Origin of the sequence: Luteimonas sp. 8-5, assembly GCF_029763755.1 — a bacterium.
GTDB lineage: Bacteria > Pseudomonadota > Gammaproteobacteria > Xanthomonadales > Xanthomonadaceae > Cognatiluteimonas.
The window spans coordinates 1-50,706 of record NZ_JARUVM010000030.1; the positions used below are offsets into that span (position 1 = coordinate 1).

General features: G+C 69.9%; 40 protein-coding genes, 1 pseudogene and 1 riboswitch. Of the genes and pseudogenes, 19 read left to right on the forward strand and 22 right to left on the reverse strand.

Going from position 1 to position 50,706, the window contains the following annotated elements:
- From QAA18_RS05150 to QAA18_RS05165, 4 genes are all read left to right on the forward strand, one after another.
- Window positions 1-337 (forward strand): thiamine phosphate synthase (locus tag QAA18_RS05150; protein WP_279411582.1); only part of this gene is annotated, 337 nt, incomplete at its 5' end.
- A gap of 10 nt (window positions 338-347) precedes the next feature.
- Window positions 348-1,640: a glutamate-1-semialdehyde 2,1-aminomutase gene (hemL, locus tag QAA18_RS05155; RefSeq protein WP_279411584.1), complete on the forward strand. Its 1,293-nt coding sequence runs from the start codon at window positions 348-350 to the stop codon at window positions 1,638-1,640.
- Entirely contained in the window at window positions 1,637-2,272 is a 636-nt protein-coding gene (locus QAA18_RS05160; RefSeq protein WP_279411586.1) for an HAD-IA family hydrolase, read from the forward strand. The genes hemL and QAA18_RS05160 overlap by 4 nt, the downstream gene beginning before the upstream one ends.
- Window positions 2,262-3,383, forward strand: a complete 1,122-nt coding sequence (locus QAA18_RS05165) for a PLP-dependent aspartate aminotransferase family protein (RefSeq protein ID WP_279411587.1) — start codon at window positions 2,262-2,264, stop codon at window positions 3,381-3,383. Before QAA18_RS05160 ends, QAA18_RS05165 begins: the two co-directional genes overlap by 11 nt.
- A 47-nt stretch (window positions 3,384-3,430) precedes the next feature.
- Here the strand turns inward: QAA18_RS05165 and QAA18_RS05170 are convergent, their stop codons facing one another.
- Window positions 3,431-4,249 (reverse strand): NAD(P)-dependent oxidoreductase, encoded by an 819-nt coding sequence (locus QAA18_RS05170; protein ID WP_279411590.1) that lies wholly within the window; start codon window positions 4,247-4,249, stop codon window positions 3,431-3,433.
- Between the two features lie 34 nt (window positions 4,250-4,283).
- Here QAA18_RS05170 and QAA18_RS05175 point away from each other — a divergent pair, with 34 nt between their 5' ends.
- Complete coding sequence (locus tag QAA18_RS05175) at window positions 4,284-6,269, forward strand: bifunctional DedA family/phosphatase PAP2 family protein (RefSeq protein ID WP_279411593.1); 1,986 nt, start codon at window positions 4,284-4,286, stop codon at window positions 6,267-6,269.
- Here the strand turns inward: QAA18_RS05175 and QAA18_RS05180 are convergent.
- From QAA18_RS05180 to QAA18_RS05190, 3 genes are read right to left on the reverse strand one after another with little or no spacing between them, the layout of a single operon-like run.
- Window positions 6,266-6,844, reverse strand: coding sequence for an LON peptidase substrate-binding domain-containing protein (locus QAA18_RS05180; RefSeq protein ID WP_279411596.1), 579 nt, complete (start codon window positions 6,842-6,844; stop codon window positions 6,266-6,268). The two genes, QAA18_RS05175 and QAA18_RS05180, sit on opposite strands and share 4 nt — an antisense overlap.
- A complete protein-coding gene (gene mpl / locus QAA18_RS05185) occupies window positions 6,841-8,247 on the reverse strand; it encodes a UDP-N-acetylmuramate:L-alanyl-gamma-D-glutamyl-meso-diaminopimelate ligase (protein ID WP_279411599.1) in 1,407 nt (468 codons plus the stop codon). Before mpl ends, QAA18_RS05180 begins: the two co-directional genes overlap by 4 nt.
- Window positions 8,244-8,822 carry an adenylate kinase gene (locus QAA18_RS05190; protein ID WP_279411600.1) on the reverse strand — a complete coding sequence of 193 codons (579 nt, stop codon included), beginning with the start codon at window positions 8,820-8,822 and terminating at the stop codon, window positions 8,244-8,246. The genes mpl and QAA18_RS05190 overlap by 4 nt, the downstream gene beginning before the upstream one ends.
- Before the next feature lie 97 nt (window positions 8,823-8,919).
- Here QAA18_RS05190 and QAA18_RS05195 point away from each other — a divergent pair, with 97 nt between their 5' ends.
- Window positions 8,920-10,185 carry a 6-phosphofructokinase gene (locus tag QAA18_RS05195; RefSeq protein ID WP_279411601.1) on the forward strand — a complete coding sequence of 422 codons (1,266 nt, stop codon included), beginning with the start codon at window positions 8,920-8,922 and terminating at the stop codon, window positions 10,183-10,185.
- Here QAA18_RS05195 and QAA18_RS05200 read toward each other — a convergent pair.
- Entirely contained in the window at window positions 10,140-10,658 is a 519-nt protein-coding gene (locus QAA18_RS05200) for a hypothetical protein (protein ID WP_279411603.1), read from the reverse strand. The two genes, QAA18_RS05195 and QAA18_RS05200, sit on opposite strands and share 46 nt — an antisense overlap.
- Window positions 10,659-10,763: 105 nt before the next feature.
- On the opposite strand from QAA18_RS05200, the gene QAA18_RS05205 reads away from it, so the two are divergent.
- Both QAA18_RS05205 and ppa read left to right on the forward strand, forming a co-directional pair.
- Complete coding sequence (locus tag QAA18_RS05205) at window positions 10,764-12,794, forward strand: sodium-translocating pyrophosphatase (RefSeq protein ID WP_279411605.1); 2,031 nt, start codon at window positions 10,764-10,766, stop codon at window positions 12,792-12,794.
- A 116-nt stretch (window positions 12,795-12,910) separates the two neighbouring features.
- Complete coding sequence (ppa, locus tag QAA18_RS05210; protein ID WP_279411607.1) at window positions 12,911-13,459, forward strand: inorganic diphosphatase; 549 nt, start codon at window positions 12,911-12,913, stop codon at window positions 13,457-13,459.
- 78 nt (window positions 13,460-13,537) lie between these two features.
- Here the strand turns inward: ppa and QAA18_RS05215 are convergent, their stop codons facing one another.
- The 4 genes from QAA18_RS05215 to QAA18_RS05230 all read right to left on the reverse strand — a co-directional run bounded on the left by QAA18_RS05215 (window position 13,538) and on the right by QAA18_RS05230 (window position 20,081).
- Window positions 13,538-16,654, reverse strand: coding sequence for a TonB-dependent receptor (locus QAA18_RS05215; protein WP_279411609.1), 3,117 nt, complete (start codon window positions 16,652-16,654; stop codon window positions 13,538-13,540).
- Between the two features lie 64 nt (window positions 16,655-16,718).
- Window positions 16,719-17,000 (reverse strand): transposase, encoded by a 282-nt coding sequence (locus QAA18_RS05220; protein WP_279411611.1) that lies wholly within the window; start codon window positions 16,998-17,000, stop codon window positions 16,719-16,721.
- Complete coding sequence (locus QAA18_RS05225; RefSeq protein ID WP_279411614.1) at window positions 16,997-17,788, reverse strand: AraC family transcriptional regulator; 792 nt, start codon at window positions 17,786-17,788, stop codon at window positions 16,997-16,999. Before QAA18_RS05225 ends, QAA18_RS05220 begins: the two co-directional genes overlap by 4 nt.
- Before the next feature lie 103 nt (window positions 17,789-17,891).
- A complete protein-coding gene (locus tag QAA18_RS05230) occupies window positions 17,892-20,081 on the reverse strand; it encodes a winged helix-turn-helix domain-containing protein (protein WP_279411616.1) in 2,190 nt (729 codons plus the stop codon).
- Window positions 20,082-20,366: 285 nt separating this feature from the next.
- Between QAA18_RS05230 and QAA18_RS05235 the strand changes: the two genes are divergently transcribed.
- Window positions 20,367-21,131, forward strand: a complete 765-nt coding sequence (locus QAA18_RS05235) for a DUF2785 domain-containing protein (RefSeq protein ID WP_279411618.1) — start codon at window positions 20,367-20,369, stop codon at window positions 21,129-21,131.
- Window positions 21,132-21,136: 5 nt separating this feature from the next.
- On the opposite strand, the gene QAA18_RS05240 is transcribed toward QAA18_RS05235, so the two are convergent.
- Window positions 21,137-21,826 carry an ion channel gene (locus QAA18_RS05240; protein WP_279411619.1) on the reverse strand — a complete coding sequence of 230 codons (690 nt, stop codon included), beginning with the start codon at window positions 21,824-21,826 and terminating at the stop codon, window positions 21,137-21,139.
- A gap of 10 nt (window positions 21,827-21,836) precedes the next feature.
- On the reverse strand, window positions 21,837-23,687 hold the full coding sequence (gene thiC, locus QAA18_RS05245; protein ID WP_279411620.1) for a phosphomethylpyrimidine synthase ThiC: 1,851 nt from the start codon (window positions 23,685-23,687) through the stop codon (window positions 21,837-21,839).
- Window positions 23,688-23,772: 85 nt separating this feature from the next.
- A riboswitch (TPP riboswitch) is annotated at window positions 23,773-23,871 on the reverse strand.
- A 245-nt stretch (window positions 23,872-24,116) separates the two neighbouring features.
- On the opposite strand from thiC, the gene thrA reads away from it, so the two are divergent.
- Genes thrA through thrC form a run of 3 tightly spaced genes read left to right on the forward strand, consistent with a single transcriptional unit; the run spans window position 24,117 to window position 28,823 of the window.
- A complete protein-coding gene (thrA, locus tag QAA18_RS05250) occupies window positions 24,117-26,576 on the forward strand; it encodes a bifunctional aspartate kinase/homoserine dehydrogenase I (RefSeq protein WP_279411622.1) in 2,460 nt (819 codons plus the stop codon).
- Window positions 26,573-27,508 carry a homoserine kinase gene (locus QAA18_RS05255; RefSeq protein ID WP_279411624.1) on the forward strand — a complete coding sequence of 312 codons (936 nt, stop codon included), beginning with the start codon at window positions 26,573-26,575 and terminating at the stop codon, window positions 27,506-27,508. Before thrA ends, QAA18_RS05255 begins: the two co-directional genes overlap by 4 nt.
- Window positions 27,498-28,823, forward strand: a complete 1,326-nt coding sequence (thrC, locus tag QAA18_RS05260) for a threonine synthase (RefSeq protein WP_279411625.1) — start codon at window positions 27,498-27,500, stop codon at window positions 28,821-28,823. Before QAA18_RS05255 ends, thrC begins: the two co-directional genes overlap by 11 nt.
- Here the strand turns inward: thrC and QAA18_RS05265 are convergent.
- The 5 genes from QAA18_RS05265 to QAA18_RS05285 form a co-directional block, all read right to left on the reverse strand.
- On the reverse strand, window positions 28,804-29,859 hold the full coding sequence (locus QAA18_RS05265) for a 2-oxoacid:ferredoxin oxidoreductase subunit beta (RefSeq protein ID WP_279411626.1): 1,056 nt from the start codon (window positions 29,857-29,859) through the stop codon (window positions 28,804-28,806). The genes thrC and QAA18_RS05265 overlap by 20 nt on opposite strands.
- Window positions 29,856-31,712, reverse strand: a complete 1,857-nt coding sequence (locus tag QAA18_RS05270) for a 2-oxoacid:acceptor oxidoreductase subunit alpha (protein WP_279411628.1) — start codon at window positions 31,710-31,712, stop codon at window positions 29,856-29,858. The genes QAA18_RS05265 and QAA18_RS05270 overlap by 4 nt, the downstream gene beginning before the upstream one ends.
- A gap of 20 nt (window positions 31,713-31,732) precedes the next feature.
- Window positions 31,733-33,559, reverse strand: a complete 1,827-nt coding sequence (locus QAA18_RS05275) for an FAD-dependent oxidoreductase (protein ID WP_279411629.1) — start codon at window positions 33,557-33,559, stop codon at window positions 31,733-31,735.
- Window positions 33,560-33,950: 391 nt separating this feature from the next.
- A complete protein-coding gene (locus tag QAA18_RS05280; protein WP_279411655.1) occupies window positions 33,951-37,013 on the reverse strand; it encodes an efflux RND transporter permease subunit in 3,063 nt (1,020 codons plus the stop codon).
- A gap of 21 nt (window positions 37,014-37,034) precedes the next feature.
- Window positions 37,035-38,153 carry an efflux RND transporter periplasmic adaptor subunit gene (locus QAA18_RS05285; RefSeq protein ID WP_279411630.1) on the reverse strand — a complete coding sequence of 373 codons (1,119 nt, stop codon included), beginning with the start codon at window positions 38,151-38,153 and terminating at the stop codon, window positions 37,035-37,037.
- Between the two features lie 78 nt (window positions 38,154-38,231).
- Here QAA18_RS05285 and QAA18_RS05290 point away from each other — a divergent pair, with 78 nt between their 5' ends.
- The 3 genes from QAA18_RS05290 (at window position 38,232) to QAA18_RS05300 (ending at window position 41,192) form a co-directional block, all read left to right on the forward strand.
- Window positions 38,232-38,888 carry a TetR/AcrR family transcriptional regulator gene (locus QAA18_RS05290; RefSeq protein ID WP_279411633.1) on the forward strand — a complete coding sequence of 219 codons (657 nt, stop codon included), beginning with the start codon at window positions 38,232-38,234 and terminating at the stop codon, window positions 38,886-38,888.
- Between the two features lie 153 nt (window positions 38,889-39,041).
- Window positions 39,042-39,725 carry a protein-L-isoaspartate O-methyltransferase gene (locus QAA18_RS05295; protein ID WP_279411635.1) on the forward strand — a complete coding sequence of 228 codons (684 nt, stop codon included), beginning with the start codon at window positions 39,042-39,044 and terminating at the stop codon, window positions 39,723-39,725.
- A 33-nt stretch (window positions 39,726-39,758) separates the two neighbouring features.
- Complete coding sequence (locus tag QAA18_RS05300) at window positions 39,759-41,192, forward strand: TolC family outer membrane protein (protein ID WP_279411637.1); 1,434 nt, start codon at window positions 39,759-39,761, stop codon at window positions 41,190-41,192.
- Between the two features lie 6 nt (window positions 41,193-41,198).
- Here the strand turns inward: QAA18_RS05300 and waaA are convergent, their stop codons facing one another.
- Window positions 41,199-42,509 (reverse strand): lipid IV(A) 3-deoxy-D-manno-octulosonic acid transferase, encoded by a 1,311-nt coding sequence (gene waaA, locus QAA18_RS05305; protein WP_279411638.1) that lies wholly within the window; start codon window positions 42,507-42,509, stop codon window positions 41,199-41,201.
- 35 nt (window positions 42,510-42,544) lie between these two features.
- Between waaA and lpxL the strand changes: the two genes are divergently transcribed.
- Window positions 42,545-43,465 (forward strand): LpxL/LpxP family Kdo(2)-lipid IV(A) lauroyl/palmitoleoyl acyltransferase, encoded by a 921-nt coding sequence (gene lpxL, locus QAA18_RS05310; protein ID WP_279411640.1) that lies wholly within the window; start codon window positions 42,545-42,547, stop codon window positions 43,463-43,465.
- Here the strand turns inward: lpxL and QAA18_RS05315 are convergent.
- From QAA18_RS05315 to QAA18_RS05330, 4 genes are read right to left on the reverse strand one after another with little or no spacing between them, the layout of a single operon-like run.
- Complete coding sequence (locus QAA18_RS05315) at window positions 43,462-44,802, reverse strand: O-antigen ligase (RefSeq protein ID WP_279411643.1); 1,341 nt, start codon at window positions 44,800-44,802, stop codon at window positions 43,462-43,464. The genes lpxL and QAA18_RS05315 overlap by 4 nt on opposite strands.
- Window positions 44,777-45,895: a glycosyltransferase gene (locus QAA18_RS05320; RefSeq protein WP_279411645.1), complete on the reverse strand. Its 1,119-nt coding sequence runs from the start codon at window positions 45,893-45,895 to the stop codon at window positions 44,777-44,779. The genes QAA18_RS05315 and QAA18_RS05320 overlap by 26 nt, the downstream gene beginning before the upstream one ends.
- Window positions 45,892-46,098, reverse strand: coding sequence for a zinc-finger domain-containing protein (locus QAA18_RS05325; RefSeq protein ID WP_279411647.1), 207 nt, complete (start codon window positions 46,096-46,098; stop codon window positions 45,892-45,894). Before QAA18_RS05325 ends, QAA18_RS05320 begins: the two co-directional genes overlap by 4 nt.
- Window positions 46,099-46,132: 34 nt before the next feature.
- Complete coding sequence (locus QAA18_RS05330) at window positions 46,133-47,092, reverse strand: mitochondrial fission ELM1 family protein (RefSeq protein ID WP_279411648.1); 960 nt, start codon at window positions 47,090-47,092, stop codon at window positions 46,133-46,135.
- A gap of 87 nt (window positions 47,093-47,179) precedes the next feature.
- On the opposite strand from QAA18_RS05330, the gene QAA18_RS05335 reads away from it, so the two are divergent.
- The 3 genes from QAA18_RS05335 to QAA18_RS05345 are packed head-to-tail and all read left to right on the forward strand — an operon-like array spanning window position 47,180 to window position 49,108.
- Complete coding sequence (locus QAA18_RS05335; RefSeq protein WP_279411650.1) at window positions 47,180-47,776, forward strand: malonic semialdehyde reductase; 597 nt, start codon at window positions 47,180-47,182, stop codon at window positions 47,774-47,776.
- A gap of 34 nt (window positions 47,777-47,810) precedes the next feature.
- Window positions 47,811-48,401: a YceI family protein gene (locus QAA18_RS05340; RefSeq protein ID WP_279411652.1), complete on the forward strand. Its 591-nt coding sequence runs from the start codon at window positions 47,811-47,813 to the stop codon at window positions 48,399-48,401.
- 5 nt (window positions 48,402-48,406) lie between these two features.
- Window positions 48,407-49,108, forward strand: coding sequence for a pirin family protein (locus QAA18_RS05345; protein ID WP_279411653.1), 702 nt, complete (start codon window positions 48,407-48,409; stop codon window positions 49,106-49,108).
- On the opposite strand, the pseudogene QAA18_RS05350 reads toward QAA18_RS05345, so the two are convergent.
- Window positions 49,105-50,706, reverse strand: a pseudogene (locus QAA18_RS05350) (DUF294 nucleotidyltransferase-like domain-containing protein); the annotation flags it as partial. The gene QAA18_RS05345 and the pseudogene QAA18_RS05350 sit on opposite strands and share 4 nt — an antisense overlap.

Genomic DNA, 50,706 nt, shown 5'->3' on the forward strand with positions numbered 1-50,706 from the left:
CGCGGCGCGCGCGCTACTGGGCGAAGGCGCGATCATCGGCGCCTCCTGCTACGACGACCTCGAGCGCGCGCGGGCGGCGGCCGTTGCGGGCGCCGACTACCTGGCGTTCGGTGCCTTCTTCCCCTCCTCGACCAAGCCCGGCGCACGCCACGCCGATGCGTCGCTGCTGCGCGAAGCGGCCCGTTTCGGCCTGCCGCTGGTGGCGATCGGCGGGATAACGCCGGACAATGGCGCCATCCCGATCGACGCCGGTGCCGACCTGCTCGCGGTGGTAGGTGCGGTGTTCGACGCGCCCGACCCGGTGGCGGCGGCCCGCGCCCTCTCCGCCCTCTTCTGAAGGACCCGTCATGCAATCCGACCGCTCGCACGCCCTGTTCACCCGCGCCCGCGAGCTGATGCCCGGTGGCGTGAACTCGCCGGTGCGCGCGTTCAAGTCGGTGGGCGGCGAGCCGTTCTTCGCGCAGCGCGCGGAAGGCGCGTTCCTGTTCGATGTCGACGGCAACCGTTACATCGACTACGTCGGTTCATGGGGGCCGATGCTTGCCGGCCACAACCATCCGGCGGTCCTGGAGGCCGTGCTGCGCACCGCGCGCGACGGGCTCAGCTTCGGCGTGCCCAACCCGCTGGAAGTGACGATGGCCGAAACCATCGCGCGCCTGGTGCCGTCGTGCGAGATGGTGCGCATGGTCAATTCCGGTACCGAGGCGACGCTGTCCGCGATCCGGCTCGCACGCGGCGCCACCGGGCGCACGCGCATCGTCAAGTTCGAAGGCTGCTACCACGGCCACGGCGACAGCTTCCTGGTCAAGGCCGGCAGCGGCGCGCTGACCTTCGGCGTGCCGACCTCGCCGGGCGTGCCCAAGGCGCTGGCCGACCTCACCCTGACCCTGCCCTACAACGACTTCGACGCGGCAACCGCATTGTTCGACGAATGCGGCAGCGACATCGCCTGCCTGATCATCGAGCCGGTGGTCGGCAACGCCAACTGCCTGCCGCCGCGCGAAGGCTACCTGCAACACCTGCGCGAACTGTGCACGAAGCATGGCGCGCTGCTGGTGTTCGACGAAGTGATGACCGGCTTCCGGGTCGCACTCGGCGGCGCACAGGCCCGCTATGGCGTGCGTCCCGACCTGAGCACCTTCGGCAAGGTCATCGGCGGCGGCATGCCGGTGGGCGCCTATGGCGGACGCCGCGCCCTCATGGAACAGGTCTCGCCTGCAGGGCCGATCTACCAGGCCGGCACCCTCAGCGGCAATCCGGTGGCGATGGCGGCCGGCCTGGCGATGCTGGAACTGATCCAGGCGCCCGGCTTCCACGAGGCGCTCGAGGCGAAGTCCAACGCCCTGTGCGACGGTCTCGAGGCGGCGGCACGCGACGCCGGCATCGCGTTCACCACCAATCGCGTCGGCGGCATGTTCGGCCTGTTCTTCAGCAGCGAAGCGAAGGTCGACACCTACGCCCAGGCGATGGCCTGCGACAGCGCCGCGTTCAACCGTTTCTTCCACGCGATGCTCGAGCGCGGCGTCTACCTGGCACCCTCGGCATTCGAGGCCGGCTTCGTTTCCAGCGCGCATGGCGACGCGGAGATCGCGGCGACCATCGAGGCCGCGCGCGAAGCCTTCCGGGTCGCGAAGGCGTGAGCGCCGAGCCGGCCGTCGTCCTGTTCGACCTGGACGGCGTGCTGGCGCACTACAGCCACGCGCCGCGGCTCGCCCACCTGGCGCAGTGCAGCGGGCGGACGGTGGACGAGGTGGCGCAGGCGCTGTTCGGATCCGGCCTGGAACACGATGCGGACCTGGGCCTGCACGATGCCGCCGGCCAGGTCGCCGAGTTCTCGCGGCGGCTCCAGGCGCCGGTCGGCCTGGACGACTGCATCGAGGCCCGGCGCCTGTCGATGCAGGCCGACACGGCCATGCTCGCGCTTGCCGCGCAACTCGCCAACCGCGCCCGCGTCGCGATCCTGACCAACAACAACCTCCTGCTGCGCGACCACCTGCCGCGCATCTGCCCGGAGCTGTTCCCGCTGTTCGAAGGCCGGGTGTTCTGCTCGGCGCAGTTCCGCCTGGCCAAGCCCGACCCGGCGATCTTCCATGCCTGCCTGGCCGCACTCGGCGCCTCGCCCGGCGAAGTGCTGTTCATCGACGACAAGGCGGCCAACGCGGACGGTGCGTACCGCGCCGGCCTGCATTCGCACCATTACCGTGACCTGCCGACACTGCGCGCGCACCTGCGCCAGTTCGGCCTCGACGAGGAAGCAAACGATGCGACTTGAAACCCTGGCGGTGCATGCGGGCGCAGAAACGGATCCGGAAACCGGCGCCGTGGCGCCGCCGATCCATTTGTCCACGACCTTCCGGCACGGGCCCGCCGCCGAACGCATCGCCGGCTACGAGTACCAGCGCGAAGGCAACCCGACCCAGGACCGCCTGGAAACCGCGCTCGCCGCGCTCGAAGGCGGCGAGGCGGCCCTGGTGTTCGCTTCGGGCATGGCCGCGATCGCCGGCCTGCTGGAAACCCTGCCCGGCGGTTCCCGCGTGCTGTTGCCCGACGATTGCTACAGCGGGCTGCGCTACCTCGCCAACGAGTTCCTGCCGCAGCGCGGCGTGGCCGCCGATTTCATCGACATGGCCGACATCGCCGGCGTCGAGGCAGCGTTCTCCCGGCCGGCGACGCTGCTGTGGCTGGAAACGCCGTCCAATCCGCTGATGAAGGTCTGCGACATCGCCGCACTGGCACGACTGGCGCATGCCAACGGCGCGCTGGTCGCCGTCGACAACACGTTCGCCACGCCGGTGCTGCAGCAGCCCCTGGCGCTGGGCGCGGACGTGGTGATGCATTCGACCACCAAGTATCTCGGCGGCCACAGCGACGTGCTCGGCGGCGCGCTGGTGTTCGCAAGGCGCGACGACAACCACGCAGCGGCCATGCACCGCCGCCATATCGCCGGCGCGGTGCTGTCGCCGTTCAGCGCCTGGCTGCTGTTGCGCGGCTGCCGTTCGCTGGCCGCGCGCATGGCCATGCACTGCGCCAGCGCGCGCACGCTGGCGGAATTCCTGTCCGCGCATCCGGCGATCCTGCAGGTGAACTGGCCGGGCCTGCCGGGCCATCCCGGCCATGCGGTGGCCACGGCGCAGATGCGCGACTACGGCGCGATGCTCAGCGTGCGCGTGCGCGGCGGCCGAGAGGCCGCGCTGTCGGTGGCGTCGAAGCTGCGCCTGTTCACCAACGCCACGTCGCTGGGCGGCTGCGAATCGCTGGTCGAACACCGCGCGTCGGTCGAGGGCCCGAACCCGGTGTCGCCCCAGGACCTACTGCGCATCTCCGTCGGCCTGGAACATTCCGACGACCTGGTCGCAGACTGGAGCCAGGCGCTGGCGTCGTAGGAGCGGCGGAAGCCGCGACCGGGATCGCGGCTTCCGCCGCTCCTACTTCAATCCAGGAACAGATCGGGCAGCAACGGCTTGCCGGGTTGCACCGCGTAAATCGAGAGGTCGGTGACGCCCGCCTCGCGCAGCACGTCCTCGTCGACCAGGAACCGGCCGGAAAAGCCCTTCGCTTCCCGCACCAGGATGGCGTGCGCCGCATCGGCAACGATCTCCGGCTTGCGGCAGTTGGCCGAGTCCACGCCGGGGATCATGTTGATCGCGTCGGTGGCGATCACGGTGCGCGGCCACAGCGCATTGATCGCCACGCCCTTGCGCCCGAACTCCGCGGCGAGGCCCAGGGTGACGAAGCTCATGCCCATCTTGGCCAGGGTATAGCCGGTATGGGGGCCCCACCACTTCGGGTCGAGCGAGGGCGGCGGCGCCAGGGTCAGGATGTGCGGGTTGGGCGCCTGCAACAGGAACGGCAGGCAGGCCTGCGCGCAGACGAAGCTGCCGCGCGCGTTGACCTGCTGCATCAGGTCGAAGCGTTTCATCGGCGTGTCCAGGGTGCCGCGCAGCCAGATCGCGCTGGCGTTGTTGACCAGGATGTCGACGCCGCCGAAGGCGTCGGCGGTCGCCGCGACCGCGGCCTGCACGGCCTCCTCGTCGCGGATGTCGCACTTGAGCGCAAGTGCCCTGCCGCCCGCGGCCTCGACTTCGGCAGCAACGCTGTGGATGGTGCCCGGGAGCTTGGGATTGGCCACGTCGGACTTGGCCGCGATCGCCACGTTGGCGCCGTCGGCCGCGGCGCGCAATGCGATCGCGCGGCCGATGCCGCGCGAGGCGCCGGTGATGAAAAGGGTCTTGCCGGCCAGGGTCGTCATGGTGCTCCTCCGTTCGGGCAAGCATAATCCACCGATGCCCAGCGCGTGGTTCGACAACATCGTTGCCTGGATCGGCGCGCATCCCGTGGCGGCCGGCGGCCTGATCTTCCTGATCGCCTTCTGCGACGCCCTGGCCGTGGTCGGCATCGTGGTGCCGGCGCTGCCGTTGTTGTTCGCCGTCGGTGCGCTGGTCGGCCTGGGCCATGTATCGGGCCCGTATGCGCTGGTGTGCGCCGCGCTCGGCGCGCTGGCCGGCGATGCGTTGAGCTTCTGGATCGGCCGCAAGTGGGGGCCGCAGCTGCGCGAGCACTGGCCGTTCCGGCGCTATCCGCAATTGCTCGATCGCGGCGAGGCCCTGTTCCGCAAGCACGGCGCAAAGAGCCTGCTGATCGCACGCTATGTCGGCGCCGTGCGGCCGTTCGTGCCGGCGGTGGCCGGCATGCTGCGGATGCCGTTGAAGCGCTACCTGCCGCCGAGCCTGTTTGCCGCGTTCACCTGGGCCGCGGTGTTCCTGGCGCCGGGCTGGATCTTTGGCGCCTCCTACGATGCCGTGGCCGCGGTGGCCGACCGCCTCGCGCTGGTGTTGCTGGCGATGCTGGCGGTGCTGGTGCTGGTGTGGTCGGGCGTGCTGTACAGCTGGCGCTGGTTCGCCGGCCACGCCGACACCTTGCTTGCGCGCGCCCTGCGCTGGTCGCGCGCGCATCCACGGCTGGGACGCTACGCGCAGGCGCTGATCGATCCGAACCGGCCGGAATCGGCATCGCTGGCGCTGCTGGCCGCGTGCCTGCTCGCCATCGGCTGGGCCTGGTTCGCGCTGCTGGCAGTGGTGCTGGCGCGGGGCGGCCCGTTGCGCCTGGACCAGAGCGTGTATTCGGCTATGGCGTCGCTGCGCAATCCGCTGGCGGACCGGCTCATGGCCGCGCTGGCGACGCTGGGCGATGCGCAGGTGTTGCTGCCTGCATCGGGCATGGCCCTGGCCTGGCTGCTGTGGCGCCGGCGCTGGATCGCCGCTGCCCACTGGCTCGGCGCCCTCGCATTCGGCCTGGCCCTGACCGCAGTCCTGGATGCGTGGGTGGCGATGCCCGGCCCGCCCGGTGCGCCCGCCGGGTTCGGCTTCCCGTCGATCGCGGTGACGATGTCGACGATCACCCTGGGCTTCTTCGCGGTGCTGGTCGCGCGCGCCCTTCCCGGCCGTCGCCGGGTGTGGCCGTACATCGTCGGCGGCGCGGTGGTGGCGATGATCGGCTTCGCGCGCCTGTACCTGGGCGCGCACTGGCTCAGCGACGTGGTGGGCGGCGCACTGCTGGGCATCGTCTGGCTGCTGATCCTGGGCATCGCCTATCGCAGCCACGTCTCGCGCACGCTGTACATGCGACCGTTGGCGATCGCCTTCTACGGCACTTTCGCCCTGGTCGGCGCCTGGCACGCCACGCATGCCGCCGACGACCTGATGGCGCGTTTCGCGGCCCCACCGGCAACGGCCACGATCGACGCTGGCGAGTGGTGGCAGGGCAGCGCCTGGCTGGCGCTGCCCGCGCAACGCAACGAACGCGACGCCGGCCGGCGCTGGCCGCTGGACCTGCAGGTGGCCGGTACCCTGCAGCCGCTGCGCGAAGCACTGCAGGCGCAGGGCTGGCACGAACAACCGCAGGCGGACTGGATCGCGACGCTGGGCCTGCTCGACGACGACGTGCCGGCGGCACGGCAACCGGTGTTGCCGGCCACGCTCGATGCAGAAGCCGAGGTGCTGTTGCTGCGGCGCCCGACGGCGTCGCCCGACCAGGTGCTGGTGTTGCGCCTGTGGCGCGCACCGGCGCACCTGGACGACGGCACGCCGCTGTGGCTGGGTACCGCGCAGGTCATGCAGCACACGCGGCCGTTCGATCTGTTCGCGCTATGGCAACCCGCAGCCGACCATGGCATGGCGCACGCAGCGGTACGCGAGGCCTTGCGCGGCCTCGCCACCCGCAAGGCGCAGCGCGGCGACCAGGAAGTCATCCGGGTCGACCTGCGGCCCTAGTCCGAGATCCACTCCAGCAACGACTGCAGGCGCGCATGCGGATCGTCCTCCTGCAGCAGCGACTGGCGCTGCAGGTTGGACAGCGGCACCAGTTCGCACAACCGCCAACCCACCCAGGCCGCGTCGTCGAGCTGCGCGGGGCCGGCATCGACGCGCGCATCGCCGATCTGCTCGAGGATCCGCTGCAGCAGCGTCCCCAGCATCGCGTGTTCGGGCCGCAGCTCCTCGTCGGGATCGGGATCGCGCCATTCCACTTCACCGACCACCAGCCCGTTGTCGCGCACCCGGGTGCGCTGCACATGGAAGCGGCGATGCCCGCGTACCCGCAGGGTCAGCAGGCCACGGTCGTCGGTGCCGAAATCCTCGATCCTGGCTTCGGTGCCGAACGCGGCGGGCGTGGCCGCGGCGCCGGCTTCCTCGCCTTCGATGATCATGCACACGCCGAAGCCGTTGCCTTCGCGCCCGCACTCGCGCACCAGGTCAAGGTAACGCGGTTCGAACACGCGGAGCTCGAGCAGCGCTCCCGGCACCAGCACCGCATGCAACGGGAACAGTCCGAGCGCCTGCGTGTTCATGGCTCCAGTGCGGCAAGGAAGCGCCGCGGTGCGGCATCGAAGCCGCCGTTGGACATGAACACGACGTGGTCGCCCGGGCGCACCAGCCCGCGGAGGGTGGCGACCAGCGCCTCGACATCGGCGACGGCACGGCCTTCGCCACGCAGCGCCGACACCACCGCGCCGGCGTCCCATGCCAGGCCCGGGCGATGCAGGAACACGACCGCGTCGGCCAGGTCCAGCGACGGCGCCAACGCATCGGCGTGCGCGCCCATGCGCATCGAATTGCTGCGCGGCTCCATCGCCACCACGATGCGCGCGTCGCCGACCCTGGCGCGAAGACCGGCCAGGGTGGTCGCGATGGCGGTGGGATGGTGGGCGAAGTCGTCGTAGACGGCGATGCCGTCGCGCTCGCCTACCAGCTCCATGCGCCGCTTGACGCTGCGGAACGCGGCGAGCGACGGCAGCACGCCCGCGACGTCTACGCCGATCGCATTCGCGGCTGCCAGTGCCGCCAGCGCGTTCATCACGTTGTGGCGTCCGAGCAGCGGCCAGTGCGACTGGCCCAGTTCGCGCCCGTGGTGGATCACGGTGAACACGCTGCCGTCGGCGGCATCCAGGCGCGCCTGCCAGTCGAGTCGGCCCCCGTCAGCGCACTGGCCATCGATCCCGAAACGCTCCACCGGCGTCCAGCAGCCCATGGCCAGCACTTCGGCCAGGCGCGGATCCTCGCCGTTCACGACCAGGCGCCCGCGCCCCGGCACGGTCCGCACCAGGTGGTGGAACTGGCGCTGGATCGCGGCCACGTCCGGGAAGATGTCGGCGTGGTCGTACTCGAGGTTGTTGAGGATCGCCACCAGCGGCCGGTAGTGGACGAACTTGCTGCGCTTGTCGAAGAAGGCGGTGTCGTACTCGTCGGCTTCCACTACGAAGGGGGGACGGGAGACGGGAGACGGGAGACGGGAGACAGGGCCGCCGAGTCTGGCGGAGACGCCGAAGTCCTCGGCGACGCCGCCAATGAGGAAGCCGGGGTGGAGGCCGGCGGCTTCGAGGAGGTAGGCGAGGATAGTGGTGGTGGTGGTCTTGCCGTGGGTGCCGGCGACGGCGAGCACGTCGCGGCCGGGCAGCACGTTGTCGCGCAGCCACTCGGCGCCGGAGGTGTAGGCGCGGCCCGAGTCGAGCACGGCCTCGACGGCGGGGTTGCCGCGCGAGAGCGCGTTGCCGACCACGACCGTGTCGCAGTCGGGCGAGATGTGTTCCGGCAAGTAGCCCTGTTGCAGGGAGATGCCCAGCCGTTCCAGCTGGGTAGACATCGGCGGGTAGACGGCCTGGTCGCTGCCTTCAACCTCGTGGCCGAGTTCACGCGCCAGCGCGGCCACGCCGCCCATGAAGGTGCCGGCGATGCCGAGGATGTGCAGCTTCATCCGACTGCTGGCGCGGGATCGATCGCTTCCAGGATGCGGGTGAAGACTTCGTCCAGCGAGCCGACGCCGTCGACGACGGTGAGCTGTGCGTGCTGGCGGTAGAACTCCACCACCGGCGCGGTCTGGTTTTCGTAGACCTGCAGGCGCTTGCGCACCGCGTCGGGCGCGTCGTCGGCGCGGCCCTCGGCCTTGGCACGGCCGGCGATGCGCTCGACCAGCAGTTCCTGCGGCACCTCGAGCTGCACCGCATAGTCCATCGGCTGGCCGATGCGCTGCAGCAGCCCGTCGAGCGCGTCGGCCTGGGCCAGGTTGCGCGGGTAGCCGTCGAGGATGAAGCCGCCCCTGGTGTCGGGACGCGAGAAGCGGTCCTCGAGCATGCCCAGCAGGATCTCGTCGGAAACGAGTTCGCCGCGCGCCATCACTTCCTTCGCGGCCAGGCCGAGCTTGCTGCCCGCCGCCACTTCGGCGCGCAGCAGGTCGCCGGTCGAGATGTGGGGCACCTGGAGGTGCTCCTTCAACCGTGCCGCCTGCGTTCCCTTGCCGGAGCCCGGCGCGCCCAACAGAACCAATCGCATCAGCCACTTACTCCCGAAGCTTTCCATTGCGTCCGCATCGCGGGGCGGCGCTAGACTGCCACTTTAACCCATACCCCCCGCCCCACAGGAACCCTCCATGCCGTCCGGGACCCTGCTTTACGCCCAGTCGGGCGGCGTTACCGCCGTCATCAACGCCACCGCCGCCGCCGTCATCGAGGCCGCCCGTGCGCGCAAGGTCAGGGTCCTGGCCGCGCGCAACGGGATCCTGGGCGCGCTGCGCGAGGAACTCATCGATACCTCGAAGGCGCCAGTCGCCGCGATCCGCGCCCTGGCCCACACCCCCGGCGGCGCCTTCGGTTCGTGCCGGGTCAAGCTCAAGTCGCTGGAGCAGGACCGGGCGCGCTACGAACGACTGATCGAGGTGCTGCGCGCCCACGACGTGCGCTGGTTCCTCTACAACGGCGGCAACGATTCGGCCGACACCGCGCTCAAGCTCTCGCGGCTGGCGGCGGAGTTCGACTACCCGCTGACCTGCATCGGTGTACCCAAGACGGTGGACAACGACCTCGCCGTCACCGACTGCTGCCCGGGCTTCGGCTCGGCCGCCAAGTACACGGCGGTGTCGGTGCGGGAGGCGGCACTGGATGTGGCGGCGATGGCCGAAACCTCTACCAGGGTGTTCGTGTACGAGGCGATGGGCCGGCACGCCGGCTGGCTGGCTGCCGCCGCGGGGCTGGCCGCACAGTCCGCCGACGAGGCGCCGCAGGTCATCCTGTTCCCGGAGCGTGCCTACGACGAGGCGGCGTTCCTGGCCCGGGTGCAGCAGGTGGTCGACAGGGTCGGCTGGTGCGTCGTCGTCGCCAGCGAAGGCATCCGCGACGCCGAAGGGCGCTTCGTCGCCGATGCCGGCGCGGGCAAGGACGCATTCGGGCACACCCAGCTCGGCGGCGTCGCCGCGCATCTTGCCCACCGCGTGCACGATGCGCTCGGCCTCAAGACGCATTACGCCCTTCCCGACTACCTGCAGCGCTCGGCCAGGCACATCGCATCGAAGACCGACTTCGAGCAGGCCCAGGCGGTCGGGCGCAAGGCGGTCGAGTTCGCGCTGGCGGGCAGGAACGCGACCATGCCGGTGATCGTGCGCACCTCGGACGCGCCCTACCGCTGGAAGATCGAAGCCGCACCCCTGGAGAAGATCGCCAACCGGGAAAAGAAGATGCCGGCGAACTTCATCCGCCGCGACGGCTTCGGCATCACCGCCGCCGCACGCCGCTACCTGCAACCCTTGATCCGCGGCGAAGCGTATCCGCCGTACGGGCGCGACGGATTGCCCGCGTACGCAACGCTGCGCAATGCTCAGGTGCCGCAGCGCTTGCCTTCGATGCGCATCGAGACCGCATAGGCCGGGACCGCACCGAGCTTGCCGGCCTCGGCCTTGCGCTTCGCATCCTCGAGGTAGACCCGGGCCTTGCCCTGGGCATCGAGCGAGGGCGACGCGGTCGCCGCCGGGCGACGCCAGACCTCCACCAGCGCTGCCAGCGACGGACAGTCGGCGCTGGGCACGCGGATGCGGTCGTTGAACAGCCAGCCGTCCTGCGCGGACGGCTTGGCGCGCGCCGCGTCGAGCAGCCGCGCCCGCGGCTGGCACGCCGCGCTGGTGCGCACCACCGCGAACCGGTAAGGCTCGGCCGGGTCGCTGCTGAATTGGCCTTGCAAGCGCGCGCACGCTTCCGGAATGGTGCGCAAGGCGTGCAGGGCACCGGTTTGCTGCGGCGCAACAGGCTCGCGCTCGATTTCGGGAACGGGGTCGGCGGCGGCCGCTGCCAGGGGCAGCACCAGCGCGCCGGCGAACAGCAGGGAGGATAATCGGTGCATCGGCGGCTCCGTCGTCAGGCTTTGCGCGAAGGCTGTCACGGGCCGGCTGAACGCCGCCGTCATCTATGCCATAGTCGGCCGGGTTTCCACTCTGGGGAGGGGTTCATGCTGCAGCAGTACGGTCTTGTCCTGGCGCTCGGTTGCGCCGTCATCGCGATTCTCTACGGAATCATCTCGGCGCGCTGGATCGGCGCCCAACCCGCCGGCAACGAACGCATGCAACAGATCGCGGCGGCGATCCAGGAAGGCGCGCGCGCCTACCTCAACCGCCAGTACACGACGATCGCGATCGCCGGCGTGGCACTGTTCGTCCTGGTGGGCTTCGCGCTGAGCTGGCACACGGCGATCGGCTTCCTGATCGGCGCGGTGCTGTCCGGCGCCGCCGGCTACATCGGCATGAACGTTTCGGTGCGCGCCAACGTGCGCACCGCGGAAGCGGCACGCAAGGGCATGGGCGCGGCCATGGACGTCGCGTTCCGCGGCGGCGCCATCACCGGCATGCTGGTGGTGGGCCTGGGCCTGCTCGGCGTGGCCGGCTACTACCTGGTCCTGACGGACATGATGGGCGTCACCGGCGAGGCCGCGCTGCACGCGCTGGTCGGCCTGGCGTTCGGCTCGTCGCTGATCTCGATCTTCGCGCGCCTGGGCGGCGGCATCTTCACCAAGGGCGCCGACGTCGGCGCGGACCTGGTGGGCAAGGTCGAGGCCGGCATTCCCGAGGACGACCCGCGCAACCCGGCGGTGATCGCCGACAACGTCGGCGACAACGTCGGCGACTGCGCCGGCATGGCCGCGGACCTGTTCGAGACCTATGCGGTCACCATCATCGCCACCATGCTGCTGGGCGGGCTGATGGTCGCCGAGGCCGGCAGCAACGGCGTGCTGTACCCGCTGGTGCTGGGCGGCGTGTCGATCATCGCCTCGATCATCGGTGCGATGTTCGTCAAGGTGAAGGCAGGCGGGTCCATCATGGGCGCCCTGTACAAGGGCGTGATCGTGTCGGCGGTGCTGGCCGCGATTGCGTTCTACCCGATCACCACCGCGCTGATGGGCGACTCGGTCTACGGCGCGATGAACCTGTACTGGTGCGCGCTGATCGGCCTGGTCCTGACCGGCGCCATCGTCTGGATCACCGAGTACTACACCGGCACCCAGTACGCGCCGGTGCGGCACATCGCGTCGGCGTCGACCACGGGCCATGGCACCAACATCATCGCCGGCCTGGGCATCTCGATGAAGTCCACGGCCATGCCGGTGATCGCGGTGTGCATCGCGATCTGGGGCGCGCACGCGCTCGGCGGGCTGTACGGCATCGCCATCGCGGCGACCGCGATGCTGTCGATGGCCGGCATGATCGTGGCGCTGGACGCCTATGGCCCGATCACCGACAACGCCGGCGGCATCGCGGAGATGGCGGAGCTGCCGCCGGAGATCCGCGACATCACCGATCCGCTGGACGCGGTGGGCAACACCACCAAGGCCGTGACCAAGGGTTACGCCATCGGTTCGGCCGCGCTGGCCGCGCTGGTGCTGTTCGCCGACTACACCCACAACCTGCAGGCCAACAACCCGGGCGAAGTGTTCACCTTCGACCTGTCCGACCACATGGTGATCATCGGCCTGCTGATCGGCGGCCTGATCCCCTACCTGTTCGGCGCGATGGCGATGGAAGCCGTGGGCCGTGCCGCGGGCGCGGTGGTGGAGGAAGTGCGCCGCCAGTTCCGCGAGATCAAGGGGATCATGGAGGGCACCGGCAAGCCGGACTACTCCCGCGCCGTGGACATGCTGACCAGGTCCGCGATCAAGGAAATGATCGTGCCCTCGCTGCTTCCCGTCGCGGTGCCGGTGATCGTCGGCCTGCTGCTGGGCCCGAAGGCGCTGGGCGGCCTGCTGATCGGCACCATCGTCACCGGCCTGTTCGTGGCCATCTCGATGACCACCGGCGGCGGCGCCTGGGACAACGCCAAGAAGTACATCGAGGACGGCAACTTCGGCGGCAAGGGCTCCGAGGCGCACAAGGCCGCGGTGACCGGCGACACCGTCGGCGATCCCTACAAGGACACCGCCGGCCCGGCCATCAACCCGCTGATCAAGATCATCAACATCGTGGCCCTGCTGCTGGTCCCGCTGTTGTAGGAGCGGCGGCAGCCGCGACCCCGGAAACGGCGGCCCCAGGGCCGCCGTCTTCGTTTGCTGCACCGCAGCGCGTAGAATATGCGCCCCCACCGCAGCACCCGGAGCACCCCACCCCCATGGGCCTGGACCTCGTCCCCACCGGCGCCAATCCGCCGCACGAAATCAACGTCGTCATCGAGATCCCGAAGGACGCCGAACCGGTCAAGTACGAGGTCGACAAGGCCTCGGGCGCGATCTTCGTCGACCGCATCCTCTCCACGCCCATGCGCTACCCGTGCAACTACGGCTACGTGCCGTACACGGTCTGCGGCGACGGCGACCCGGCCGACGTGCTGGTGATCCTGCCCCTGCCGCTGATCCCCGGCTCGGTGATCCGCTGCCGCCCGGTGGGCGTGCTGAAGATGAGCGACGAAGCCGGCAGCGACGAGAAGATCCTCGCGGTCCCGGTCGACAAGGTGTTCGCCGGCTACACCCATATCGACGACATCGCCAGGGTCAGCCCGCACTGGCTGCAGCGCATCGGCCACTTCTTCGAGCACTACAAGGACCTCGAGGACGGCAAGTGGGTCAAGCTCGACGGCTGGGGCGACGCGGCCGAAGCGCGCGCGATCCTCGTCGACGCGATGGATCGCTACAAGGCCAGCGACGACAAGCCGAAGTTCTAATTTCCGGCACCGGCCGCTACGCACAAGAAAAGCCCGGCCTTCCTGCGAAGGCCGGGCTTTTTGCATCTACCGCCGATTTTACCAGTCGTACCCGGCGGTGAAGACCACCGCACGCGGATCCTGGCGGCCGATCGGCAGCATGTAGGTGTTGGACACCGTGTAGACATCGTCCTCGGACGTCACGTCCACCTGCAGCGTCTCGGTCGAATTGAACACGTTGCGCACCTGTACGCCGAGCGACAGCTTCTTGTCGAAGGCGAGCGGGCGCCAGGTCAGGCCGAGGTCGACGCGCTTGACCCATGGCGTACGGATATCGCCGGGCGTGGCCACTTCGCCGAAGCAGGTGTGGTAGCTGGCGCCGTAGTGGATCGGGTCGGCTTCGGGCGAGTTCTCGTCGATGTCGCCCGGGTTGAAGTAGCCCAGGCAGCTGATCGGCGCGCCCGACTGGATGCGCAGGTTGCCGCCCACCATGAGCTCGTCGGTCAACTGGTAGCTGCCGCGGGCCTTGAGCTGGTGGCGGCGGTCGTTGGCCAGGTATCCGGTGCCGTAGGTCATGATCGCGGCCGCATCCCAGTCCTGCGTCTTGGAGATGTTGGCCTGGCCGAACTCCGATTTCACCTGCCCCTCCATGTTGCCTTCGCTCCGGCTGTAGGTGTAGTCGACCCGCGCTTCCCATTTGCCGTCGAAGGCACGCTCCATGTAGATGTCCAGGCCGGTGTACTTGCGCTTCATGTCGTCCGGGAAGCCCCAGTCGTCCGAGCTCATCGTCACGTCGGTCCTGCCGCCGGTGAAGTCGCCGGTCACGGGGTCGACGTTCGCCAGGCTGAAGGTATTGGTGCCGCCGGGGTTGAACATGAAGCAACCGGGGATCTCGACGGTGTCGACGTCGACACCGCGGTCCTCGAGGACCTGGGCCATGGTGCCGCCATCGCAGATGTCGTCGATGGCCGATCCCAGGTTGCGGCTGGTCAGCTTGGCGCCGATCATCCAGCGATCGCCGAGGACGTGCTCGGCACCGAGGATGAACTCGTCCTGGTACATGTTCTTGAGGTCGGAGGGCGCGAAGGACAGCACGTCGATCGGCTGGCCGTACTCGCCGTTGGAGGAGAACGGGCCGTCGGGCGAACCATCCAGCCGCGGGACGTGCGCCAGGCCCGTCGGTGCGCCGTTGGCGTCGATGCCGGTGTAGGTGAAGTACTCGCGGGTGAAGGTCGATGCCGAGGCGCCGCGAATGGCGACGTTGTTCGGCATGGCCAGGAAGTAGCGGCCGGCGTTGCCGAAGACCTTGAAGGTGGAGTCGCCGTTCACGTCCCAGGCGAAGCCCAGGCGCGGAGCCCACTGGTCCTTGGCGTCGAGGTACTTCTCGCCGAAGTTGTTGATGTTGGTGAACTGGTCGTTGCGGATGCCCAGCGACAGCAGCAGGTTGTCGGCGACCTGCCATCGGTCTTCGATGTACCAGGCCTTCTGGTCGAGCTTCATGCTGGTCGAGGTGCGGAACAGCAGCTTCTGCACGTAATAGCCGTCGGGATTGGCACCGCTGGCGGGACTGCCGATCACGCCGGGACCGATGCTGCCGGTGGTCCGTCCGTAGATCCAGCGATCCACCAGCTGGTCCTGGCCCTCGTTCTCGGCCTCGAAGGTGATGTTGTCGATGCCGACGGTCACGGCGTGGTCGCCGACCAGCCATTCCAGGTCGGCACGCAGCCCGCGCGTCCTGTCGACGGCGTCGACGCCTACTGCGCCTCCCTGGGCATTCGATCGCGGGGTGCCGCCGTTGAGCGCGGGATTCTGGAGGTTGGCGGTCCCGATCAGCGGCAGGCCGGGAATGATCGACGGATTGATCTGCTGCTTGGACAGCTTGCCGCGTCCGGCGGTGACGCTGAGAGTGAGGCTGTCGGTCAGGTAGCCGGTGTACTTGCCGATGAGATATTCATTCTTCTGGTGGAAGGGATCGGGCACCGAGGCTGTGTACTCAGCGCCGGTGGTGCCGGCATCGAAGTCGTAGTTGTAGAACACCCCGACCTCGTCGGTTTCTTCGCCCAGGTAACTGAACTCGGCGAAGTGGTCGTTGCCGATGTTCCAGTCGATCTTCGCGTACAGCTTCGGGATCTCCGTCGTCGTGTGCCGGGAGCGGACCGGTGCGGCCGCGAATGCGTTGGGCGCGTCGATCTCCTTGTCCTCGTTCCACTCCGCCGCGGCGAAGAAAAACAGCCGGTCCTTGATGATCGGGCCGCCGCCGTACAGGTTGTAGGACGTCCCCCACTCCGTCGATTCGCTGCCACGCGAATGCAGCGTGCCGGGCAAGGTCGGATCGGAGTAGGTGTACTGGCACTGCTCGTCGCCACCGGCGCCGCAGGTCTGCGGCAACCCCGCGTTGGCATTTGCCTGCGACAGGTCGATGTCGGGGAAGTACAGGTCCGGCATGTCGCCACGCAGGCCCTTCGGGGTATAGACGACCTGGCCGCCGAAGCTCCATTCGTTGCTGCCGCGCTTGCCGATCTGGTTGATCACGCCGCCATCGGAACGACCGTACTTGGCGCTGTAGCCGCCGATGAAGGTCTCCTGCTGTTCGATCGACCCGAACGGCAGGCCGAAACCGCCGAGGTTGGACAGCGGCTCGCCGGTGAAATAGCCGTTGACGTAATAGGCGTTCTCGGAGACGCCTGCGCCGCCGAACGACACCAGGCCGCCGAAGAATCCGGCCGCGCCGGACACCGCGCCGGGGGCAAGCAACGCAACCGCCTCGGCGTTGCGCGCGAGCGGCAGGCGGGTGAGTTGTTCGGCGGTGACGACACTGCGGGTATCGACCGCCGTGATGTCGATGGTCGGCACGCTGGACGCGGTCACCGTGACCGCTTCCAGCATCGCCGGGTCCCCGCCGGCGGCCATGGTCGCGTCCGCACCGGCACCGGCACGCACCGTCACCACGCTGGCGCCGACGACCTCGCCGTTGCGCTCGACGACGACCCTGTAGTTGCCGACGGGAAGGGTACCGATGTTGTAGCGGCCCGACGCGTCCGCGGTCACGGTGCGGGTCAGGCCGCTGTCGTTGCGCACGGTCACGGTGGCGCCTTCGCTGGCGACGCCGTAGATGCTGCCGGTGGTGCTCTGGGCGTTCGCGGCGCCCGCGAACGAAAGGGCGATGGCCAGGGCCAGCGCCTTGCGGCGATGGGGATTGTTCCGGGTGGTTGTCACTGTCGATCTCCAGCTTGGTGGGTTGTTGACGCTTTCCGATTTCTTAACGAGATCGATCCTAGGTTCACGATGTGGCGCACTTCCTTGCCGGATTTGGCGGCTTGCCCTTGCGGCCGGCCCGACGCAGGTACGCAACCAGCGATCCCGGCGAGAAGCCCGGCTCGGGATCGACTTCCAGCGGCACGCGCGACTGCCGCGCGAATTGCCTGTAGCGGCGCACCCAGAAGAACAACGAGCCTTCGCTGACGCACAGATCGCGGGCGACCGAACTCACGCTGTGGCCGTTCTCGACCACGCGGCGCACCGCTTCGACCTTGCGCGCGGCGGGATACCGGCACCGGCTCATCGCGCGTTCCCGTGGCGCAGGCGGTGTTCCGACGCGGTCATGCCGAAGTGCGCCCGGAACGCGCGCGCGAAGCTGCACGGGTTGTCGAACCCGCACGACGCGGAAACCTCGATGACCGGAAGCCGCGTGCCGGCCAGCAACCGCGACGCCTGTTCCAGGCGCGCGCGCGTCGCGAACTGCAACGGCCCGATCCCGTACAGGGCGTGGAATACCTTGCTGAAGTACCAGGGCGAGAAGTTGATGTGCCTGGCCAGCTCCGCGATGCGCACGCCATCGCCTGCATGGCCTTCCAGGTAGAGGCGCGCGCGCTGCATCCTCAACAACACCTGGCGCTTGCGCCGGGGGGAGTGTCCCGGGCAGCGGTCGATGCCCTCGACCAGATCGGCCTGCAGGTCCCACAACAGCGCCCTTGCCTCGGCACCGTCACTGATGGCCGGCTGCATCCATTCGCGCCCCCGGGTCGTGAGCGCTCCCTGCCTGGACCACGTGCGGAACGCACGCGCCCTCGCACCGCGCGCCATGCGGCCACGGCCCGGAATCGGGGCCGTGCGCTCCGGCCCCTCGTCTCCGGCGACGCCGATTCCGAGCAGCAACGCCCCGGCGCCGGCCACCGCGAGCGAGGCCGAATCCCGCGGCAACGCGATCCAGTCGCCGGGGACGAGCGCGAAGGCGCCTTCCCGGGCCCGCACTTCGGCCCGTCCACGCAGCAACAGCCAGGCGACGTCCGTGCCGCGCGGCGCCTCGAGTGCGCCCGCGCCGGACGTGGCGATCAGGGAAATGGAATGCACGGCCAGCTCCTTTCGGGGAACGGCCGTCATCACGGTGGTATCGCGCCGGGGCGTCAGGAAAGCGCGGCGAATACCTGCCGAAATTTTTCCGAAGGCTTGCGCTTCAAGGAGTTGCGCTGGACTCCGACTGCGGCGGATCGAGCTCGAGCAGGCCGATATCGCTGTTCTCCAGGCCCACCACCATGCTCGCGTAGAGCCATGCACGGTCCTGGGACACCATCACTGCCAGCGACGGCTCGCCGCGCCGCTCCGGATCCAGACAACCGGCTGCGGGTGTCGGCTCCACCCCCATCCAGTGCCATTGGGCCAGGCAGCCGGGCGCAGCCGTGCGCAGTGCGAACGGACGTCCGTCCAGCGTTCCCCAGCGTCGCAACCAGTAGCCGGCGGGCTGGTCGGCAGCCACCAGTTCCGGCGTGCGCAGGTCCAGGCCGACCCGCCACAAGCCCGGACTGCTGCCACGCACCAGGAACACCTCGCCGCTCACCGGATCGAAACGCGCTTCGCCCACGTCGTCCATCCGGGCGAGCGTACGCAACGGCGGCGCCGCGGCGTCGACGATGCGCAGCGACAGCCTCCCGGCGCCGCCATCGACCACCAACAACAGCCGCTGCCCCGGCAGGTGCTGCGCGAAGTATGGAACTCCATCGTCCACCGCCACTTCGGTACTGCGGCCACTGGCCACATCGACCTGGTACAGCAGTTGCCGCGGCACGCCCTCTGCGTCGGTCACTTCGCCGACCACGAGGATGCTGCGACTGTCGGGCGACCACTGCGGGGGATGCCGCGAGATCGGAGCGATGCCATCGACCATGCGCAGGTGGCCTGGATCGTCCGGATCGCCCAGCCACAACCTCGCTTCACGACTGCGATCGGAATGGAAGGCGATCCACTTCCCGTCGGGCGACGGCGACGGCAGCAGATCGGTTCCCGTCGAGGCGAACAATGGTTCGGCAATGGTTCCGCTGCCAAGCGGCAGCCGATAACGGAACATCGCAATGCGCGCGTCGTCGACGGTGAAGACCATCGTGTTGCGACGCGCTGCCAGGTCCAGCCCCACCGCCGGGAATCGTCCCAGGGCCCGGGTCAGGCCAGTGCCCAGGTCGTGCCGGTACAGCCTGGGCGGACTGCCGAGCGTGCCCAGCAGCAGGGACTTGCCGTCGGGCGCCCAGTCCCAGCCGGAGATGCTGCCACGCAGGCGGGTCAGCCTTTGTGGTTCGCCGCCGCCCGCGGGCATCTCCCACACATCGGAGCGGCTGAGGTTGCGCCGGAATCCGATCCGGGTGCCATCGGGCGAAAAGCGCGGATCGAAGTCGACGTCGGCGGGGCCGATCGCATAGCGCATCGGCTCCCACTGGCCGGTCTCCAGCCGCAGGTTCGACAGTGCCCCTGGCCGGCCTTCGGCCTCGGGCTTGAGTCCGGCAACGACCCCACTGCCGTCGGGCAACCAGTCGTAGCGGCCGTTGACCCGGTCGCAGCGGCCGATGGCACGCCCAGCGCCGCCGCTCACCGGCAACAACTGGAACTCGCACCCGCCGTTCTCGTCGATGCGCGCGAACATCAGCTGCGTACCGTCGGGCGACCAGCGCGGCAAGTGATCGGACGATCCCCGGGGCGGCGTGGTCAGTTGCCGCGGCGCGACCGGATGCGCCGCCTGGATGAAGATCGCGGCCGGATCGTCGATCGCGCCGGGAGGCATTGCATAGGCCACCATGGCGCCGTCGGGCGACAGTGCCGGCTGGGTTTCCGGACCCACCCGCGAGGTCAGCAGTGTGTAGGCAAGCTCGCCATCGCTCGCCGGCACTGCTGGCGTCGCGGGTGGAGGTGCCACCGCATGGAAGCGGCCGGCGCCGATCCACCAGCCCAGCGCGACGACGGCCACAACGCCCAGCACCCATGCCACGCGGCCGCGCCAGCGATGCTTGGCAAGGTGTTCTGGCGGCGCATCCGGCAGCCACTCGACTTCCGCGAGCAACCGATATCCGGACTTCGGAATCGTCTCCAGGTATGCCGGTGCGTCGCGATCGTCTCCGAACGCCTTGCGCAGGCCGGTGATCGCCTGGGTCAGGACGTCGTCGGTCGGCAGCGTGCCTGCCCACACGGAATCGAGCAACGTGTCGCGCGCGACGACCTGGCCCGGCTGCCGCGCGAGCATCAGCAGCACGGCCATCGACTTGGCGGTGACGCGCACACCGGTGCCGCCGGCGCGGACGATCTCGCGCAACGGAATGTCGACCACGCATTCGCCGACGCGCAATCGGGTCGCTTGCGGCAGGTCGGGCCGGATCGTCGGCATGCGTGTCGCACCTGGGGTGAAAGGCGCCATTGTGGGAGCGCAGGCGCGCCAGGACAAATGCCGCGCGATCCGCCAAACGACGCAAAGGCCGGCGGCCGCGATTGCATTACGCTACCGGCGATATCCACCGACCGGCCTGCGACGATGCCTTTTAGCCCGATCCATATTTCCGGGTTCCTGCTGGCCTGTGCGGGCCTGTCCATGGCCTCGCCCGCGCATGCCCGTTGCGAACTCCATGGCGAAGCAACCCCGGGCCTGGAGCAGTGGCGATCCTCGGGCTTTCCCATGCCCGACGAAGCACAGCGCAATGCGCGCGCCATCGCCATGACCGCATGCCTGGGCGAAGCCGATCCTTTCCTGCGCGACGACATCGCCTTCGGAGCGTTGTCGACGTGGATGCGCCACGACCAGCTCGACACCGGCATGCTGGTCCGGATCGAACAGGCGTTGGAGGACGCCATCGCCGCCGCGGATGCCGATGGATTCGGCAGGTCGTTCGCGGCCCTGGCGCTCGCCGAGGTCGCGCGTACCGATCGCCTCCGGCCGTGGATGACGCCGCAGCAACGTTCGCGCATGGCGACCCTTGCGGCGGATTACCTGCGGTCGACGCGCGACTATCGCGGTTACGTCGATGGCGAAGGCTGGCGCCATGCGGTCGCGCACGGCGCCGACTGGGCGATGCAGTTGATCCTGAACAAGGCGTTGGCGACGCCCGACGCCATGCTGCTGCTCGAGGCGCTGGCGACCCAGGTCATGTCCGCCGATGGCCACGCCTACGTGTACGGCGAACCCGGCCGACTCGCGCGTCCCGTTGCCTATGCTGCAGCGCGCGGCGATCTCGACCAGGCGGCGATGGGGGCCTGGCTTGAACAGCTTGCGACCGCGCTCGGCCCGATGCCGTCCGGCCCCAAGCAATCGCAGTGGTGGCTGCGGCGTGGCAACCTGGAGAACTTCCTGCATGCGCTCGGCCACATGCTCGCCGGCGAGCAGGCGCCCGGCCTGGTCGCCCTGGCAGCCAGCGTCGACGCAACGCTGGCGAAACTGCACTGACGCCCTCAGCGCCGCTGGCGGACGATGGTCAACCCGATCAACCGCGACACCACGATCGCGATGTAGCCGATGCCGGCGAACTGCTCGAGCATCACCAGCACGCGCGCCGGCGAACCGACCGGCAGGATGTCGCTCAGGCCGGTGGCCGAGAGGTTGCTGAAGCTCAGCGACAACAGTTCCAGCCAGCGCCGCGGCCGATCGGGTTCCTCGATGCCGACGAAGCTGTCCGGGTACCAAGCCTGGCAGACGAAGTAGGCATAGGCGAACCCCCAGGCCAGCAGCGTGAACGTGGCGCCGGCGGCGAACAGTTCGTCGGCGCTGACCTCGTGGTCGTTCATCATGTACACGATCAGGCCACCGGCAGCGTAGAAGTACAGCGCGGCCTCCAGCACCGCCGAAACCTGCAGCAGGCCCGGCCGGTCCAGCAGCACGCCGGTGGTGGTCAGCAGCAGTGCCGGGATCGCCAGCAGCCACGCCACCCATCGCACCGCGGGGCTGCGGTTCACCACCCATACCGCCAGCGGCACCACCACCAGCGCGACCGCGCCGAACAGCATGCGGCCGCCACTGGTGTCGTCCATCACCGGATAGATCAGCAGGCTCAGCAGCTGCGCCGCGAGCAGGAAGGCCGACGGATGCCGTCGCGCCACCACCGCCCACGGCCCCGACCAGAAATGCGCCTGCGCAGCCATCATCGTGCCCCGTTCATGCTTCCGAATAGACCTTGCCGCCGGCCTCGCGGAACTCCGCCGCCTTGCCGGCCATGCCCTCCTCGACCGCGGCGGCGTCGCGCACGTCCTGGCTGATCTTCATCGAGCAGAAGTGCGGGCCGCACATCGAGCAGAAGTGGGCGAGCTTGTGCGCGTCCTTGGGCAGGGTCTCGTCGTGGAAGGACCTGGCCTTCTCCGGGTCGAGGCCGAGGTGGAACTGGTCCTCCCAGCGGAACTCGAAGCGCGCCTTGCTCAGCGCGTTGTCGCGCACCTGCGCACCGGGATGGCCCTTGGCCAGGTCGGCCGCGTGGGCCGCGATCCTGTACGCCATGATCCCGTCGCGCACGTCCTCGCGGTTGGGCAGGCCCAGGTGCTCCTTCGGCGTCACGTAGCAGAGCATGGCGCAGCCGTACCAGCCGATCATCGCCGCGCCGATCGCGCTGGTGATGTGGTCGTAGCCCGGCGCGATGTCGGTGGTCAGCGGCCCGAGCGTGTAGAACGGCGCCTCGCCGCATTCGCGCAGCTGCTTGTCCATGTTCTCCTTGATCAACTGCATCGGCACGTGGCCGGGGCCCTCGATCATGGTCTGCACGTCGTGCTTCCAGGCGATCTTCGTCAGCTCGCCGAGCGTCTCGAGCTCGCCGAACTGGGCGGCGTCGTTGGCGTCGGCGATGCAGCCCGGGCGCAGGCCGTCGCCGAGCGAGAAGGCCACGTCGTAGGCCTTCATGATTTCGCAGATGTCCTCGAAGTGCTCGTACAGGAAGCTCTCGCGGTGGTGCGCCAGGCACCACTTGGCCATGATCGAGCCGCCGCGCGAAACGATGCCGGTGACGCGCTTGGCGGTCAGCGGCACGTAGCGCAGGAGCACGCCAGCGTGGATGGTGAAGTAGTCCACGCCCTGCTCGGCCTGCTCGATGAGCGTGTCGCGGAAGATCTCCCAGGTCAGTTCCTCGGCACGGCCGTCGACCTTCTCCAGCGCTTGGTAGATCGGCACAGTGCCGATCGGGACCGGCGAGTTGCGGATGATCCACTCGCGGGTCTCGTGGATGTGCTTGCCGGTGGACAGGTCCATCACCGTGTCGCCGCCCCAGCGGATCGCCCACACCAGCTTCTCCACTTCCTCGGCGATGCCCGAAGAGAGGGCGGAGTTGCCGATGTTGGCGTTGATCTTGGTAAGGAAGTTGCGGCCGATGATCATCGGCTCGCTTTCCGGGTGGTTGATGTTGTTGGGCAGGATCGCCCGGCCGCGGGCGATCTCGTCGCGCACGAACTCGGGGGTGATGAGCTTCTGGATGCTGGCGCCGAAGCTCTCGCCCGGGTGCTGCACCAGCAGGCCGGCGTCGCGCACCGCCTCCAGGCGCTGGTTCTCGCGGATCGCCACGAACTCCATTTCCGGGGTGACGATGCCGCGGCGTGCGTAGTGCATCTGGGTGACGTTGGCGCCGGCGACGGCGCGGCGCGGCAGCGGGCGGTTCGGAAAGCGGACCGCGTCCAGGCGCGCATCGGTTTCGCGGCCGCGGCCGAACGAGGACGACAGCGCCTCCAGCGCTTCGGTATCGCCGCGCTCGGCGATCCACTGCGCGCGCAGCGGGGCGAGTCCGGCGCCCAGGTCGATGCGCGCCTGCGGATCGGAGTACGGACCGGAGGTGTCGTAGACGGTGATCGGAGGATTGTCCTCGCCACCGAACAGGGTCGGCGTCTGCGACTGCACGATCTCGCGCATCGGCACCCGCAGGTCCGGCCGCGAGCCGGGCACGTGGATCTTGCGCGAGCCGGGGATCGGGCGGGTCACTGCCTCCGAAAGCTGCTCGGTCTGGCGGATCAGGTCGGAGGGGACTGCACTCATGGGTTCTGGCTCCCGCATTCGCTGGTGGGGTGATCCGCGCACCAGGCACGGACTCTTGCGAAGCAGGGCGCAGCCGGGGCGTGAAGGCGCCGGCCGCGAAGCTTCCCTACGCCGGTTTGAACCGGATCAGGTTCGAAGGGTCTGTCTCAACCGCGAAAAAAACGCGGTACCCCCGCTTCGGGACGCATTGAAGCATGCGACCGGGCCGGGGACCAGTACGGGACCCGCTTGACGCGGTGCACCAATCCGGCTATTGCTGTCTCCATGCACGTCGCGGCCGCCATCGCCACCACCACGACCACTACCCGCCAGCCCCGGGTACGGACGCGCGTGTCCATCTGACCGACCACGCCGCTCCGCACCCGAACCGGGTGCGAGCGGGCGACCGCCCCCCCGGATCGAGACGCGGAGCACCGACAGGAGCTCCACATGCCGTCCGCATCCATCCACGTCCACAAGTTCGGCGGCACCAGCCTGGCCGACGCCGCGCGCATCCGCGCGCTCGGCACCCTGCTCGACGACGGCGCCGGCTCGCGCCTGGTGGTGGTGTCGGCCATGCACGGCACGACCAATGCCCTGGTCGAACTGGCGGCGACGGCGCGCAACGGTGGTAACTGGCACCCCGCCTGGGAAGCGTTGCGGCAACGGCACCTGCAGGCGGCGGACGCGCTGGGCAGCGATGGCCCGCACCCGGGCGGGGCCATCGCCGGGGACTTCGATGTACTGCACGCGGATGCGGCAATGCTTGCGACACGTCCGGTCGATGCCGACCGCATCGAGGCCCGCATCCACGGATACGGCGAGGTCTGGTCGTCGCGCCTGGTGCAGGCGGCACTCGGCGGCGACGCCGCGGGCTGGAAGCGCATCGATGCGCGCGAAGTGCTGGTCGTGGCGGCGGGCGAAACCGGCGTGGTCGTGGACTGGGCCGCAAGCCGCGAGCGCCACGCAGGATGGCGGGCCGCACACGGGACCTGCAACGCGGTCGTCACCGGCTACATCGCCAGCGACGCGCAGGGCCACGCGACCACGCTCGGCCGCAACGGCAGCGACCATTCGGCGGCGATCTTCGCCAACCTGTGCGATGCGCAGGCGCTGACCATCTGGACCGACGTCGACGGGGTGCTGTCGGCGGATCCGCGGCTGGTGGCCGAGGCGGCCTGCCTGCCGTCGCTGTCCCATGCCGAGGCCAACGAACTGGCCTACTTCGGCGCGAAGGTGCTGCATCCGCAGACGCTGGCGCCATTGCAGTCGCGCGGCATCGCGCTGCGCATCCGCAACACGCTGCGGCCGCACGTCCCCGGCACGCTGGTCACCGCGCATGCCGAGCCCGGCGGCGCGCCGGTGAAGGGCCTGAGCGTGGTCCGCGACATGGCGGTGCTGGAACTCTCGGGCAACGGCATGGCCGGCGTGCCCGGCGTCGCCGAACGCCTGTTCGCGGCCCTGCACGGCGCCGGCGTGTCGGTGACGATGATCTCGCAGGGTTCGTCCGAGCACTCCATCTGCTGCATCGTCCGCGCAGACCAGGCCGAACGCGGCCGCGCCGCGATCGCCGCCGCGTTCCCCCCACCCGGCAATGGCGCGCCGGCGCAGAGCGTGCGTGCGACGCCCGGCATCTGTGTACTCGCTGCCGTCGGCGACGGCATGGTCGGCACGCCCGGCGTGGCTGCGCGCCTGCTGGGAGGGCTGGCGCAGGCCCGGGTCAACGTGCGCGCGATCGCGCAGGGCGCCAGCGAACGCAATATTTCGGTGGCGGTGGCCGATGCGGATGCCACGCGCGCGTTGCGCGCCGCGCACGCCGCGTTCTGGCTGTCGCCGCAGTGCGTCTCGGTCGGCATCATCGGCCCCGGGCAGGTCGGGCGTGCGCTGTTGTCGCAACTGGACGCCGCATTGCCCGGATTGCGCTCGCGATCCGGGCTGGACCTGCGCATCCGCGCGATCGGCGACAGCCGCCGCATGGTGTTGTCCGAGCCCGGGATGGCGCCGGATACCGCACTCGACACGCTGCGTGGCGAGGGATCGCAGGCAGCGGACCTGGACGCGTTCGCCGCCCATGTCCGCGCCGAACACATGCCGCATGCGCTGGTCGTCGACTGCAGCGCCAGCGATGCGGTCGCCTCGCGCTATGCGCAATGGCTGGCCGCCGGCATCCACGTGGTCACCCCGAACAAGCACGCCGGCAGCGGCGAATGGGCGCGCTACGCGGCGATCCGGGACGCACAGCGCGTGGGGCGTTCGCGGTTCCGCTACGAGGCCACCGTTGGCGCGGGCCTGCCGGTGATCCTGACCCTGCGCAACCTGCTCGACACCGGCGACGAGCTGCACGGCATCGACGGGATGCTCTCCGGCACCCTGGCCTGGCTGTTCAACCGCTACGACGGCAGCCGGCCGTTCTCGGCCCTGGTGCGCGAGGCGATGGACCTGGGCTATACCGAGCCCGACCCCCGCGACGACCTGTCGGGGCTCGACGTGGCGCGAAAGCTGGTGATACTTGCACGCGAGGCCGGACGCGAACTGTCGGTCGCGGACGTGGACGTGGAGAACCTGGTGCCGACCGGACTGCAGCACGTGGAACGCGGGGAGTTCCTCGCCCGCCTCGATGAACTCGACGCGCCGATGCAGGCCCGGCTCGAGGCCGCCACGGCCGCCGGCCACGGCCTGCGCCACCTCGCCCGCCTCGATCGAGACGGCAGCGCAAGCGTGGGCGTAGTCGCCCTGCCCGCCGAGCATCCGTGCCGGCACACGCGGCTGACCGACAACCTGGTCCAGTTCCGCACCGCACGCTATGCCCGCAACCCGCTCGTCGTGCAGGGCCCGGGGGCGGGACCGCAGGTGACGGCGGCGGGCGTGTTCGGCGACATCCTGGCCTGCGTGCAGGCTTCGCGCGCATGAACATCGTCCGCGCTTTCGCCCCGGCCAGCGTCGGCAACATCGGCGTCGGCTTCGACCTGCTCGGCCACGCCTTCGAAGGACCGCGCGACATCGCCACGGTGCGGCGCATCGACGAACCCGTGGTGCGGATCGCCGCCATCTCCGGCGACGCGCCGGGGGCCGCGTCATTGCCGCTGGCAGCGGAACGCAACACCGCCGGGCAGGCATTGCTCGCCCTGCGCGTCCGGCTCGGCCTGGCGCATGGCTTCGAACTGTCGCTGCACAAGGGCATTCCGCTGGGTTCGGGCATGGGCGGATCGGCGGCGTCGTGCGTGGCGGCGCTGGTCGCGGCCAACGCGCTGCTCGACGCGCCGCTGCCGCGCGAGGCGCTGTATCCACTGGCGCTGGACGGCGAGTCCGTCTCCAGCGGCAGCCGCCACGGCGACAACGTCGCACCGATGCTGCTCGGCGGCGTCGTGCTGGCCACCGGGACGCGAATGATCGCGTTGCCGGCGCCCGACTGGTTGTACTGCGTGGTCGTCCACCCCGACCAGGTGCTGGAAACGCGACGCGCGCGCGCAGTGCTGTCCGATCCCTATCCGCTGGCGACGGTGGTCGAGCAGGGCGCGCACCTGGCGCTGTTCCTGACCGGGCTGCAACGCGCCGATGCCGCGCTGATCCGCGACGGCCTGCACGACCTGCTGGTCGAACCGCGGCGCGCGCCGCTGATTCCCGGCTTCGCCGCGGTCAAGGCCGCGGCGCTGGACCACGGTGCGCTGGGCGCGAGTATCTCCGGTGGCGGCCCGAGCGTGTTCGCCTGGTTCGCGTCCAAGGCCGCTGCGGAGGCGGCGGCGCCGTCGATGCGCGGCGCCTTCGCCGGTGCGGGCTTCGACTCCCGCGCCCATGTCTCGCCGGTGGCGGGACCACGCGCGGACCTGATCGATGGGGATTGAATTCGCCAGCACGCGCCGCGGCAGCGCGCCCGCAGGAATCGACGATGCGCTCGTTGCCGGACTGGCGCCAGATGGCGGGCTGTACGTTCCCGGGCGCTTTCCCCGGCTTCGGCTGGCAGCGCCGCCGGCCACGCTCGCCGACACCGCAACGGCAGTACTTGAGCCCTGGTTCGAAGGCTCGAGGCTGCGGGACCGGTTGCCGGCGATGTGCGCACGCGCGTTTGCGTTCGATGCACCGTTGCGTCCGCTGCGCGGCAAAGGCGACTGGCTGCTCGAGCTGTTCCATGGCCCGACCGCCGCATTCAAGGATTACGCTGCACGCTTCCTCGCCGAAGCGCTGGCCGGCCTGCGCGATGCGGACGGCACCGCAACGCCGACGACGACGACGATCGTGGTTGCCACTTCCGGGGACACGGGCGCGGCGGTGGCAGCGGCCTTCCATCGCCGTCCGGGCTTCAACGTCGCCATCCTGTATCCCGACGGCGGCGTCTCGCCGCGCCAGGCCCATGGCCTCGGCTGCTGGGGCGACAACGTGCACGCGTTCCGCGTCGCCGGCACCTTCGACGACTGCCAGCGCATGGTCAAGCAGGCGCTCGGCGACGCTGCGCTGCGTCGCGAAGTGCCGTTGGCGGCGGCCAACAGCATCAGCCTGGGACGATTGCTGCCGCAGGCGGCGTACTACGCGCATGCCGCGCTACGGTTCCAGGCCGCGCATGCCGGCGCATCGCTGAACTTCATCGTGCCCACCGGCAACCTGGGCAATGCCTGCGCGGCGCTGGTCGCCCGGCGCATGGGCCTGCCGATCGGCGAGATCCGCCTGGCGACGAATGCCAACGATGTCCTGCCGCGCTACTTCGCCGGCGAGGCCTACACGCCGCGCGCCAGCCGCGCCACGCTGGCCAACGCGATGGACGTCGGTGCGCCGAGCAACTTCGAGCGCCTGCGCCACTGGTACGGCGACGATGCGGCCTTGCGCGAAGAGATCGGCGCCCTTTCCGTGGACGACGCGACCATCCGAGACACGATCCGCGCCGCCCCGTCACGGCACGGGGTGATCCCCTGCCCGCACACGGCCACCGGCCTGCACCTGCTGGAACGACTGCGCGACGACGGCGACACGCGCCCCTGGGCCGTCGTGGCCACGGCCCATCCGGCCAAGTTCGAAGGCATCGTCGAACCACTGCTGGGCCATGCCGTGGAGCCCCCGCCAGCCCTGGCCGAAGCGCTGGCACGGACGGCCTCGGCCGAACCGTTGGCCATCGACTACGCCGCGCTGCGGGAAAGACTGGTGGAACTCAGCGCAGGCTGGCGTTGATCGCCGCCAGGGTCGTGGCCCCGGGGCTGAGTTCGGCGACGCCCAGCGAATTCAACGGCGCCGCGACGGTGCCCAGGTGCGCATGCAGGTCGACCGGTTCCGGATCGACGTACAGCAACCCGGTCACCACCTCGCCGCGGGCCTGGCGCCGCTGCAGTTCGCCCAGTGCCGCGATGCGGTCGCGCGGATCGTAGCCGGCGTCGAGCTTGTGCAGGCGCAATACCGAACCGTCGTGCTGCACCACCTCGGTGGTCGCGCCCGGCGCGTAGTCGACCTCGATGCGCGCGCGCGGCGTGATCACGTCCATCCGGTTGACCGCTTCGTTGTGCTCGCGCACGTGGTCGTAGCTGCGGGTGCTGCCCGCGTGGTTGTTGAAGGCGACGCAGGGGCTGACCACGTCGATGAAGGCCGCGCCGCGATGCGCCAGCGCACCCTTGACCAGCGGCACAAGCTGCGCCTTGTCGCCGGAGAAGCTGCGCGCGACATAGGTGGCGCCCAGCTGCAGGGCCATCGTCACCATGTCCAGCGGGCTGTCGCTGTTGACGGCGCCCTTCTTCGACACCGAGCCCTGGTCGGCGGTGGCCGAGAACTGGCCCTTGGTCAGGCCGTACACGCCGTTGTTCTCGACGATGTAGAGCATGTCCACGCCGCGCCGGATCGCGTGCACGAACTGGCCGATGCCGATCGAGGCCGAGTCGCCGTCGCCCGAAACGCCCAGGTAGGTCAGGGTACGGTTGGCCAGGTTCGCGCCGGTGAGCACCGAGGGCATGCGCCCGTGCACAGTATTGAAGCCGTGGGACTGGCCGAGGAAATAGGTCGGCGTCTTGGAGCTGCAGCCGATGCCCGACAGCTTGGCCAGGCGGTGCGGCTGGATGTCCAGTTCCCAGCAGGCCTGGATGATCGCGGCCGAGATGGAGTCGTGGCCGCAGCCGGCGCAAAGGGTCGAGACCGGGCCTTCGTAGTCGCGGCGGGTGAAGCCGATCGCGTTGCGGGCCAGCGCGGGGTGGTGGAGTCTGGGCTTGGCCAGGTAGGTCATGCGGACCTCTTCGCGGCTTCCGCCGCTCCCACGGGGGTGCCAATGGCTCCCGCGATCGCGTTGGCGATGAATGTGGCGGTGATCGGCGTGCCGTCGTAGTGCAGCACCGGCGGCAGGCGTGCGGGGGCGATGCCGAACTGGTCGACCAGCAGCGTGCGCAGCTGCCCGTCGCGGTTCTGCTCGACCACGAACACCGATTCGTGGGCTTCGATGAAATCGCGAACGGAATCGGCGAAGGGATAGCCGCGCACGCGCAGCGCATCGAGCTCGATGCCGGCGGTGCGCAGGCGCTCGATGGCCTCCAGCATGGCCGGGCTGGTCGATCCGAAGAAGATCGCACCATGCCGGGCCGGCATACCCGCGCGCAACTCCACCGGCTGCGGCAGCAGCGTCTTCGCGGTTTCGAATTTCCGCTGCAGGCGCTGCATGTTGTAGGTGTAGTCGGGGCCGCGCTCGGAGTACTTCGCCTGCGGATCGCGCGAGGTGCCGCGGGTGAAATACGCGCCCTTGTCCGGGTGCGTGCCCGGCCACGTGCGCCACGGGATGCCGTCGCCGTCGACGTCCTTGTAGCGCGCGAACTCGCGGCCGGCCTCCAGGTCTTCGGCGGTCATCACCTTGCCGCGGTCGTAGCGGCGGCCGTCGTCCCATTCGAACGGCGCGCACAGGCGCTGGTTCATGCCGATGTCCAGGTCGGTCATCAGGAACACCGGGGTCTGAAGGCGGTCGGCCAGGTCCAGCGCCTCGGCGGCGAACGTGAAGCATTCGTTCGGGTCCTGCGGGAATAGCAGCACGTGGCGGGTGTCGCCGTGCGAGGCGAAGGCGCAGGCGAGCAGGTCCGACTGCTGGGTTCGCGTCGGCATGCCGGTGGAAGGCCCCCCGCGTTGCACATCGATGATCGTGACCGGGATCTCGGCGAAATAGGCCAGGCCGATGAACTCCGACATCAGGGAAATGCCGGGGCCCGATGTCGCGGTGAAGGCGCGCGCTCCGTTCCAGCCGGCGCCGACGACCATGCCGATCGAGGCGATCTCGTCCTCGGCCTGGACGATGGCGTGGCGGTTGCCGCCGCCGTCCGGCGCGACGCGATACTTGCCGCAGTACTTCGCGAACGCCTCGGCCAGCGAGGACGAAGGCGTGATCGGATACCACGCGCACACCGTCGCGCCCCCGTACACGCAGCCCAGCGCCGCGGCGGCATTGCCCTCGACGAAGATGCGGTCGCCGACCGCATCGGCGCGCTGCACGCGCAGCCCGATCGGATGCGGGAGATGCGCACGGACCCAGTCGCGGCCCAGGTGCAGCGCCTGGATGTTGGGCGCCAGCAGCTTCTCCTTGCCCTTGTACTGCTCGCCCACCAGCGCCTCGATGCCGGCCACGTCCATGTCCAGCAACGCGGACAGCGCACCCACGTACATGATGTTCTTGAACAGCTGGCGCTGGCGCGGATCGCTCCAAGTGGCGTTGCAGATTTCCGTCAGCGGAACGCCGATGATGTTGATGTCGTCCCTGAACCTGGAGCGCGGCATCGGCTTGCTGTTGTCGTACAGCAGGTAGCCGCCTGCCCCGATCTCGGCGATGTCCTCGTCCCAGGTCTGGGGGTTCATCGCCACCATCAGGTCGACGCCGCCGCGCCGCCCGAGCCAGCCGCGCTCGCTGACGCGCACCTCGTACCAGGTCGGCAGGCCCTGGATGTTGGAAGGGAAGATGTTGCGGGGGCTCACCGGCACGCCCATGCGCAGGATGGACTTGGCGAACAGCTCGTTGGCCGAGGCCGATCCGGATCCGTTGACGTTGGCGAACTTGACCACGAAGTCGTTGACCGCCGACAGCGCCTGGAGGGTCGTCCCTTCCATGGGCCCTGCCGCTGGCCCGTTCACGCCAGCGCCTCCACGGCCTTGTCCCGGCATCCCGAGCCGGCGCGCGTCTCCTGCAGCAGGAACTTCTGCATGTCCCAGGCGCCGGTGGGGCAGCGCTCGGCGCACAGCCCGCAATGCAGGCACACGTCCTCGTCCTTGACCATGACCCGCAGCGTCTTCAGCGGTTCCGACACGTACAGGTCCTGCGACGTGTTGGGCGCCGGCGCGCTCAGGCGCGTGCGCAGGTCGGCTTCGTCGCCATCGGAGGTGAAGGTGATGCAATCGGTGGGACAGATGTCGACGCAGGCATCGCACTCGATGCACTTGTCGCGGGTGAAGACGGTCTGCACGTCGCAGTTGAGGCAGCGCTGCGCCTCGGCGAAGGCGGTGGCCGGGTCGAAGCCGAGCTCCACCTCGGCCGACATGCTGTCCAGCCTGCGCGCGGCATCCGACCAGGGCACGATGTTGCGCAGGTCCGGCGAGACCGCGTTGTCGTAGCTCCACTCGTGGATGCCCATCTTCTGCGGCGACAGCGACACCCGCGGCGCGGGCCGCACGCGCGCATCCTCGCCGTGCAGGAGGCGGTCGATGGACACGGCGGCAGCATGGCCGTGGGCTACCGCCCAGATGATGTTCTTCGGGCCGAATGCGGCGTCGCCACCGAACAGCACGTGCGGCAGGGTGGACTGGTGGGTCGCCTTGTCGACCACGGGCATGCCCCATTCGTCGAAGGCGATGCCGCAGTCGCGCTCGATCCAGGGGAAGGCGTTCTCCTGGCCGACCGCGACCAGCACCTCGTCGCATTCGAACACGTCGTCCGGTTCGCCCGTCGGCACCAGCCTGCGCCGGCCGTTGGCGTCGTACTCGGCGCGCACCTTCTCGAACACCATGCCGGTGAGGCGGCCGCCATCGTCATGCAGGAAGGCTTTGGGCACGCGGCAGTCGAGGATGGGGATGCCCTCCTCCATCGCGTCTTCCTTCTCCCACGGGCTGGCCTTCATCTCGTCGAAGCCGGAACGCACGACCACGCGCACGTCCTGCCCGCCGAGGCGGCGCGCGCTGCGGCAGCAGTCCATCGCCGTGTTGCCGCCGCCCAGCACCAGCACGCGCTTGCCGATGCGGGTGACATGACCGAAGTAGACGTTCGCCAGCCAGTCCAGACCGACATGGATGTGCGCACCGGCTTCCTTGCGCCCGGGCAGGTCCAGGTCGCGCCCGCGCGGTGCGCCGCTGCCGACGAACACCGCGTCGTAACCTTCCGCCAGCAGTGCCCGCATCGATTCGATCCTGCGGTTGCCCACGAACGCCACGCCCAGGTCGAGGATGTAGCCGGTCTCCTCGTCGATCACTTCCTCCGGCAGGCGGAAGCGCGGCACCTGGGTGCGCATGAAGCCGCCCGCCTTCGGGTCGGCCTCGAACACGGTGACGTCGTAGCCCAGCGGCGCAAGATCGCGGGCCACGGTCAGCGAAGAAGGGCCGGCACCGACGCAGGCCACGCGGAATCCGTTCTTCTTCGCCGCCGGCGCCGGCATGCGCGCGCGCACGTCGCCCTTGCAGTCGGCGGCCACGCGCTTGAGCCGGCAGATCGCCACCGGTTCCGGCTTGCCTGTGTTGTTCTCCTCCACGCGTCCGCGCCGGCACGCCGGTTCGCAAGGGCGGTCGCAGGTGCGTCCGAGGATGCCGGGAAAGACATTGCTCTCCCAGTTCACCATGTAAGCGTCGGTGTAGCGGCCGGCCGCGATCAGGCGGATGTACTCGGGGACCGGCGTGTGCGCCGGGCATGCCCACTGGCAGTCCACGACCTTGTGGAAGACGTCGGGGTTGCGGATGTCGGTCGGCTTCAAGCGTCCCTCCCGCAGGCGGCCGGTCCCTCCGGCCGTCGCTGGCCCGAGTCTAGCCCGATCCGGTCGCAAGCGTCCTCCCTCACGTGCGGGGCGCCGCGGAATGGCCTTGCCCAAGCCGGGACACGGCATGAACCCGTCCATGGGGCCTCGTCGTCGGCATCCATGCCTCCGACGGTCCCGTCTTGGGCAAGGCCATTCCACGACGCTGAGCCAAGCGAGTGGGTCGATGCTTCGGCCGCGAAGTGCTCCGGGCGTCGCGGGAAAGGTGGTGCGCTTTGGCGAAATCAAGGAGGAGGCCGGGCCGCCGGCCCGGCCGGGGGACATTCGCCAAAGCGGACCGCCTTTCCAGCGTAAGCGCGCGAGAAACTCCGCGTCGCGGCTGCCGCCGCTCCTACGGCCAGCGCTTCACCCGGAACCACGCCGCATACAGGGCGGGCAGGAACAGCAGCGTCAGCACCGTCGCCACCGTCAGGCCGCCCATGATCGCCACCGCCATTGGCCCGAAGAACGCGCTGCGCGACAGCGGGATCATGGCCAGGATCGCCGCCAGCGCCGTCAGCACGATCGGGCGGAAGCGCCGCACGGTCGCGTCGACCACCGCGTTCCAGCGGTCGTGGCCCGCCTTGATGTCCTGCTCGATCTGGTCGACCAGGATCACCGAATTTCGCATGATCATGCCCGCCAGCGCGATCGTGCCCAGCATCGCCACGAAGCCGAACGGCACCCTGAACACGAGCAGGAACAGGGTCACGCCGATCAATCCCAGCGGCGCCGTCAGCAGCACCAGGATCGTGCGCGAGATGCTGCGCAGCTGCAGCATCAGCAGGGTCACCACCACCAGCAGGAACAGCGGCACGCCGGCGGCGATGGACGCCTGGCCGCGGGCCGAGTCCTCGACCGTGCCGCCGGCCTCGAGCAGGTAGCCGGCGGGCAGCTGCGCGCGGATATCTTCAAGGGTCGGCACGATCTGCGCGGTGACCGTGGCCGGCTGCAGGCCGTCGCGGATGTCGGCGCGCACGGTGATCGTGGGCAGGCGGTCGCGATGCCAGATGATGCCGTCCTCGAACCCGTACTCCAGGGTCGCGACCTGCGCCAGCGGTACCGAACGGCCGCTGGCCGTGGGCACCGCCAGGCTGCCGAGCATGTCCAGCCGGGTGCGCTCGTCGTCGCTGCCGCGCATCGACACTTCGATCAGCTCGTTGCCCTCGCGGAAGGTACTCACGTGCAGGCCCGACAACGATCCCGACAGGAACGCCGACAGCTGCTGCGTGCTCACTCCGACGGCGCGCGCGCGTTCCTGGTCCACCACCAGCCGCACGACCTTGCTCGGCTCGTCCCAGTCGAGGTTGACGTTGGCCACGTGCGGGTTGGCGCGCACCTTCGCCTCGACCTGGCGCGCCAGCGCGCGCACGCGGTCGATGTGTTCGCCGGACACGCGGAACTGCACCGGGTAGCCGACCGGCGGGCCGTTCTCCAGTCGGGTCACGCGCAGTTGCAGTTCCGGGAATTCCCGCGCCACGTCCTCGACCAGCCAGTCGCGCAGCGCCTCGCGCGCCTCGATGTCGTCGGCGCGAACCACGAACTGGGCGAAGTTGGCGGCCGGCAGCTGCTGGTCCAGCGGCAGGTAGAAGCGCGGCGAGCCGGTGCCGACGTAGGCGACGAAATTGTCCACGCCTTCGCGCCCCTCCAGCAGCTTCTCCAGGCGCTGCGCCTCGGCGGCCGTGGCGCGCAGCGACGAACCCTCGGCCAGCTCCATGTCGACCATCAGCTCTGGCCGGGTGGAATCGGGGAAGAACTGCTGCGGCACGAAGCGGAACATCAGCAGCGACAGTACGAACAACGCGACGGTCGCGCCGATCACCAGCCAGCGGCGCGACAGGCACCAGTCGACCAGCGCGCGGAAGCGGCGGTAGAACGGCTTCTGGTATGGGTCGTGCGGCTCGCCCGAGCTGCCGGCGTGCTTCTTCGCCAGGTCCGGCAGCATGCGGTCGCCCAGGTAAGGGATGAACAGCACCGCGGCGACCCAGGACACCAGCAGCGCGATCGTCACCACCTGGAACAGGGAGCGGGTGTACTCGCCGGTGGTGGACGCTGCGGTCGCGATCGGCAGGAAGCCCGCCGCCGTGACCAGGGTGCCGGTGAGCATCGGGAACGCGGTCGATTCCCAGGCGAAGCTCGCCGCCTTCAACCGCGAAAAGCCCTGCTCCATCTTGATCGCCATCATCTCCACCGCGATGATCGCGTCGTCCACCATCAGGCCCAGCGACAGCACCAGCGCACCGAGCGAGATCTTGTGCAGGCCGATGCCGAAGTAGTGCATCACCGCGAAGGTCATCGCCAGCACCAGCGGGATGCTCACCGCCACCACCAGGCCCGTGCGCAGGCCCAGCGAGAAGAAGCTCACCAGCAGCACGATGAAGACCGCCTCGGCGAGCACGCGCATGAACTCGCCGACCGACTCGCGCACCGCCTCGGGCTGGTCGCTCACCTTGTCCAGCTCCATGCCCGCCGGCAGCGACTGCTGCAGGCGCTCGAACTCCCGGTCCAGGGTTTCCCCGAGCGCGAGGATGTCGCCGCCTTCCTTCATCGACACCGCGATGCCGAGGGCGTCGCGGCCCATGAAGCGCATCTTAGGCGCGGCCGGGTCGCTGAAGCCGCGTTCGACCGTTGCGATGTCGCCCAGGCGCACGGTGCGGTCGCCGGCGCGGATGGGGAAGTCGCGGATCGCCTCGACCGACGCGAACGCACCGCTGACGCGCAACTGCACGCGCGCAGCCTTGCCCTCGAAGAAACCCGCGGGCACCACCGCGTTCTGCTGGTCGATGGCCTGCTGCACCGCCGCCAGCGGGATTCCCAGGGTCGCCAGCTTGGTGTTGTCGACCTCGATCCAGACCTTCTCGTCCTGCAGCCCGACCAGTTCGACCTTGCCCACGTCGGGCACCCGCTGCAGTTCCAGCTCGATGCGCTCGGCGTAGTCCTTCAGGACCGCATAGTCGAAGCCGGGGCCGGTGATGGCGTAGATGTTGCCGAAGGTGTCGCCGAATTCGTCGTTGAAGAACGGGCCGATGACGCCCGCCGGCAGCGTCGGGCGGATGTCGCCGATCTTCTTGCGCACCTGGTACCAGAGTTCCGGCACGTCCTTCGAACGCATCGAGTCGCGCGCCATGAAGATCACCTGCGACTCGCCCGGACGCGAGTACGAGCGGATGAACTCGTAATCGCCGGTCGTCATGAGCTGCTTCTCGATGCGCTCGGTGACCTGCTCGGCGACCTCGTGCGCGGTCGCGCCAGGCCACTTTGCCTGCACCACCATCGCCTTGAAGGTGAACGGCGGATCCTCGGACTGGCCCAGGTGGCTGTACGACCAGGCGCCCAGCAGGGCCATCACCAGCATCGTGTAGACCACCAGGGCACGGTTGCGCAGCGCCCACTCGGAGAGGTTGAAGCGCGACATCGGATGGCCTGGCATCTGGGGTCAGTTCCCGGAAGCGGCGGCGAACACCGGCTTGTTGTCGCGATCGACCGCGACCACCGGCTCGTCCTCGCGCAGCAGGTGCCCGCCGGCGACGACGATCCAGTCGTCGGCGGCCAGGCCCTCGAGCACCGGTACGCGGTCCTCGCCGTACGGCCCGAGCACCACCGGCGCCAGGTGCAGCGTGTGCGTGCCCGGATCGACCACCCAGACGCCCGCGCCCTCGCCTTCGGCGCGACGCTGCACCGAGGCCAGCGGCACCGTCAATGCGGCCTTGCCGGTGCGTCCGCCCGCAGGTTCGAAGTACACCCGCGCGCTCTGGCCCAGTTCGACGTCGCCGCCCTCGTCGAGCGCGACGCGCGCGGCGAAAGTGCGGGTCTGCTGGTCGGCGGCCGGCGAGATCTCGCGGATCCGGGCAGGCAGTCGTTTGCCTTGCGCGCTCCACAACTCGACGGCGGCGCGCTGCCCGACAGTGAAGTCGTCGATGCTCACCTCCGGCAGCGCAATGGCGATTTCCCGCTGTCCTTCACCGGCCAGCCCGAACACCGTCTGCCCGGCGGCGACCACCTGCCCCGCCTCGGCCTGGCGCAGAGCGATCACGCCATCGGCGGGGGCGCGAAGCTCGGCGTAGCCCGCCTGGTTGCGGGCGACGTCCAGGTTCGCCCGCGCCGCCTTCGCCTGGCCTGCGGCGGCAGCGTGCGCGGCTTCCTGTGCCTGCAGTGCCGAACGGCTGACCAGTTGCTGCGCGGCGAGCTGCTCGTAGCGCGCCATATCCGCGGCCGCGCGTGCCAGTTCGGCCTCGGCCGCGGCGAGTTGCGCCTGCGCCGCGCTCGCCTGCAGCCGCAGGTCGCCGGGATCGAGTTCGGCCAGCAGTTGCCCGCGCTTCACGCGATCGCCTACGTCCACGAGGCGGCGCACCAGCTTGCCGCCGACGCGGAACGACAGTGCCGTCTCTTCTCGTGCCCGTACCTCGCCCGGATAGGCGAGCCCGGCCACGCCGGGTGCCGCCTCCGGATGCGCCACCAGCACTGGCCGCGGCGCGACCGCGGCTTCTTCGCCTGCGCTGCAGGCGGCAAGGGCGAACGACAGGATCGCGGCGGCTGCAAGCGTCTTCGCAGGCATGGGAAGTCCAGGCAATGGGGGATTAATGAACTGGTGGGTATGCTATAAATAACAAACCGGATAGTCTAGTATTGTGGCATGTCCCGCAAAGCCCCCGCGACACCCGCCAAATCCCCCGCCGCCCCCGGCCGTCCGAAGGACCTGGAAAAGGGTAGCGCGATCCTGGACGCCGCCCGCCGGCTGTTCACGACCCTGGGGTTCGACGGGGCCAGCATGGACCAGATAGCGGCCGCGGCCGGCGTCTCCAAGCTCACGGTCTACAGCCACTACGGCGACAAGGAGACCCTGTTCGCCGAGGTGGTCAAGTCCTATTGCGAGCAGCAGCTGCCGGCCTCCCTGTTCGAGATGCAGCCCGGCGTCCCGCTGCGCGACCGCCTGCTGGGCGTGGCCCGCGCGTTCTTCTCGATGATCGTCTCGTCCGAGGCCGTCGCCGGACACCGCATCCTGTGTTCGCCGCGGATGGCCGACTCGCCGCTGCCACGCATGTTCTGGGAAGCCGGGCCGCAACGGGTCCAGGACGCGTTCGCCGAGCTGCTGCGCCGGCGCATGGCCGTCGGTGAACTCGAGATCGACGACGTACCCCGGGCGGCCGCGCAGTTCTTCACCCTGCTCAAGGGCGAACCCCACGCGAAGCTGATGTTCGGCTGCCTCGGTGCCGAGCGCACCGAACAGGACACCGAGCGCCACCTCGCGGCCACGGTAGACATGTTCCTGCGGGCCTATGCGCGCCGCTGAGGCCGCGGCATTGCTCCCGGTGCCTTCGGTCGCGGTGACTTCTGGCACTCAGTGCCGGTGTGGTAGCACAGTCATCCTGTCCACGCCTTTCCGGTCCCGGCCGGGTAAAATCGCGGGTCCGGCATTCCGGCCGCCCCCCGCAAGAGAGCCTTGATGAACGCGTCGAACGACAGCACCAGCGCCTTTGCGCGCGCCCGCGAAGCGATGGTCGAACAGCAGGTCCGGCCCTGGGACGTGCTCGACAACCGGGTGCTCGAAGTGATGTCGCGCCTCCCGCGGGAAGCCTTCGTCGCCGAGAGCTATCGCGCGGTTGCGTACGCCGACCTGGAACTGCCGATCGGCCACGGCGAAACGATGATGAAGCCGGTGGTCGAAGGCCGCATGCTCCAGGCGCTTGCCCTGCAGCCGGGCGACGAAGTGCTGGAAATCGGCACCGGCAGCGGCTTCATCTCCGCATGCCTGGGCCAGCTGGCCGGTTCGGTGCTCAGCATCGAGCGCCATGCCGACCTGGCCGGAGCCGCGCGTGCGCGGCTGGACGCCACCGGCCTGGGCGGCAACGTCGCCATCGAAGTGGCCGACGCCCTCGCCTACGACACCGAGCGGCGCTTCGATGCGGTCTGCGTCACCGGCGCCGTCGACACCATCCCGGAGCGCTTCCTGCAGTGGCTGCGCCCGGGCGGTCGCCTGTTCGTGGTCCGCGGCCGCGCCCCGGCGATGGAAGCGGTGCTGGTGCGCCGCGATGGCGATGCGGTCAACGCCGCGCGCCCCGACTCGTTGTTCGAAACCGACCTCCCCTACCTTGCCGGCGCTGCGCCGGCCCCGCAGTTCATCCTGTAACCCGCGACTGCACACCCCACAAGGATTCACTCCATGATCCGACGCCCCCTCGCCCTGGCCCTCGCCATCGCCATGCTCCCGGTCGCCGGCGCCCACGCCGAAGACCTGCTGCAGACCTACGAGCTCGCCCGCATGGGCGACCCGCAGCTCTCGGCCGCCGAGTCCAGCCGCCTGGTTTCCAGGGAAGGCGCGGTGCAGGCGCGCGCGGCGCTGCTGCCGCAGCTCAACGGATCGGCCAGCTACAACCGTTCGAAGAGCGAAGGTCCGTCCAGCGACAACATCTTCGATCCGGTCACCAACGACTTCGTCCGCATCAACGGCGAGTCGGAAAGCACCACCAACACCCGCCGCGTCGGCGTCAACGTCGACCAGGTGCTGTTCGACTTCGGTGCGTTCAACCGCGTGCGCAGCCAGGGCGCGCTGAGCCGCGCGGCGGACTTCACCCTGGAATCGGCCGGCGATTCGCTGGTCACCCGCACCTCCAAGGCCTATTTCGACGTGCTGGTCGCGATCGAGACCCTGGCCGCCGCCGAGGCGCAGGAAACCGCGCTGAAGAAGCAGTTCGACTTCGCCAGCAAGCGCCTGGAAGTCGGCCTGGCGCCGATCACCGACGTGCACGAGGCGCGCGCCACCTACGACAGCGCCCGCGCCAACACCATCCTCACCCGCAACGCGCTGGAAGACGCCTACCAGGCGCTGGCCGAGATCACCGGCCAGCCGGTGCGCGACCTCAAGGGCCTGCCCGACGACTTCCAGCCCGCGCTGCCGGCCGACCACGACGCCGATGGCTGGGTCGCCACCGCCATCGACAACAACCCCGCGCTGAAGGCGCGCGAGCTGCAGCTGCAGGCGAGCGAGGCCGACATCAACGTCGCCCGCGCCAACCACCTGCCCACGCTCACCTTCGGTGGCAGCTGGGGCAAGAACGCCTCCTGGGGCGACAGCACCTTCACCAGCACCAACCCGCCGTTCAGCAGCACCTTCCCGACCGGCAGCGAGAGCCGCGGCCCGTCGTTCGGCGTCACCCTGAACGTGCCGATCTTCTCCGGCGGCGCCGACCAGTCGCGCGTGCGCCAGGCCGTCGCCCAGCGCGACATCGCCGCCGACGAACTCGAGCAGCAGAAGCGCGCGCTGGTGCGCAACACCCGCAACGCTTACCAGACCCTGGTCGCCGGTGTCAGCGAGGTCGAGGCACGCCGCCTGGCGCTGGTCTCGGCGCAGAGCGCCTACGACGCGTCGCAGGTCGGCCTGGAAGTGGGCACCCGCACCGTGATCGACGTGCTGATCAACCAGCAGAACCTGTTCGACGCGCAGCGCCAGTACTCGCTGGCCAAGTACAACTTCCTGCAGAACCGGCTGCTGCTCGAGCAGGCCGCGGGCACCCTCGACATCGAGGACGTGCGCGACATCAACCGCCTGCTGACCGTGGACGCCGACGCGAAGCTGCAGGATGGCGGCACGCAGTAAGCCGCATCACGGCGGCGGCAGGTCCGCCGCCACCAGGTCCAGGGTGCGGTTGAGCGCACCCCGGCCTTCCTCGACCAGGGCCTGGCCCGCCACCACCATGCGTTTGCGCAATGCCGCGTCGTCGAGCAATGCGGCCAGGTGGTGGCCGACCTCGTCGACGTCGTTGCCGACCAGCAGGGCCCCTGCCGCACGCAGGCGCGCGGCGATGTCGACGAAGTTGTGCAGGTGCGGCCCGGTCACGACCGCGGTGCCGGCCGCGGCCGGCTCGAGCAGGTTGTGTCCGCCGATGTCCTGCAGGCTGCCGCCGACGAAGGCGACGTCGGCACACCCGTAGAACGGCACCAGTTCGCCCAGCGTATCGATCACGAACACGCCGTCCTGGTCGTCCGGCCACTGCGTGAGCTTGCGCGTGGCCACGCGCCAGCCGGCTTCCACCGACTGCTGCGCGACGGCGCGGAAACGTTCCGGATGGCGCGCGGCCCACAGCAGCAGCAGGTCGGGCCAGCGCTCGCGCAGGCGCCGGTGCAGCGCGACCACGGCCTGCTCCTCGTCGGCATGGGTGCTGGCGGCGATCCATACCGGGCGCTCGCCGACCCGCGCACGGAACTCCGCGGTGAACGCCTCCGCACCCTCGAACGGCGCGATGTCGTACTTGAGGTTGCCGACGTCGCGGGTCGCCGCGGGATCGGCGCCGAGGTCGACGAAGCGCGCGGCATCGCCGGACGACTGGGCCAGCACGCCACGCAGCGTGTGCAGCGCGCGCCGCAGCAGCGGCCGCAGCAGCCGGTATCCGCGCAACGAGCGCTCCGAGAGCCGCGCATTGACGATCCACGCCGGAATGCCGTGGTCGCGGCAGCCGAACATCAGGTTGGGCCAGAGCTCGGTCTCCAGCACCAGGGCCACGCGCGGCCGGTAGTGACGCAGGAAGCGCGACACGGCGCCCGGCAAGTCGTAGGGCAGGTAGACGTGCTCGACCCTCTCGCCCCACAGCGCGCGGATCCGCGCCGATCCGGTCGGGGTGATGCTCGTCACCAGCAGGCGCACGCCCGGGCGCAGTGCCAGCAGCTTGTTGACCAGCGGCGCGGCGGCGTTGACCTCGCCCACCGAGACCGCGTGCACCCAGATGGTCGCGTCGTGGGCGGGCAGGCCGCCATAGGCCGCATAGCGCTCGTTCCAGCGCTGCAGGTATTCGCCCTGGCGGAAGCTGCGCCAGATCAGGTGGTAGATCGTGATCGGCAGCAACAGGTACAGCGCGGCCGAGTACAGGCCGCGCAGCACGCGTTCGGTGGAATCGGCTTCGTTGGCGTCGGCCGGCATGGCGACAGGATAAGCGAACACCATAGAATCGCGGCATGAGCGTATCGCCCACCAGCGCCGGCCCAGCGCCGCTCGGCCCGCGGCACTGGCCGATGTGGCTGCTGGTGGGGGCGATGGCCGCGCTCGCGCATCTGCCCTGGCCATTGCAGCGCGGCCTCGGCCGCGGGCTCGGCGCGTTCCTGCGCGTGGCCATGGGCTCGCGCCGGCGGGTCGCCGCGCGCAACCTCGAACTGTGCTTTCCCGGACTCGATGCGGCTGCGCGCCAGCGCCTGCTGCGCGCCAACTTCGCGGCACTTGGCATCGGCCTGTTCGAATTCGCGCGGGCCTGGTGGGGCCGGTTGCCGGTCGCCCCGCGCCAGGTGCAGTTGCACGGACTGGAACACCTGCAGGCCACGGTCGCCGCCGGGCGCGGCGTGATCCTCGTCTCGGGCCACTTCACCACCCTGGAGATCTGCGGGCGGTTGCTGTGCGGACACGTTCCGCTGGCGGGGATGTATCGACCGCATTCGCAGCCGGCACTGGAATGGGCGGTCAAGCGCGGCCGACTTCGCTATGCGACGGCGATGTTCAGCCGCGAGGAACTGCGACCGGCGATCCGCCATCTCAAGGACGGCGGCGTGCTGTGGTTCGCGCCCGACCAGGAAACGCGCCGCGGCGAGAGCGTGTACGTGCCGTTCTTCGGCAGGCCGGCTTCGAGCCTGACCTCCACCCACCAGATGGCGCGCCTGTCCGGAGCCACCGTGCTCGCGTTCGCGCACCAGCGCCGCGCCGACGGTGGATACGACCTGCGCCTCTCGCCGGCGTTCGACGATTTTCCGTCGCGCGACGCGACCGCGGACACCGCGTTGGTGATGGCGGAAATCGAAACGATGGTGCGCGCCGTGCCGGAGCAGTACCTGTGGATCCACCGTCGCTTCAAGCACCAGCCCGGCGGCGGCAGCGATCCCTACCGCTAGGCCTGGTGCCGCGCGCCGCTGTCGCGCCCGAGCAGGCTACCCGCGTACAGCGCGGCGAGCAGCAAGGTCAGCCCGCCCCAGAACGTCGAATAGAACGCGAGGTGGGTGTTGAACGGAAACACCGTCACCACCAGCGCGAGCATTGCCGGGCGCGCGTGCTCGCGCGCGGCATCGCCCGCATAGCGCCACGCGCGCCACGCCAGGGCCGCGCCGGCCAGCCAGCACAGCAGGCCCAGGAAGCCGGTTTCGCTCAGGATCTCCAGCACGATCTGGTGCGCATGCAACGCGGGCCCGTCGCCCCACGCCGGGGCCTCGCCCGGCGCGGGATCGCAGTCCGGGAACGCCTCGCGGAAGCCGCGTGCCCCCACGCCATTGACCGGATGCCTGCCGGCCATGCACATCGCGGCGCCCCAGATCTGCGTGCGCCCCGACAACGCGACGTCGACCCCTTCGGGATTGGCGGCCAGTGCATGCGCGGTGCGCTGCACGCGGTCGCGCACCTGCGGCGAGGTGGCGGTGAGCACGCCCAGCGCGATCGCACCGAACGCGAACACGCCCAACAGCCGCTTCCATCCCAGCAGTTGCCAGCCCGACAGGACCAGCGCCAGGCCGAAGGTGAGCCACGCCGCGCGCGCTCCGGCCAGCAGCACGACCAAGCCGATCGCGGCGGCAGCCACCATCCACCCCGCACTGCCGAAGCGCCGCGCGGCGACATGCAGGGCGAAGGGCGACAGGCTGGCCATGACCACGCCGAGCTTGAGGTTGCAGGGCCCGAGCACGCCGCTCAGGCGATCCACGCGCGCGGTCTCGGCGACGGGGCACATGCCGTGCCCGCTGATCGCCTGCTTGAGCGTGTCGATGCCCCAGAACAGGGGACTGGTGCCGGCAAGCGCCTGCACCAGTGCATCCACCGTCCACGCCGCGACGATGATCGCGAGGCCGCCCAGCGTCGTGCGCCGGCTCGAAGCATCGGCCACCGCGGCTGCCGCCAGCCACAGGAACGGCAGGTAGCGCAGGTCGACGATGGCTTCGCCGATCGCGCGCGGCTGGTCAATGGCATCGACCGCCGACAACAGCTCCGGCAGCCAGTAGGAACAGAACAGCACGCTGGTCAGTGCCCATGCCGGCCCGCTCAGCAGGCGGCTGCCGTCGCGGAAACGCACCAGCAGCAGGCGCACGATCGCCGCCAGCGCGCCCAGCACCATCACCGCCTCGGCGTAGCCGGGCGCGGGCCACAGCGCAACGAACGCCAGCACCCAGGCCGGCGCCCAGCGCCAGCCGACCGGCACCGGGGCCGGGGTGGGCGATGGATCAGCGGTTGCGGACAAGTTCGTCATACAGCGACAGCGTCGCCTCCTGCATTTCGCGCAAGGTGTGGGGCATCGTAACCGCAGGCGCTGCCGGCCGCGCGAGAAGATCCTGCGCGCGTGCCAGCAGCGCGCCGGCATCGAAGGGCGCCACCGCGCCCGCCGGCCACAGCGCGTGCAGCTGCTCGCCGACGCCGCCATGGTCCCAGCCCAGCACCGGGCGCCCGACCGACAGCGCTTCCAGCACGGTACGGCCGAACGCCTCGGGCTTGTGCGAAAGCTGCAGAACCAGGTCGCTGGCGGCGTAGGCGCGCGCGACCGCATCGGTGGGCGGCGTGATCGCGAGCTGGCCCACGACGCCGAGACTGGCGGCCAGGGCTTCGAGTTCGGCCACGTAGGCTGCCCGAGCCGCATCGCGCGCGCCGGGCATCCACAGTCGCGCATCCACGCCTTGCCCCCGCAGCGCCGCGAGCAAGCGCAATGCATCGGCATGTCCCTTTAGCCGGGTGCCCCGGCCCGGAAGCAGCAGCAACGGACCGTTGCCGCCCAGGGCCGGATGCAGGGCGGCAACCTCGGCCCTTGCCGCCGGATCCGGCAGCGGTGCCGCCGGAAAACGTCGTGGATCGATGCCGCGCGGAATCACCTGCAGCCGCGCCGGATCCACGCGCGGGTAATGCCTGGCCACGTAGTCGCGCACCGTGCGCGATACGCAGATCACCCGGTCGCCCGATGCCATGACCGCGCTGTAGCGCGACGGCGAATTGAGCCCGTGCACGGTAGTGACGAAGCGCGGCCCGCCGGCATTGCGGCCGCGCAGCGCGAAACGCGCCAGCCAGGCCGGCACCCGCGAGCGCGCATGCACGATGTCGACGCCCTCGCGTGCGAACAGCCGGCGCAAAGTGGCGACGTGGCGCAAGGCCAGCGGCGACTTGCGCCCGATGTCGAGTTCGAAGTGTCCGGCGCCGAGCGCACGCAGCGCAGGCACCAGCCGACCGCCGGCCGACACCACGAGGGCGCGGTGGCCTGCGCGCACCAGCGCCTCGGCGATCTCCAGGGTTGAACGTTCGACGCCGCCGGATTCGAGCGCCGGCAGCAACTGCACGACCGTCAGCGTTCGGGTCAATCGACCAGCACGAAGTGGGCGCCGCAGTACGGGCACTGGCTCTCGCCGCCCTCGGACTCGATCGGCAGGTAGACCCGCGGGTGCGAATTCCACAGCGCCATGGACGGCAGCGGGCAGCTCAGCGGCAGGTCCGCGCGCCGGACCTCGTAGCGCTGCTCGGCATTGGCGGGCGCTGAAGCGGTGTTGGGGGCGTGCTGGACCATCGCGCTGGAATCCACCTGTTGCGGAACCGCCATTTTACGCCAGCGCGAGGCGTTGGCGGACCTCGGCCGCGACCCTGGCGGTCTCGCGCAGCGGCCGGACCTCGAACGCGTCCAGCGGCCCGTGCAGCGCGCGCACCCGCCCGGCGCCGGCGAGCCCGTCGAGGAAGCCCCCGATGCGGCCGCGGACGCAGTGCGGGTCGGCGACGAACACCGGCGCGTTGGTGGCGCAGGCCTCCGACAGCATGTTCACCGAATCCGGCGTGCACACGATGCGATCTGCCCAGGCCAGCATTCCCGGATAGGGATTGGGGCCGTCGCTGGCGTCGAACCAGCAGCGCCTGCCGACGTGCGCGCAACGCGCCCGCAGGCGTTCGCGCAGGGCCGCCGGCGTACGCCGCGAGGCACTGAGCAGGAGACTGCCGCCTTCAGCGGCGACCGTGGCCGCGACCGTGTCGAACCAGCGGTCCAGGCTGGCGCCGTCGAAGCGCGCCGCCGCGGTAGGCCCACCGACCAGCAGCGTGGTCCGCGGGCCGGGCAAGGTCCCCAGCGCGGGGAACGCGGTACGCGCACGCGCCAGCCAGGCATCGTCGACCGGATGCAGGCTGCCCTGCAACGTGATCACGTTCGCCCCGGCCAGGCGGTCGTGCGCGGGCGCGACGACGATGTCCCAGTGTGCGGGCGACAGCCGCGGATCCAGCACCTGCACGACCTTCGCACCGCGCGCGCGCAACAACCGCGTGGCCAGCGCCGCCTGGCGCCCGCAGCCGATCGCCAGGCCAGGCGGCGCATCCAGTGCCTCGCGGAATCCATCGTCGAAGGCGCCCTCGGCGCCAGGCACGCGGCGCGGTGCGAGCCATCGCCATGGCGCCCTGGAACGCAGGGTCCATTCCAGCGGAGAGAGGTGCAGCGCGGCCGCCAGCGACTGCGCCTGGCGCACGTTGCCGGCATTGCCGTCGCTGAGGATCCAGGCCTGCTCGAACGCCGATCGTTCCATCACTGCGACCGTATGTTGCGGATTTGTCGACGGAATCCGGTGGTGGACACTCTACACTGTGGGCTTGCGATGGACACGGGACGTTACATGCCAGACACCACCACCCTTGAACAGCCTGCCCTTGAACAACTCTTCCTCAAGGCCCGCACCTACAACGCCTTTACCGGCGACGTCGACGATGCGCTGCTGCGCCGGCTGTACGACACCTTCAAGTTCGGCCCGACCCAGTCCAACACCTGCCCGGGACGCTTCGTGTTCGTGAAGTCGCCAGAAGGCAAGGCGAAACTCGGCCCGGCCCTGGACAAGGGCAATTACGCCAAGACCATGGCCGCGCCATGCACGGTGATCGTGGCCTACGACATGGCCTTCTACGACAAGATGCCGGTGCTGGCCCCGCACACCGATGCGCGCGGCTGGTTCTCCGACTCCCCGGAAGCCGAGCTGTATCGTGCCGCGCTGCGCAGCAGCAGCCTGCAGGGCGCCTACCTGATCCTGGCGGCGCGTGCGCTTGGCCTGGATTGCGGCCCCATGTCGGGCTTCGACACCGCCAAGGTCGACGCCGCCTTCTTCGCCGGGACTAAGATCCGTTCCAACTTCCTCGTCAACCTCGGCCGCGGCGAACCGTCCAGCGTGCATCCGCGCGCCCCGCGGCTGGAGTTCGACGAAACCTGCCGCATCGAATGACCCCACCGGACCCCCCTCTCAGGAGACTACCCCCATGAACCTCAAGCGCATTGCCCTCGCCACCGCCCTCTCGTTCGCCGTGTTCGGCGCCAACGCGGCGGAAGTCGCCTACACCATCGATCCGACCCATACCGTGGTGCTGGCCACCTGGAACCACTTCGGCTATTCCAATCCCAGCGCCAACTTCGGCGACGCCAGCGGCACCATCGTGTACGACGCCGAAGCGCCGGAGAAGTCGTCGGTGGAAGTGGTGCTGCCGATGTCCGGCATCGACAGCTTCGTGCCCAAGCTCGACGAGCACCTGAAGAGCGCCGACTTCTTCGACGCCGGGCAGTTCCCGCAGGCCACGTTCAAGAGCACCTCGGTGCGCGCCACCGGCGAAGGCCGCCTGGAGGTCACCGGCAACCTCGAGCTGCACGGCGTCACCAGGCCGGTCGTGCTCGACGTGACCCTCAACAAGGCCGCGCCGCACCCGATGGGCAAGACCCCGACCATCGGCTTCGATGCCTCCACCACGATCAAGCGCTCGGAGTTCGGCATCGACAAGTACGTGCCGATGGTCAGCGACGAGATCGCGCTGCGCATCACCACCGAAGCCAGCGCCAAGGCGCCGGAAGCGAAGTAAAGGCAATGATCTTCGAACGCCCCGGGACCGCGCGCGGCCTCGCGCGCTCGGACTGGCTCGACAGCCGGCACACCTTCTCGTTCGGGCACTACCACGACCCGGAGTGGATGGGCTTCGGCCCGCTGCGGGTCATCAACGAGGACCGGGTGTCGCCCGGCGGCGGATTCGCGCCGCACCGCCATGCCAACATGGAGATCCTCAGCTACGTGCTGTCGGGTGCGCTTGCGCACCGGGACAGCACCGGCGGCGGTGGCGTGCTGCGCCCGGGCGAACTGCAGTGGATGAGCGCCGGCCACGGGATCGAGCACAGCGAGTTCAACGCCTCGCAGGACGAGCCGGTGCACTTCCTGCAGATCTGGATCCAGCCCGACCGCGTGAACGCACCGCCGGACTACGCGCAACGTGCGTTCGACCCCGCACTGCGTCGCGGGCGCTGGGCCACGCTGGCCTCTCCCGACGGCGCCGGTGATAGCCTGGCGATCCGCCAGCAGGCGTGGTTGCGCGGCACGCTGCTCGAGGAAGGCGACAGCGTCGATTTCATCCCCGATCGCGGCCGACGCTACTGGCTGCACCTGGCCCGTGGCGAGGCCAGCGTCGAAGGCCGTCCGCTGCTCGCCGGCGATGCGCTGGGTTACGCTGGCGAATCCGCGCCGGTGCGCATCTCCGGTCGTGGCGCGGACGTGCTGCTGTTCGACCTGCCGGCCTAGCCGAACGCCGCCTGCCATGCCGCGCGGATCGCGGCACGCGCGCCCGCGATCGCGTCGTCCTCCGGCACCATCCGCCGGCGCCGGTCCAGGGTGCAGCGCAATCCGGCGTCGAGCAGCACCGCATGCGCCGCACACAGCGCATCGCGGCTCGCCGCATCGATCAACCCTGCGTCGCATGCGGCCTGTACCAGGCCCGGCGTGTCGCGCGGCCGGAGCAGGGCCGGGTGGGCGCCTGCTTCGCGCAACACGAGGTATTGCAGCAGGAACTCGAGGTCCACCAGGCCGGCTTCTCCCTGTTTCAGGTCGAAACCTCCCGGCCCGGTCCGGTCCAGCTCGGTGCGCATGCGGGCGCGCATCGCCGCCACGTCGGTGCGCAACCCCTCCGCGTCGCGCACCTGGGCCAGGACGCTGTCGCGCACGGATTCGAATCGCGCGCACAAGCCGGGATCCCCGGCTACGCAGCGCGCGCGCACCAGCGCCTGGTGTTCCCAGGTCCACGCGCGTTGGCGCTGGTACTCGGCAAAGCCGGCCAGCGGCGAGACCAGCAACCCCTTCGCACCATCCGGGCGCAGCCGCACGTCGACATCGAACAGACGGCCGGCGGCGGTCACCGTACCCAGCAAGGCGACGATCTTCTGCGCCAGCCGTGCGAACCAGCGCGACGCCTCGAGCGGCCTGGGGCCGCCGGACAATGCGTCGCCACCCGCTTCGGTACCCGGGTCGTAGAGGAACACCAGGTCCAGGTCGGAACCGAACCCGATCTCCTCGCCGCCGAGGCTGCCGTAACCGACTACCGCGAAGCGCGAGCCGGCAATGACGCCGTGCGCGCCCGCCATCTCGCGTTCGGCAAGGCGCACCACCACCGACACCACCGCATCGGCCAGCCAGGCCAGTTGCCGCACGCTGTCCTGCGCGCCCTGGCGCTGGTCCAGCGTGGCCAGCGCAATGCGGAAGCTCAGCGCCTGGCGCGTCTCGTTGAGCGCAAGCAGCGCCGCTTCCGGATCCTCCTGCGCCAGCGCGGCGTCGCAGGCCGCGATCATGGCCTCGCGCCCGGGCAGGTTCCCGGACACGCGCACGTCCAGCAGTTCGTCCAGCAGCAGCGGGTGCGCGGCCAGGCGCTCGCCCAGCAGGGCGCTGCGCGCGAGCACCGAGACCAGTCGCTGCAGGGCCGCCGGCTGCTCGTCCAGCAGCGCCAGGTAGCTGGCACGGCGCAGGATGTTGTGCAGCAACGGCAGCAGGCGGCGCAGCGCCGCATCGGGTTGCGGCGACATGGCGGCGCTGTCGAGCAACGCCGGCAGCACGCGGTCCATGCGCGCGCGCGCGTTGTCCGACAGCGCGCGCAGCGACGGTGCGCGCGCGAGATCGCGCAACGCCGCGTCGGCGCTGGCCGGCTCCTCGAACCCGGCATCGGCCAGGACCTGCATGTCGCCCGCATCCGGCAACGCGCGCCAGTACAGCGCCAGGGTGTTGGGCGCATCGCGGCGACGCCGCGGCGCGAGCAGTTCGGCGAACTCGCTGGCGACGAAGCCGCGATGCCGGCCAAGCGCTTCCAGCAATCCCGGCCAGCCGTCGAATCCAAGCGTGGCGGCCATCCGTGC

Coding starts and splice junctions, on each gene's coding strand:
- lpxL (WP_279411640.1), top strand. CDS start 42,545: ATGAGCGTATCGCCCACCAGCGCCGGCCCAGCGCCGCTCGGCCCGCGG.
- QAA18_RS05165 (WP_279411587.1), top strand. CDS start 2,262: ATGCGACTTGAAACCCTGGCGGTGCATGCGGGCGCAGAAACGGATCCG.
- QAA18_RS05230 (WP_279411616.1), bottom strand. CDS start 20,081: ATGCCGACGATCCGGCCCGACCTGCCGCAAGCGACCCGATTGCGCGTC.
- QAA18_RS05255 (WP_279411624.1), top strand. CDS start 26,573: ATGAACATCGTCCGCGCTTTCGCCCCGGCCAGCGTCGGCAACATCGGC.
- QAA18_RS05190 (WP_279411600.1), bottom strand. CDS start 8,822: ATGCGATTGGTTCTGTTGGGCGCGCCGGGCTCCGGCAAGGGAACGCAG.
- QAA18_RS05180 (WP_279411596.1), bottom strand. CDS start 6,844: ATGAACACGCAGGCGCTCGGACTGTTCCCGTTGCATGCGGTGCTGGTG.
- QAA18_RS05280 (WP_279411655.1), bottom strand. CDS start 37,013: ATGTCGCGCTTCAACCTCTCCGAGTGGGCGCTGCGCAACCGTGCCCTG.
- thrA (WP_279411622.1), top strand. CDS start 24,117: ATGCCGTCCGCATCCATCCACGTCCACAAGTTCGGCGGCACCAGCCTG.
- QAA18_RS05290 (WP_279411633.1), top strand. CDS start 38,232: ATGTCCCGCAAAGCCCCCGCGACACCCGCCAAATCCCCCGCCGCCCCC.
- QAA18_RS05200 (WP_279411603.1), bottom strand. CDS start 10,658: ATGCACCGATTATCCTCCCTGCTGTTCGCCGGCGCGCTGGTGCTGCCC.
- QAA18_RS05170 (WP_279411590.1), bottom strand. CDS start 4,249: ATGACGACCCTGGCCGGCAAGACCCTTTTCATCACCGGCGCCTCGCGC.
- QAA18_RS05345 (WP_279411653.1), top strand. CDS start 48,407: ATGATCTTCGAACGCCCCGGGACCGCGCGCGGCCTCGCGCGCTCGGAC.
- QAA18_RS05240 (WP_279411619.1), bottom strand. CDS start 21,826: ATGATGGCTGCGCAGGCGCATTTCTGGTCGGGGCCGTGGGCGGTGGTG.
- ppa (WP_279411607.1), top strand. CDS start 12,911: ATGGGCCTGGACCTCGTCCCCACCGGCGCCAATCCGCCGCACGAAATC.
- QAA18_RS05315 (WP_279411643.1), bottom strand. CDS start 44,802: ATGACGAACTTGTCCGCAACCGCTGATCCATCGCCCACCCCGGCCCCG.
- hemL (WP_279411584.1), top strand. CDS start 348: ATGCAATCCGACCGCTCGCACGCCCTGTTCACCCGCGCCCGCGAGCTG.
- mpl (WP_279411599.1), bottom strand. CDS start 8,247: ATGAAGCTGCACATCCTCGGCATCGCCGGCACCTTCATGGGCGGCGTG.
- QAA18_RS05220 (WP_279411611.1), bottom strand. CDS start 17,000: ATGAGCCGGTGCCGGTATCCCGCCGCGCGCAAGGTCGAAGCGGTGCGC.
- QAA18_RS05330 (WP_279411648.1), bottom strand. CDS start 47,092: ATGGAACGATCGGCGTTCGAGCAGGCCTGGATCCTCAGCGACGGCAAT.
- QAA18_RS05175 (WP_279411593.1), top strand. CDS start 4,284: ATGCCCAGCGCGTGGTTCGACAACATCGTTGCCTGGATCGGCGCGCAT.
- QAA18_RS05195 (WP_279411601.1), top strand. CDS start 8,920: ATGCCGTCCGGGACCCTGCTTTACGCCCAGTCGGGCGGCGTTACCGCC.
- QAA18_RS05235 (WP_279411618.1), top strand. CDS start 20,367: ATGCCCGACGAAGCACAGCGCAATGCGCGCGCCATCGCCATGACCGCA.
- QAA18_RS05270 (WP_279411628.1), bottom strand. CDS start 31,712: ATGGAAGGGACGACCCTCCAGGCGCTGTCGGCGGTCAACGACTTCGTG.
- thiC (WP_279411620.1), bottom strand. CDS start 23,687: ATGAGTGCAGTCCCCTCCGACCTGATCCGCCAGACCGAGCAGCTTTCG.
- QAA18_RS05335 (WP_279411650.1), top strand. CDS start 47,180: ATGCCAGACACCACCACCCTTGAACAGCCTGCCCTTGAACAACTCTTC.
- waaA (WP_279411638.1), bottom strand. CDS start 42,509: ATGCCGGCCGACGCCAACGAAGCCGATTCCACCGAACGCGTGCTGCGC.
- QAA18_RS05340 (WP_279411652.1), top strand. CDS start 47,811: ATGAACCTCAAGCGCATTGCCCTCGCCACCGCCCTCTCGTTCGCCGTG.
- QAA18_RS05285 (WP_279411630.1), bottom strand. CDS start 38,153: ATGCCTGCGAAGACGCTTGCAGCCGCCGCGATCCTGTCGTTCGCCCTT.
- QAA18_RS05265 (WP_279411626.1), bottom strand. CDS start 29,859: ATGACCTACCTGGCCAAGCCCAGACTCCACCACCCCGCGCTGGCCCGC.
- thrC (WP_279411625.1), top strand. CDS start 27,498: ATGGGGATTGAATTCGCCAGCACGCGCCGCGGCAGCGCGCCCGCAGGA.
- QAA18_RS05205 (WP_279411605.1), top strand. CDS start 10,764: ATGCTGCAGCAGTACGGTCTTGTCCTGGCGCTCGGTTGCGCCGTCATC.
- QAA18_RS05325 (WP_279411647.1), bottom strand. CDS start 46,098: ATGGTCCAGCACGCCCCCAACACCGCTTCAGCGCCCGCCAATGCCGAG.
- QAA18_RS05295 (WP_279411635.1), top strand. CDS start 39,042: ATGAACGCGTCGAACGACAGCACCAGCGCCTTTGCGCGCGCCCGCGAA.
- QAA18_RS05300 (WP_279411637.1), top strand. CDS start 39,759: ATGATCCGACGCCCCCTCGCCCTGGCCCTCGCCATCGCCATGCTCCCG.